Below are 57,671 nucleotides of genomic sequence, written 5' to 3'. Positions count from 1 at the left end.
ACCTCAAGAGCGGCGTGCACACGCCTTGGAAAACCGTGCAGATCCAGCGCCATACCGAACTGGAATTGCGCTTTATCGACCCGGCCACCCAACAACTGCACCCCGGTGTACGCGAGACCATCCGCAAGGGCTCGAACCTGTTTGTCACCTATCCCGGCTACTCCGACTACCGCCACATCCCGGTGGTGGGCAAGGGCGTGACCTTTGAACTGCCGGGCTCGCCGGACCGCTGGGGCATGATGTGCGAGGCCGACCTGGAAGAGGTCTACCGCCGGCGCTCCCTGAGCCACGGCTTGATGAAACCCTACATGGCGACCATGGCCGGTCTGTTTGCCTGCAATTTCCTGGTCCGCCACTACAGCGGCTTGCCCGCCGCCTGGACCGATGCGTGCGAAGTATTGAGCATGGTCGTGGCGGCCATGCTGTTCAGCCGCCTGGGGCCCAAGCGCCTGGCCGCACGCCTGAATGAAATGACCGAAGTGATCCGCACCATCGCCGAGGGCGAAGGCAACCTGCGCCAGCGCCTGGACAGCGGGCGCATGGTCAACGACGAGACAGGCGACATGAGCCGCTGGATCAACAGCTTTATCGACCGCCTGGATTCGGTGGTCGGCCAAGTGGTCAAAGCCAGCCACAGCGTCGGCAACACCAATCAGTTGATGCTGGGCCGCAGCGAGGCGGCCGGGTTGATGTCCCATGAAGTGGCAGACGCCACCCACCGCATGATGATCATCGTTGAAGAGCAACTGGGGGAAATCCAGCAAGCCTCGGTGAGCGCCGAGCAAATGAAGCAGGCCATGGACGAGGTGGTCAGCCGCGCCCGCGAGCAATTCCTCGCGGTGCAGGTCGGCACCCAGTCGATTCGCGATGTGGTGCAGCGCTCCTCCGAAAGCGTGCAACTGCTGGACAGCCGCATGGCGCAGATCAGCAACATCACCGGGTTGATCAGCGACATCACCAACCAGACCAACCTGCTGGCCCTGAACGCGGCGATTGAGGCGGCCCGTGCCGGCGAGCATGGCCGCGGTTTTGCGGTAGTGGCCGACGAAGTTCGCACCCTGGCGTCGCGCACCTCCAAGGCCGCCGAAGACATTCGCCAGATGGTCGAAGGCTTGCAGAGCGAGACCCGCAAAGCCGTAGGCTTCATGGAAAACGGCGTGACCAATGTCGACAGCAGCCTGCGCCTGGCCGAGGATGCGTCGTCGGAAAACGTGCACCTGCACCAGGCGGTGGAGAGCATGTTCAGCATCATCCAGCAGCTCAACGCCCGCAGCCTCGACTATGGCAAGACGATCAAGCAGGTCAGCCACTCTTCGGAGCAAATGCGCCTGACCGTGGGGGTGTTGCAGACCAGCGCGGAAACCGTGCGGGTGAATGCCAACAAGTTGCAGAAGCTGGTGGGCTTGTTTGAGGTCAGTGGGGCTGCGGCCTGACCAGGCCACGTTTCTCCAGCAACAGGCGCTCCAGTTCCTGCATCGGCAACGGCCGGCTGAACAGATAGCCCTGGATCTGATCGCAGCCGGCTTCCCGCAGGAACTCCAGCTGCGCCTGGGTTTCCACGCCCTCGGCCACCACCCGCAGCTTCAGGCTGTGGGCCAGTTCGATGATGGTGCGGGTGATCGCCGCGTCCTGGGCGTTGCTGGTGACTTCGCGGATAAACGCGATATCGATTTTCAGCGTATCAATCGGAAACCGCCGCAAGTAAGCCAGGCTTGAATAACCGGTGCCGAAGTCATCGATGGAAATCTTCACTCCCATCGCCCGCAGCCGGTGCAGGCTGGCGATGGTGTGCTCGGTGTTTTCCATCAGCGAGCCTTCGGTGATCTCAACCTCCAGCCAATGCGGTTCTACGTTAACGCTGGCGAGGGACTGGGTGATGTCGGCAATCAAGTCCCCTTCGATCAATTGATGCCCCGACACGTTGACCGACACTTCGACGGCACCCACCGCACTGGATTGCCACTCGGCGATCTGGCGACACACGTTGTCGATCACCCAGCGACCGAGTACCACGATCAACCCCAGGCTCTCCAGGATCGGAATGAATACCGCCGGAGACACCGCGCCATAACCGGGCCGGTCCCAGCGCAGCAAGGCTTCAAGGGCACATACCTGACCGCCGGCCAGCTCGACCTTGGGCTGGTAGTGCAATACGAATTCTTCACGTTCGACGGCCAGGCCCAGGGCCTTTTCCAGCTCCAGGCGAGCCAGGTCTCGGATGTTCAACCGGGCGGCGGCATGCTGGTGATGTTGCAGTTGCTGCTCCAGCATCAGGCTATGATTTTTCAGCCGGTCGCCATGGGCCTTGAGCCGCAGCAAGTTACGCACCCGCAACCACAACTCGACCCGTTCCACCGGCTTGCTGATGAACTCTTCGGCACCGTTTTCCAGTCCGCTCAGGCGGGCGCTGGGCTCACTCAGGGCCGAGAGCATGATGATCGGGATGTTCGCGGTGGTCGGGTCCTGCTTGAGCTGGTTGGCCACTTCGTAACCGTCCATACCCGGCATCATGATGTCCAGCAGGATCAAGTCCGGCGGCCGTCGCGCCACCAGCTGCAAGGCTTCTTCACCACTGGCGGCGCTCAAGGTCTGGTAACCCTCGTGGCGCAGCAGGGTTTCCAGCAGCTTGCGCACCTGGATTTCATCATCAACGATCAACAGCGTTGCGGGTTGGCTGGCCATGGAGAGGACTCACGTCAGAGGAGTAATGTTTTGTTGCAGCAGCGTGTCGATCACCTGGTACAGCTCTTTGTAGCGCAGCGGCTTGATGATGTAGGCGTCGCAGCCGGCCCGCAGGGTTTTATCGCGGTCTTCCTTCATGGCCATGGCGGTCAGGGCGATCACCGGGATGTGCGCAGTGTGCGGGTCCTGCTTGAGCAACGACGTGGCCGCCAGGCCATCCATGCCGGGCAACTGAATGTCCATCAGGATCAGCGCCGGTTGTTTTTCCCGGGCCAGGGTCAGCCCGGTCTCGGCATCGGCGGCCCACAACACGCTGTGGCCGGCGTTCACCAGCAGCAGGCGGGCGAGGCGCATATTCGCCTCGTTGTCTTCCACGATCAGGATTTCGGCCATGGGGCCTCCGTATCCGCGGCGCGGTGCAGCGGCAGCCACACCACAAAGCGGGCGCCGGCACCTTCGCGGCTGGCCACGGCGACGCTGCCGCCGTGCAGGTCGGTCAGTTGCTTGACCATCGCCAGGCCCAGGCCCGTGCCTTCGAATTTGCGCGCCAGGCTGCTGTCGATCTGGCTGAAGGCCTTGAACAACTTGCTCATGTCGTCGCGGGCGATCCCGATTCCGCTGTCGCTGACGCTCAGCTCCAGGAACTGTTGATGCGCGCTGGGCTGCAGGGCAAAGCCATGGGTGGGCCAGTCGCCGGGAATCTGCCCGACGTGTGCACGACTCACCTCACGTACCGACAGGGTCACGGAGCCGCCGTGCTCGCTGAACTTCACCGCATTGGCCAGCAGGTTGTAGATGATTTGCTTGGTCTTGCGCAGGTCCAGCTCAAGGGTGCCGAAGTCGTCCGGGCTTTCAAGCTTCAACTGGATACGTTGCAAGGCGGCCTTTTCCCGCACGATCAGCAGACTGTTGGCCAACAAGCCCGCCAACTCCACGGCTTCCAGCTCCAGGTCCATCATCCCGGCCTCGACCTTGGACAAGTCGAGGATGTCGTTGATCAGCGACAGCAAGTGCTGGCCACTGGTGAAGATGTCGCCGATGTATTCGCGCTGGATATCGCTCATGTCGCCCACCAGGCCGTCCTTGAGCGCCTCGGAAAAACCGATCACGGCGTTCAGCGGCGTGCGCAGCTCGTGGGACATGGTGGCCAGGAACTCGGACTTCATGTGGCTGGCGTGTTCCAGTTCCAGGTTCTTTTCTTCCAGGGCGCGCTCAAAGCCTTTGCGTTCGGCTTCTTCCTGCTTGCGCGCGGTGTTGTCGGTGCCGATCAGCAGATAGCCGATGATCGCATCGCATTTATTGCGCAGGGCCGTCACCGAGACCATGGCCGACAGGCGACTGTTGTCCTTGCGGATATAGGTCAGCTCGTAGATGTCTTCGATGCCCCGGGAGGCCTTGAACACCAGGGCTTCAAAGCCCGGCGTGATCGGCGTGTCCAGTTCCAGGCTGAGGGCGGCGGCGCGGGTGATCAGTTCGGCGGGGTCGGAGATGTCGGCCGGGGTGACGCGGTTCAGCACATCGGCGGCGGCATACCCGAGCATGCGTTCGGCGCCGACGTTGAAGATCTGGATCACGCCTTTTTCGTCGGTGGCGATGCTGGAAAAATAGGCGCTGTTGAAGATCGCGTCTTGCAGGGCGCCGGTCTTGAGCAGGGTTTTCTGGCGTTTGAATTCGACGATTTTTTCGGCCCGGGATTGGGGGTCGGGCGAGGTGTCGAGAGCAGGTTTTTCCATCGCAGGGCATTCCGTGAACTTCAGGCCCGACACCGCCGAAGGCCGTGCCGCAGAGCATGCTCACAGAAGATCGCACGGGTGCGATGAGGAGGAGATGAGGTCTTTTGACAATAGCAGACATTGTGGCGATTTGATGGCTGAAACCATCCCCCCGGAAGCTTTCAGCCCTCAAATGAATAGATTCAGCTCAATACCGCACGCTGTGAGCGCAGGTGGTCGAGGCTGAAGCCGCCCGCACCAAACACCGCGATTTGCAGGAACCCGCCGCAAATCGCCAGGTTTTTCAGGAAGTTGATCAACTGGCCCTTGTCACCGAAGTGATTGTGGAACAGCAACGCCGTCATCAACGTAAAGGCCGCCATCAACAGCGCCACCGGGCGCACGCGATAGCCCAGCAGCAACGCCGTGGCCAATCCCAACTCCACCACCAGCGCAATGCCGTAGGCGAGGGACGGGAAGGGCGCGCCGGAAGCCGCGATATACGTGAGGGTGGCCGACGGTGCCATCAGTTTGCCGATACCGCTGAAAAGAAACAGCGCGACCAACAAGGCACGGCCAAACAGCAAGGTGAGGTTTTGGTTAACGGTAGTCATGGTGCGACCTGCAGGTGGTGGGAGGAAGTTTGTGCGGATCATTCATGAGTGGGCGGGGAACGGAGAAGGCGTATCTGTTTATTCACACTATTTGATTTGCAGATAGTGGTCAGGCGTTAACCAAATGAAGGTTTCTTCATCTGATGAAACGTTTAATCAACCGATAAAAGGCCTACGCAAGCGCTTGCGTAAACAAATGTATCTGATTAGAGTCGGCAGCAATCAGGTCTGCCGATGGCTGTCATCGGCACACGCTTGAACACAAAAATAATAAAACCAGGAGCTCAGTCATGAGCCTTGAACCCTTGCTTGAAATGCAGGGCATCAGCAAGACCTTCAATGGCCTGCGGGTGCTCAAGAACGTCAGCCTGAAAGTCTATCCCGGTGAAATTCACGCCTTGATGGGTGAGAACGGCGCCGGCAAATCGACGTTGATGAAGATCCTCTCCGGTGCCTACCAGGCCGATGACGGCGGCACCATCCGCATCGATGGCCAACCCGTCGCCAGTTACAACCCAGCCTCCGCCAAAGCCCTCGGCATTGCCGTGATCTACCAGGAACTCAGCCTGTGCCCGAACCTCACGGTGGCCGAGAACATCTACCTGGGCCGTGAACTGCGCCGTGGCTGGACCATCGACCGCAAGGGCATGGAAGCCGGGGTGGCCGAGGTACTGACGCGGCTCGGTGCAGAATTCACACCCAGCACCCGCGTCGCCAGCCTGTCCATCGCCGAGCGCCAACTGGTGGAAATCGCCCGGGCCCTGCATGCCCACGCGAAAATCCTGGTCATGGACGAGCCCACCACGCCGCTTTCCTCCCGGGAGACCGACCGCCTGTTCGCGCTGATCAAACAGCTGCGCAGCCAGGGCCTGGCGATCATCTACATCAGCCACCGCATGGCCGAAATCTACGAACTGTCGGACCGGGTCTCGGTGCTGCGGGACGGCGAGTACGTCGGCGAACTGGCGCGGGACGTGCTGTCGGCCGAGGTGCTGGTGAAGATGATGGTGGGCCGTGACCTTTCCGGTTTCTACAAGAAAGAACATGCCGCCTACGACCCGGGGCAGGTGGTGATGCGCGTACGTGACATGGCCGACGGCAAGCGCGTGCGCCACTGCAGCTTCGACCTGCACGCCGGTGAAGTGCTGGGCATCGCCGGGCTGGTGGGCGCTGGCCGTACCGAACTGGCGCGGCTGATCTTTGCGGCCGACCCACGTACCTCCGGCACCCTTGAGGTGGTCGGCAAGACCGTGACCCAGTTGCGCAACCCGGCGGACGCGATTCGGGCCGGCGTGGTGTACCTCACCGAAGACCGCAAGGCCCAGGGCCTGTTTCTCGACATGAGCGTGGCCGACAACATCAACGTGTGCGCCTGTGTGCCGGATGCCCATGCCGGCGGCGTGCTCGACCGTGGTCACGGTGCGCAGCGGGCACGTGATGCAATCAAGTCGCTGTCGATCCGCGTGGCGTCGGGCAAGGTCAATGTCGGGGCGTTGTCCGGCGGCAACCAGCAGAAGGTGCTGTTGGCGCGGCTGCTGGAGGTCAAGCCCCATGTGCTGATCCTCGACGAACCTACACGGGGCGTGGACATCGGCTCCAAATCCGAGATCTACCGCATCATCAATCAACTGGCCAAGGCCGGCGTGGGCATCGTGGTGATCTCCAGCGAGCTGCCGGAAATCATCGGCACCTGCGACCGCGTGCTGATCATGCGCGAAGGGCAACTGGTGGCCGAAGTGGGCGGGGCATCCGGGCTGGATATTTCCCAGGAGGCGATTATCGACCTCGCCACCGGCAGCGAGCAGGTGGCGGCCCATGGCTAATTCAAACACGAGCGGGAGCAACACCATGACTGTGGCAACGATCGGCAAGGCTGAGCGTATTCGGGAACTGATGCGCACGGTGGGCATGTTGCCGGTGCTGGTGTTGCTGCTGGTGGGCTTTGCCCTGGCCAGCGAAAACTTCATGACCGTGCAGAACCTGTCGATCATCACCCAGCAGGCGTCGGTCAACGTGGTGCTGGCGGCGGGCATGACCTTTGTGATCCTCACGGCGGGCATTGACCTGTCGGTAGGCGCAATTCTCGCCGCCTCGGCGGTGGTTGCGCTGCAAGCCTCGATGTCGCCGCAATTCGGCATGTTCGGGATTGCTGCCGGGATCGGCTTCGGGCTGTTGCTCGGCCTGGTCAACGGCGGCCTGATCGCCTTCATGCGCCTGCCGCCGTTTATCGTCACCCTGGGTGCGCTGACCGCCATGCGCGGTTTGGCGCGCCTGTTGGCCGACGATAAAACCGTGTTCAACCCTGACTTGCCGTTCGCCTTTATCGGCAACGATTCAGTGCTCGGTGTGCCATGGTTGGTGATCATCGCCGTGGCCGTGATCGCGCTGTCGTGGTTCATCCTGCGGCGCACGGTGATGGGGGTGCAGATCTACTCCGTGGGGGGCAACCCGGAAGCGGCGCGTCTGTCGGGGATCAAGGTGTGGAAAGTCCTGCTGTTCGTCTATGCCATGTCCGGCGCTTTGGCCGGTCTCGGCGCGGTGATGAGCGCGTCGCGCCTGTTCGCCGCCAATGGCCTGCAACTGGGGCAATCCTATGAACTGGATGCCATCGCGGCGGTGATTCTCGGCGGCACCAGTTTTACCGGCGGCGTCGGCACCATTGGCGGCACGCTGATTGGTGCGCTGATCATCGCGGTATTGACCAACGGCCTGGTGCTGCTGGGCGTGTCGGATATCTGGCAATACATCATCAAGGGCATCGTGATCATTGGCGCGGTGGCGCTGGATCGTTATCGCCAGTCCGGTGCACGGACCTGATTTCACTCAAACAACAATCACAAGAGAGTCATCATGAACTTCAAACGCATGTTTCCTGTTGTCGCCTCCCTGGGCGTTGCCGTGTTGATGTCCCACGCCGTAGAGGCCCGTGAGCTGAAAGCCATCGGCATCAGCATGGGCTCCCTGGGTAACCCGTATTTCGTGACCCTGGCCGATGGCGCCACGGCCCGGGCCAAGGAGCTGAACCCGGCGGTCAAGGTGACCTCGGTGTCGGCCGACTATGACCTGAGCAAGCAGTTCTCGCAGATCGACAACTTCATCTCGTCCAAGGTCGACCTGATCCTGCTCAACGCCGTCGACCCGTCGGCCATGGCCTCGGCGATCAAGAAAGCCCGTGACGCCGGGATCGTGGTGGTGGCGGTGGACGTCGACGCCAAGGGCGTAAATGCCACGGTGCAGACCGACAACGTCGAAGCCGGCAAGCTCGCCTGTCAGTTCATCGTCGACAAGCTCTCGGGCAAGGGCAACGTGATTATCCAGAACGGTCCGCAAGTGACCGCGGTGACCGATCGCGTCAAAGGCTGTAAAGCGGCCCTGGCCAGCGCACCGGATATCAAGGTGCTGTCGGACGACCAGGACGGCAAAGGCTCGCGCGAAGGCGGCTTGAACGTGATGCAGGGCTACCTGACGCGCTTCCAGAAAATCGACGGCCTGTTTGCGATCAACGATCCCCAGGCCATCGGCAGCGACCTGGCCGCCAAGCAGTTGAAACGCAGCGGCATCATCATCACCTCCGTGGACGGTGCGCCGGACATCGAGAATGCCTTGAAGACTGACACCCTGATCCAGGCCTCCGCCAGCCAGGACCCATGGGCCATGGCTCAGACGGCGGTCAACGTCGGCAATGACATTCTCAATGACAAACAACCCGCCGAAGCGGTTACCCTGCTGACCCCAAAACTGATCACCCGCGACAACGTCGGTTCCTACAGCGGCTGGTCAAGCAAACATTAAGCGCGCGCAGGAGTGAGTACCGTGGCAACCATGGAGGATGTGGCAAGAATTGCAGGGGTGTCGACGTCGACGGTTTCTCACGTCTTGAACGGCACCCGCAAGGTCAGCCCGGACACGGTGCAAGCGGTGCAGAGCGCGATCAGCCAGTTGGGCTACATCCCCAATACGCTGGCGCGCTCCCTGGCGAGGTCCACCACTAACACGATTGGCGTGGCGATCTCGGCGCTGTCCAACCATTACTTCAGTGAAACGGTGCACGCGATTGAAACCGAGTGCGCCAAGCACGGCTACATGATGCTGTTTGTCGATACCCACGACGATCCCGAGCAGGAACTGCGCGTGGTTACTGCGCTGCACCACCGGCGGGTGGACGGCATTCTGCTGGCGCCGTCCACCGGTTCGCTGGCCCTGGAATACTTGCAGGCCAATGAAGTACCGGCGGTATTGGTGGACCGGATGATGAGCGACCGTTTCGATCAGGTCGGGGTGGAAAATACGCTGTCCACCCAGGCCCTGGTGAAGCACTTGATCGAGCATGGCCACCGGCGCATCGGTTTTATTTCCGGGCGGGCGGGGCTGGGCACTTCCGATGAGCGCGTGGCCGGTTATCACGCTGCGTTGCAGGCGGCTGGATTGCCGCTTGATCCACAGTTGCTGGTCAATGGCGGCTCCAGCAGTGAGCCGGCGCGCCACGCCACCACGCAATTGCTGGCCCTGGAGACACCGCCCACGGCAATCATGGCGGGCAACAACCTGATGACCCTCGGTGCAATGCATGCCTTGCGCGATGCGCGTATCGAGGTGCCCGGGCAAATGGCGCTGGTGGGCTTTGATGATTTTGACTGGGCGGACTTCTTCGTACCGCGCCTGACCCTGATCGCACAGCCGGTGCAGGAACTCGGCGCCCGTGCGGTCAACCTGCTGCTTGAGCGCATGGCGTCGCCCAAGCGTAAAAAACACAGCGTGCGGCTTGCGCCCACCCTGAAGATTCGTAATTCATGCGGCTGCCCCTGATATGAACAACCCGGTTTCCCTTGGCATTGATCTTGGCACCTCGGAACTCAAGGCGATCCTGATGGACGAGCACGGCAGCGTCCTCGCCCATGCCGGTGCGCGCCTGACGATATCGCGCCGGCACACGGGCTGGTCCGAGCAGGCGCCGGAGGATTGGTGGCACGCATGCCTCAGCGCCCTGGACCGGTTGCGCGCGGATCAACCGCAGGCTTATGGCCGCGTGAGCTGCATTGGCTTGTCCGGGCAGATGCACGGCGCGGTATTGCTGGGGGATGACGACCGGGTGTTGTACCCGGCCATCCTCTGGGATGACTCCCGCGCCATGGCCCAGGCCGAAGCCCTGGGCCGCGAGTTTGCCGAGGTCACCGGCAGCTTGCCGATGGCCGGCCTCACCGCGCCGAAACTGCTGTGGCTGCAGCAGCACGAACCCGATGTATTCGAGGCAATTGACTGCGTAGTGTCGCCCAAGGATTACCTGCGCCTGCGCTTGAGTGGTGAGCGTGTGAGCGATGTGTCCGACGGCGCCGGCACGTTGTGGCTGGACGTGGCCAACCGGCAATGGTTCGAGCCCATGCTGAGTGCAACGGGTTTGCGATTGGCCCAAATGCCAAGGCTGGTGGAAGGCGGGGCGGCCAGCGCTCATTTGAACGCTGCGGCAGCGCGGCGCCTGGGCCTGGCCGAGGGCCTGGTGATTGCCGGCGGTGGCGGGGACAACCCGGTGGCGGCGGTGGGCATCGGCGCGGTGAATGCGGGGGATGCGTTTATCACCCTTGGTACCAGCGCGGCCATTGTTGCCATTACCGACCACGCGGCGGGCAATCCGGCGAGTGCCGTGCATAGCTTCTGTCATGCACTGCCCAATCGCTGGTACACCATGGGCGCCATGCTGGCCGGAGCCAGTTGCTTGCGCTGGGTGACACGGTTGACGGGCGCTGTCGATGAGCAGGCGTTGCTGGATCGCGTGCAGGCCGAGTTGCCGATCGGGCAGGCTGTGGCGGTTTCCAATCCGTTGTTCTTGCCGTACCTGGCGGGCGAACGTACGCCCCATAACGACCCGTTGCTGCGCGGTGGTTTCATGAACCTGGGGCATGACTGCACGCCGGCGATGCTGGGTTATGCGGTGATGGAGGGGGTCGGGTTCGGGCTGCTGGATGCACTGAATGCGGTGCAGTCAGCCGGAGCCACGGTGGGCGCCTGCGCACTGGTGGGCGGTGGCGCGCGCAGTGAATATTGGGCGCAGTTGCTGTCCAATATTCTTGAGCGGGAGATCTACACCTTGCACGGCAGTGAACTGGGTGCATGTATGGGCGCGGCGAAGCTGGGGTTTGTGGCGAACGGGCAGGGCGCGGCACTGCTGAGGGCGGGGATGCCGATGAAGGCCCGGTTTTTCCCGGATAGTGCGCAGGCAGCTGTGCTGCACGCGCGGTATCACAAGTTCCAGGGGCTGTTGGGCGCCGCCAAGGCGTTGCACGATTAAATTCCTACTGGGCCAGTAACCAGTCACGAAACGCCTGCACTTTCGCCAGCTCGCCGCACTCTGGCCGGTACACCACGTAGTAGGCCAGGGCCACGGCGCTTTTGACCTGGCGAAACGGGCGGATCAGGCGCCCCGAAGCCAGGTCGTCGTGCACCATAACGCTGCGGCCCAACGCAAGGCCTTGCCCTTCGATCGCCGCCTGCACCACGGCCGCCGAGTTGTTGATGCGCAACCCGTGGCTGGCATCCGTACCCGTTTGCCCCATGGCATCCAGCCAGGTTCGCCAGGTGGGAAAGCCGGGGTCTCCGGCCATGGAAAGGTCATGGATCAGCGTGCATTGCGCGAGCTGTTCCAGGCTGAGCGTGCCGTCAGCCAGGGCTGGATAGTTGGGGGAGCAGACGGGAAACAGGTCCTCGTCCATCAACTTGATCGCGGTTAATCCGGGCCAGCTGCCGGCGCCATAGCGCACGCCGATGTCGATACTTTCCGCGAGAAAATCCAGGGTCTTGAGGTTGGTGTTCAGCAGTACATCGATCTCCGGATGCAGCTGCTGAAACCGCTCCAGCCTGGGCAACAACCACTTGCCGGCAAACGCCGGGCTGACCGTCACGGTCAGGTCGGCGCTCTGTGAGGCTTCCTTCAACCGCGCCAACCCCACCCGCAACCGATCAAAACCCTCGCGGATATCCGGCAACGCCGACCGGGCCACGTCCGTCAGCAACAACCGCGTATTGCCGCTGCTGGCCCGGGTGAATAACGGCACCCCGAGCCACGCCTCCAAACTGCGCACTTGCTGGCCGACGGCTGCTGAAGTGACGTTCAGCTCTTCCGCTGCTGCAGAGAAGCTTTGATGCCGGGCCGCGGCTTCGAACGCGCGCAGGGCGTTGAGGTATCCGAGTGAGTTCATCTAAAGAAATTCTTTAATGATTGCAAAAGAGATCTGGTTTGTTGGCCTTACGCCAAGCCGCAAGAATAGCAGGCAACCCGGCGATAACAGTAACAGGCGCTGGAAACCCTACACTCAGAGGTTATTTGCCATGCAAAGATTTTCTTCCAAGGTTGTGATCGTTACCGGTGGCGGTTCGGGTATCGGCAAAGAAGTCGCACGCCGTTTTGTGGAAGAGGGCGCCAATGTGGTGATTGGCGGTCGTGACGCGGCCAAACTGCAGCGCGCTGCTGAAGCAATCGACCCAAGCGGCACCTCGATTCGCGTACTGGCCGGCGACATCGCCAACCCGGCCACGGCCCAGGCCCTGGTAGACGAGGCGGTGAAGGCGTTTGGTGGGGTGGATATCCTGGTAAACAACGCGGGCGTGTTCCGTCCCAAGCCGTTCCTGGAAGTGGATGCCACGGAATACGACTGGTTTCTCGACACCGTCCTCAAAGGCAAATTCTTCATGGCCCAGGCTGCGGCAAAAGCCATGCTGCAACGCGGTGGCGGTGCGATTGTGCAGACCGGCTCCCTGTGGGCGATCCAGGCCATTGGCGCTACACCGTCGGCGGCGTACTCGGCGGCCAACGCCGGGGTGCATGCGCTGACCCGCAACCTGGCGATTGAGCTGGCGTCGTCCAATATCCGGATCAACACCGTGGCCCCGGCCGTAGTGGAAACCCCGGTGTATGGCACGTTCATGGACGAAAACCAGGTCAAGGTAGTGCTGCCGACGTTCAACGCCTTTCACCCGTTGGGCCGTAATGGCCAGCCGGCGGATATTGCCCAGGCAATCCTGTTCCTGGCGTCGAGCGAGGCTTCGTGGATTACCGGTACGGTGTTGCCTGTCGATGGTGGCGTGACTGCGGGCCGTAACTGACTGGGCAACCCGGCCTGGCCTTAAACCTGTGGCCAGGGCTCTTGTGGTGAGGGGGCTTGTCCCCCGCTGGGCTGCGAAGCAGCCCCAAAAAAACGGGAGCGCTTCGCACTCCAACGGGGGACAAGCCCCCTCGCCACAGAGACGATTCAGGCTTTGGCAGCCAGTTCGCGCAGCACCTTGAGCAACGTGGTCTCACCCTTGACCACCCCGGCATGCTCAAAGCAGATCCAGCCTTCATTGAACCCATCGATCATGCGCATGCGCGGCAACGGATTCTGCGCACCTTGCTCACGAAACATCGGTTCCCAGGTATCCCGAGGCACCACCTGCGCGATCACGCCGCGACCGAGCACTTCGGTCAAGGTGCGGGCAATGTCGTTCGGGCTGACCCACTGGCCTTCCAGCTCAACCACCCGGTGCCCGCTCCAGTGTTGCTGCAACAGTTGCGCGGCGAGGCGGCCGACGTCAGCGGTGGCGATCATCGGTACGGCTTTGTCCAGCGGTTGCAGGAAGCTGTTGATCACCCCGTGTTCACGGGCGGCGACCACGTCATAGGCCGCGTTTTCCATAAACCAGCCCGGACGCAGGAAGGTCACCGGTACGTTCAGCGCGCTCAACGCCTGTTCCATCAAGGTGCGCTGACTCAGCAGGTTAACGTGCTCGGCCTGGGCGCCGATGGTCGACAGGCACACCACCTTTTGCGGTGCTGCAGCCTCGATGGCCTGGGCGACGGCGGCAATCACCTTGCGCGCCTCGGGAAAACCGGGCGCCGGGTCGAAGTCCGACGGCGGCAGGATGAACACGCCGGTGGCGCCCTTGAACGCTTCGGTAAGTGCGGCGGCGTCGTCCATGTTCGCGATGGCGACCTCGCAACCCAGCGCGGCCCATTCGGCGCCTTTGGCGGCATCGCGGATCACCGCGCGCACCGGTTGATGATCATTGAGGAGAAACCGCGCCAGGGCGCCGCCGACTTTGCCTGTGATTCCGGTAATGACATACATGGTGTTTACGCCTGTTGTTCCAATGTGTGGATCAAGCATAAACACCGCACTCGATGCACAGAATAGCGATCCCGTCACTGCATCAGTGACTCAAAGTCACGAGTCGCCAAGTGGCGGCAACCGGCGTTTTACCGGGGTTTTCTTGACGATGGCGGTGTTGGTTTCGGCGTACGCGTTGAGCCGGTCCAGCAGGGTGTCCAACTGATCCATGGTGCGCACGTGCAGGCGCGCAATGAAGCAGTCATCGCCGGTCACCTTGTCGCACTCGGTGAACTCCGGGATCGCCTGGATCTGCCGTTCCACTTCCTGCAGTTTCCCGGGCAGCGGGCGAATACGCACGATGGCTTGCAGCAGATAGCCAAAATGCTTGGGGTCGATGTCCACGGTGTAGTTTTTCAACACGCCGCGCTCTTCCAGGCGGCGCAGTCGCTCGCCGACACTGGGGGAGGAGAGGCCGGTGATGCCCGCCAAGGCCTTGAGGGACAGACGTGAATCATCCATCAGTGCGGCGATCAGTTGCTGGTCAATGCTGTCAATCATGGTCGCTCCGAAAGCCATTGCGCGGGTTTGCCTAATAAGAATAGGCGAAACACACGGTTCGCCTTATTTAGAATCTGGAGTCGCTTCAACTCAGATTGCCATAATTGAGCCTCACTTGAGGAGCTCAATCATGGACAAATCCATACGTCGCGGTTCATGGGAAATGGTCGCCGCCATGCTGATATCCGGCACCATCGGCTGGTTTGTACTGGTGTCGGGTGTGCCCGTTGTCGAGGTGGTGTTCTGGCGCTGCGTGATCGGCGCAGTGACGTTGCTGGTGGTCTGCTGGCTGATGGGCTATCTGCGACTTGACCTGCTGAGCTACGCCAAATTGGGGCTGGCGATGCTCAGCGGCGTGGCGATCGTGGGCAATTGGTTGTTGCTGTTTGAGTCCTACGCCAGGGCTTCAATCTCCATCAGTACGGCGGTGTATAACGTGCAGCCGTTCATGCTGGTGATGCTGGCCGCGGTGTTCCTGGGCGAGAAAATCACCGTGCAGAAGCTTGCCTGGCTGAGCGTGGCGTTCGTCGGGATGCTGGCGATTGTCACCGCCCATGGCGATCAGCAAAACGCCGGGGATGACTATCTGGTGGGCGTGGCATTGGCGCTGGGGGCGGCGTTTCTGTATGCGATTGCGGCGCTGATCATCAAGCGCTTGAAGGACGTGCCGCCGCATTTGATGGCGTTGATCCAGGTGACCACGGGCGCCGTGCTGCTGGCGCCGCTGATGCAGTGGCAGAGCCTGTCCGCCTCGATGGATTCGTGGGCGGCACTGCTGACCCTGGGCGTGGTGCATACCGGCCTGATGTACGTGTTGCTGTATGGGGCGATCCAGAAGTTGCCCACGGCAATCACCGGGGCGCTGTCGTTTATCTACCCGATCGCGGCTATTTTTGTCGATTGGATCGCCTTTGGTCATCGCCTCGGCTGGCTGCAATGGCTCGGCGTGGCGGCGATTCTGCTCGCGGCGGCGGGGCTGCAGCGGGGTTGGTGGTGGAGACCAAAAACTGGTATGCAGACGAGCTGAATCCAGGCCGCATCTCAGGAGAATCAAATGTCTGCATCGGAGCATCTAGCGAAAGAGCAATTTCTTTCAATGCTGGAAAAATCAGTAAGGCCCTCATTTTTCTTGTTGGTCATCAGCTTTCTGGTCTTCTTCGATTCCGTGATGGTGTACTTTTCCGGGGTGGGGATCGTAGGCCTCCAAATACCGGGGAACACGCTCAATCTAGAGCTCGGGATAAAACTCCTGATTGGGTTTATTGCCTTTTCAGGCCTGATTTCCCTCGCTTTGCCCGTTATATACAGCCTGGCAGGTACGCTTTATCTTGCCTTTGGCGTACCGGCGCTTACCGGGTTTGAGAGCTGGATCCTGAGCGCATCCGGAATCACGGGACGCGAAACGTTCAACGTCAGATACCGGCGCAATCGGGATTGCGTCAGAGCGTGGGAGTTAAGAGCGGAGGCACATGAGACGCAGAGTGACTTTTTAATCAATCTGTATAACAACCATGCTGCGCGACGCAAGGCCGATCGAGCAGAGCAGCACACGAACCAGTACTACGCCTTCTGTGCGTTCTTCCTGACGGCTTTTAACTTCTGGTTACCGGGAGGCTCACAAGCCAGCACCTTATGCGGGTGGCTCGAAATGCAAACAGGATCGAGCATGCTGATTGGGTTAATCCTGCTTGTATTGTTTTTATTGATGGTTGTGCCATTTCATGTCGACCGCGCTGCAGGCGAAGACATTTACCATCCGCCGCTGCATCAAAGGCTTGAAGAGCGGGATGAGCAATCCTTCCAGCGCCAGCGCGCGCTTGATGCCCAACTGGAGCGTGATGTGCAGGAGCGCAAGACGAAGCGGGAAAAACGCCTGAAAAATGAAGAACACCGTCTGGAAGACGGCGACATTGACGAGACTTGATGACCTGTCAAACGAGCACAACGCTAGCGCATTGTGCTCGTCCGTCACTTAGTGCGGCGCGCGAGGGATGGTCTTGAGCAGGTCGTCCGGGCTGATGTAACCCACCACGCTGCCCGGTTGCGGCAGGCCAAGGATGTGGCCCTTGATCTTGCCGATCACGTGCATCTCGCACGGCTTGCAGTCGAACTTCAGCGTCAGCACTTCATCGCCGTGGATCAACTGCATCGGTGCCACCTTGGTCTTCACGCCCGTCACACCCTTGGCCTGTTTCGGGCACAGGTTGAACGAGAACCGCAGGCAGTGCTTGGTGATCATCACCGGCACTTCGCCGGTTTCTTCGTGGGCTTCATACGCCGCGTCGATCAGTTGCACGCCGTGACGGTGATAGAAGTCGCGGGCCTTCTGGTTGTAGACGTTGGCCAGGAACGACAGGTGCGATTCCGGGTACACCGGCGGCGGCGTGGTTTCTGCCTTGCGGCCGCCCCGTGGATGAGCGTGGATACGCGCCTCGGTCAGCGCCTCGATCACTTCACGGCGCAATGCCTTGAGCTGCGAGTTCGGGATAAAGAACGCCTGCGGTGCATCCAGCTCGATTGACGTGGCGTGGTACTGGGTGGTGCCCAGTTGGCCCAGCAGGTCGCGCAGGGTTTCCAGCGCCTGTTCCGGCTTGTTGGCCACGCCGAACGGACCGGGCAGGGCGACGCTGGCGCTGATGCCTTCCTCGCTGGTGACGGTCAGGTCCAGACGATCTTCCAGCAGGCGGGCCACCCACGACACGCCGATACGGCGCTCGGCAGAGGTCTTGAGCAATGCCTGCTGCCAGTTATGGTCCAGGTTACGGTTCAACGGATGATTCGGACGCAGTTGATGCAGGCCGGCCGGCATCTCGTTGGGCTCGACGCGGTAGCGATAGCGTTTTTCGCCGTCCTCTTCAAACTCACCTTTTGGCTCGGCAATGTTGGCGCGGAAACCCACCACTTCGCGCTTGATCAGCACGTTGAGGCAGTCACCGTTGGACAGCGGCTCATGGGTGACCACTTGCAAGTCGCGCTTGCCGGCTTTCTCCACCACACCCACCGGCAGGCCGGTAAAGGTCGGGGTGTCGAAGGCGCCGATATCGACCTTGCGGTCGGTGACGAAGTAGTCGGTGCTGCCACGGTGGAAGGTCTTTTCCGGGTCGGGCAGGAAGAAATGCGCAGTACGGCCGCTGGACGCGCGGGCCAGGTCGGGGCGGTCTTCGAGAATCTCGTCGAGGCGCTGACGGTAATAGGCGGTGATGTTCTTCACATAGCCCATGTCCTTGTAGCGGCCTTCGATCTTGAACGAACGCACGCCGGCATCCACCAGGGCACGCAGGTTGGCGCTCTGGTTGTTGTCTTTCATCGACAGCAGGTGCTTTTCAAACGCAACCACGCGGCCCTGGTCATCTTTCAGGGTGTAGGGCAGGCGGCACGCCTGGGAACAATCGCCACGGTTGGCGCTGCGGCCATTCTGGGCGTGGGAGATATTGCACTGGCCGGAGAAGGCCACGCACAGGGCGCCGTGGATGAAGAACTCGATGGCCGCGTCGGTTTCGTCGGCAATCGCACGGATCTCTTGCAGGTTCAGCTCGCGGGCCAATACCAACTGCGAGAAACCCGCCTGGTCGAGAAACTTTGCCCGGCCCAGGGTACGGATGTCGGTCTGGGTGCTGGCGTGCAGCTCGATGGGCGGAATATCCAGCTCCATCACCCCCAGGTCCTGGACGATCAGCGCGTCGACGCCGGCGTCGTAGAGCTGGTGGATCAGCTTGCGGGCCGGTTCCAGCTCGTTATCGTGCAGGATCGTGTTGATGGTGGTGAACACCCGCGCGTGGTAGCGCCGGGCGAACTCCACCAACTGCGCGATATCGCTCACGTCGTTGCAGGCGTTATGGCGCGCGCCGAAACTCGGGCCGCCGATGTACACGGCGTCGGCGCCATGCAGGATAGCCTCGCGAGCGATGGCAACATCGCGCGCAGGGCTGAGCAATTCCAGGTGATGCTTGGGCAAGGACATAGTTTTTTTAGTCAGGCTTGTCACGGAGGCGGGCATTGTAGCTGCGAAATGCCTTATCGACATCTATCAGGGCCTACGTGCGCTCCCACAGTGGAATGCAGTCAACTGTGGGAGCCGGGCTTGCCCGCGATGCAGGCACCGCGGTGTATCCGTTACACCGAGGCGATCCCATCGCAGCCTCGCCGGGGCTCGACAGCTCCCACATTGGAGCGTCGACCCCCTTAGTCATCAGGCCTTGGCGGCCATCGCCGTGACTTCAACCCGCATGCCTTCCACCGCCAGGGCGGCCACGCCAACCGCTGCACGCACGGGCCAGGGCTTGGCGAAATAGCGTTTGTAGACTTCGTTGAAAGCGGCGCGGTCGGCCATGTCGGTCAGATAAATGGTCAGGTGCATGACCCGGTCAATCGAGCTGCCGGCACGTTCCAGGGCCACCTTGAGGGCTTGCAGGGTGCATTCGCTTTGCAGGGTGATATCGCCCAGTTCCAGGCTGCCGTCGGCGCGGGTGGGAATTTGCGTGGAGACGAGGATCCCGTTGAAGCCGATGACGTCGGACGAGATGGAGTCCGGGTCGAGGTCGGGGGTGAAAGCGAGGTCGTGGTTGGCCATGAAGGTCTCGTTTTGCTGCAGAGTGAGGCCGCGCAGTTTAACGCCTCCAGCAGAACTGCCAACCCAAATAGTCGATCACCGTGCCAGCGACCGACGTCGCCGGCACGTCCCGGGATGGGCTTACAGGATGCTGAACGGGTAATTGACGATCAGGCGCGTGTCGTTGACGTCGCCGCCACTGCCCGACTCGGAACTGCCGGTGTGGTAGGCCTGGCGCAGGCGGAACGCGAGGTTTTTCGCCGGCCCGCTCTGGACCACGTACTTAACTTCTACGTCGGTTTCGTGCTCCTTGGCGCCATCGCCGTAGGCGCCTAGATAGGCACTGTTGGCGGGGGTGTGGCTGCCGTCAATGTCGGAGCCGTTGATGTAGCGGCTCATGAAGCTAAGCCCCGGCACACCGTAGGGCGCCATGTTCAAGTCGTACCGCAGGGCCCAGGAGGCTTCGCCTGGGCCGTTGAAGTCAGACCATTGCACCGAGTTGGCCAGCAGGATCGAGTCGCCGGCCGCGGCGGCACCGTTGTCACCCGCGCCGATATAGTCGAACGGCTCATTGCCATCGATCTTCTGGAACGACAGCGTCAGCGTGTGGGCCTGCAGGAACGAATAGGCCGCCGCCAGCGAGTACGCCGTGGTGTTGATCGTGCCCGCATTGGCACTCCCGGTATCGAGGGTGCGGTACAGGTTGCCGTCCAGGGTCACCGACTGGCCATTGCTCAGGGGCATCACGTAATTGAGGTTGGTGTAGTACTGGCGCCAGACGTCCTGCAATTCGCCGGCGTACACCGTCGCGCTCAAGTCCGGGGTGAAGGTGTATTTGCCACCGACAAAACTGGCACTCTTGGTCGCTACGTTGGCGTAGGTGGCAAAGATATCGTGCTCATGGTTGGTGGTATCGCCACCGTTGGTCGCGGTGAAGTGACCGGCTTCCAGGTTCAGGCCGGCGATTTCGTTGCTGGTCAGGTCAAAGCCTGTGGCGGTCTGGTCGAGCAACCCGACACCACCGACGGCAAACACCGGCGCGGTGGGCTGCATTTCACCGTATTTGAGCTGCGTCCTGGAGATCCGCAGTTTCAACGCACCACCCAGCGAGCCGTAGGCGTCCTGAGGGTCGCCGTTGCGATCAAGCGGCAGGTTGCCGGTGTTCGCGTATTTGCGCTGGGAGTCGAGTTTCAGCCCGCCGTAGGCATAGGCGTCGACGCCGAACCCGATAGTGCCCTGGGTGAAACCGGAGATGTAGTTGGCCATGACGCCTTGTGTCCAGTCACGCTGGTCGGCGCGGCCTTCTTCCCGGTTACGGTTCAAGTAGTAGTTGCGCGCGACGCCGGTGAGACTGCTGCCATCGACAAAACCCTTGGCGTCTGCCTGATCCGTTACTGAATCTGCCAAAGCCACTTGGCTCAGGCTGCTGGAAATTACCAGCGCTAATAGGCTCCACTGTTTAACCATGGTTATAGTTACCCCGGATAGATTAATCGCTAATAGTTGCGTGCGCAGGTGCACGGCCTTATTTTTTTATGGCGTATATAACTTTTGGGCAGGCGATATTAAGACGGGCATTCAAGCCGGGTTTCGCGTGTTGTAGTTTTAGCCGGGCACCCCCCTGGCGGGCGGCGCTGGCCTTTGCGCGATGGGGGATTTTTAACCGGTTTGCGGTAAAGGACCAGTGAAGGGATGGTTAAACTCGATTAATTAAAATTCACTATGCCGCTGCGCGTGCTGCTGTAGTTTTGGTCGTGTCTTAGCCGCTCTGCTTCGACAAAATCCTTTGGTTTGCCGCCGCAGTCTCTGCGGCGGATTTTTTATAAAAAAAGCATGTAAACTTATTTAGCATTGGTTTAATAAAATCGCCATGAGTGCTTTTTTCTATTAATGGCCGCAACTAATTGTCAGCGATTTTATTGGCGCAACAGCACGTGATTTCATCAACTCCCCCCGTTTTAATACTTTCTTAAAAAAATCGGTCTATGGTTCCGGCCCTTGCTCATCATCCCGTATGTGTGGATTGTGTTGCCCCATTCCAAGCAGCACACGAGGGCCTGCTGTGTATTTATTATTGGTGGAAGACGACGCCATGCTGGCCGAAGCCATCTGCGATGGCGCACGGCAAAACAGCTGGAACATTGACCATGTCAAGGACGCCTCCCAAGCGCGCCTGGCGTTGGTCGAACATACCTACAACGCGGTCCTGCTTGACCTTGGCCTGCCAGGTGAATCCGGCTTGAGCGTGCTCAAGGCCCTGCGCAAACAACACGACCCCACACCGGTGGTGATCCTCACGGCCAGCGGGCAGTTGAGTGCGCGCATCGTCGGCCTGGATGCCGGGGCCGATGATTATCTGGTCAAGCCGTTCCAGCTCGACGAACTGTGGGCGCGCTTGCGGGCCGTGAGCCGGCGCAGTGAAGGGCGGGTGATCTCACTGCTGACCCTGGGGGATATCGTGCTGGACCGCAGCCGTCACGTGGTAACCCGAGGTGGCCGGCGGGTGGCATTGAGCGCGTATGAATACCGCACGCTGCTCGCGCTGCTGGAGCGCCCCGGTCACGTGCTCGCGCGTGATCATTTGCAGGCAGTGGTCTATGGCCATGCCAGCAACATCGAGAGCAATACCATTGCCGTGTATATCCACCAATTGCGGCGCAAATTGGGCGATGAGCTGATCACCACGGTCCATGGCCAGGGCTATATGATCGCCGGGGCCCGTCAATGAAATCCCTGCGCCAACGCATGATGCGTGTGCTGTTCCTGACCATCGGTATTTGCTGGGCGCTCGCCTTGACGGCATTGCTGATTTACACCCAGGTCAGCTCCAGCAGCATCTGGGACAGCAAGCTGCAAGCCATCGCGACTCAGCTGTTGCTGGCCATCCCGCAGAATAATGAGCAGCTCCCGGGAAAGGACGCGAGCCCGCTATTACGCAGCGCCGGGCTGGCCGAAGCCGGGCTGTTGACTTATCAGGTGTGGGCGGGCCACGACCGTTTGCTGGCCGGTGCACCGGGCGCCCCGTCGACGGCGTTGCAGGGGAGTTTCCTGGACGGTTTTTCGAGCCCGATGATCGATGGGCGCAAGTGGCGGGTGTATTCAATATCCGACAGCAACCGGCAACTGACCGTCCAGGTCGGCTACCTGCACAGTGTGATCAGCGCGGACATGCGTCGAAAAGCCTTCGTTGCGCTGTGTATCGCCTCATCGCTGTTGGCGCTGGTAGGGCTGTTGATGTGGCAGGTGTTGCGTCGTGCGCTACGGCCCGTTCTGGTGATCGAAAATGCCCTGCGGGGCAGGCACCGCTTTGACCTTACGCCGTTGTGGGTGGGCGCGCTGCCGGTCGAGCTACGCCCGCTTGTGGAGGGATTCAATCACTTGCTGCGGCAACTCGACCAGGCACTGGAAGGTGAACGGCGTTTTATCGCCAATGCGGCCCACGAGTTACGCACGCCGCTCTCGGCCTTGCAGGCCCATGCGCAAATTGCCCTGCGGGCCACGACCCTTGCTGAAAAGGACGCGACCTTGCACAAGCTGCTGGCGGTGGTGGCGCGCAGCACGCGTTTGTCTGAGCAATTGTTGGACCTGGCGAGCCTGGAGGCGGTGCATAAACCCCATCGCACCCAGGTCGACCTGAGCGAACTCATCGGCTATGTCACCGATGAATTTGAGGTGCAGGCCGCGCAGGCACAACGCACGCTGCTGCTTGAGACCCAACCGTGTCTGATCGACTGTGATGTCGACGCCATGGGCATTCTTCTGCGCAACCTGATCGACAACGCCCTGCGCTACACCGGGCCGGGCGACCACGTGAAAATCAGCTGTGGCCCATCGCCCCAAGGGCCTTGCCTGCAAGTCGCCGATGACGGGCCGGGGGTGGCCGCCGCCGAGAGAGAGTCGATCTTCGAGCGTTTTTACCGTGTCCCCGGCAGCGGCGGGCAGGGCAGTGGGATCGGCCTGTCGCTGGTGAAAAATATCGTTAAAGGGCACCATGCAAGCATCGTCACAGGCAGCGGCCTGGCCGGCAAGGGATTGTCCATCAGTGTGTATTTTCCTGGGATTGTGCCGCCTCCAGCACCTGCGCCATAACCTGGGCCTGCCATTCAAAATAAGGGTTGTAGGTGAGACGCGCATGCACCTTGCCTGCTTCCCGATAGCCCCAATCGGAATACCACACGGCGGCCCCCGCCAGGCATTGGCGGTAGCCCTCGGCGTTCTGCCCGTTGGAACACATCGGCTGCTTGCCTTGACGACCGTACTGGGGGTTGTCCGGCGAGAACAGCACACTCATATGGGAAAACTGGCTGATGTGTTCGGCGGGAAACCGGTCACTGCGCACCAGCATCCGTGGATGGCGCTGCCCGGGAACCAGGTCGCCATACCAGATCATCCGTGACGCCGGGTTCGGAAAGCGCTGGCTGAACGTCTCCCGCACAAACCCGACATCCACCACTGAGTCATGGGCGGCGCTGACGATCAGCACTGGCCGGTCATAGGTCTGCATCGCCAGCCTGCTGCGTACGACGGTACTGGTGAAGTAGAACTGGGCAAAGCCGTTGGTGGGTACGTTTTGATAGCGCAACGCTGTCTGCTGGGGGGCAGGGCCGTCAGGTTGGCGCAACCAGGGCTTGACCTTGGACAGCCACGGCAACAACCAATCGAAGGGCAGGCGGGCCTTGAACGCGGGTGAAAACAGCAGCAAGCCAGCGATCGCCGGGTCGTCCATGGCGTATTCCAGCACCAGGTTGGCCCCAGTGGAGAAACCGCCCAGGTAAACCTCGTCGGCGTCCTGGCGCAGCAGCGCCACTTGCCGGGCCACAGTGTGCTGCCAATCGGTGATGTCGACGCCCAGCATGTCGGCGGGTTGAGTCCCGTGCCCGGGCAGCAACAGCGTGCGTACCCGATAACCCTGGCCGGCGAGCTGCGGTGCAATATCAATGAAGGAGCCCGGCGAGTCCCCCAGGCCGTGCACCAGCAGTATCCCTTTGCCGTTGGGGTGCTCAGGCTGCCATTCCCGAGGGGCGTTCCAGGCCAGCTCCAGGGCATGGTCCGCGCTCTGAAACCGTCGGTTACGCTCCAGCAGCAAGAGGGTTTTCTGGCGATAGTCGGCAAAATTCTCCGGGGCCGGCGATACAGGGCTGACCGGCAGCTCGGCGCAGCCAGCGATGCAGGACAACAACAGCGTCCCGAGTGATCTCATGGGGCCTCCGTGGGAGTGAGCCAGTACCGTGAAGCCGCCGCAGGCAGGGCGAGCGGCGGCCGTGTCAGTCAAAAACGGTACATGTACCAAAGCCTTGCCGAGCCGAGGGTGGATCGGTCCACGATCGGGCTGTCTTCAATCTCACTGCCCAGGCGTGTGGCGCTCAGGTCCAGATAGACGTGCTGGTTAGTCTCTAACGGGTAGCCAACGCGTACCCCCGCCTCGATATTGACGGTGGCGTCACCGGCGTAAGCCCGACGCGTCGCCCTGGCTTCGCTGGCGCGTACGCCGTAGTAGTAAGCGACGTAGTCTTCATCCAGGTGCACCGCCGCCAGGCGCGGGGTGAAGTCGAAGTGACCCGCTGTAAAGCGTCGCTCGACGGCCAGCCGGATGATTTGCCCGTCGCTGTTGCCTGATGCATCGCCAGCCCATTGCGCGGAGAACTGCGCGACAGGGCTCTGCCAGATGGCCTTGGCCCCCAGCCAGATACCCGGGTCGCGGTCACGCATGCCGTCCAGGTCATCGGAATCGGATGCGTCATAGCCTTCATCCAGCCCGTACCGGGCCTGCAAACGAAATGACAGCGCGCTGTCGCTGGGTATCTTGAAGTCGATGCCAGGGCCCATCACGCTGATCCAGCGACTTTCATAGGACACGGCCGGCAGGAGCTGGCTGTCGTCGTCATGGCCACGGTAGGGGGAATTCGTCACAGCGGCCCCCAACCCCAGGCCCCAGCCAAACGCTTTATCGCTCTCTGACGCCGCGAGGGTGGTGACGGGCATTAGTGACAGGCTGGCCAGGAACAGTGTCCCGGCAAACGAGGTCAACGCGTTCACGGGCGGTGATTTAGCTTCGATGGGTGACATGTATGTTTTCTCAGATGGGGGTCTGAGGCGGAGTATGTCGGGGAGGATTTAAGAAATTTTTAGGCGGATTAAAAGCTTGTTAAGACGGCACTCAAAAGAACAAATCCTTCGGCGACAGCATCTCGCTGAACGGTGAGCCGTGATTCCTGGCATATTGCTTGATTACCTGCTTCAACACACCGATGAAGGCAGTTGCAGCCTTGCTGCGCACGTTACCCCGGCGACTGACCACGCCGAGGATCCTTGATTTGGAGCCTTTGAACGCACTCAACGGCGCGACCGCACCGGCAAAACACTCGGATTTGAGCAATAAGTCAGGCAGAACAGTCAGCGAGTCCGTCTGCAACAGCACCGGCAGCAAAATCCCCGCCGAGTGCACGCTCACCACATGACTGGGCGGGGGTGACAGGCGAAACTCCCGGTTCAGATCGCTGATAAACGTGTTGTGCAGCGAAGGAGGGTAGTTCGCCAGCCACTTCATGGCATTCAGTTCATCAATGGAACTAGAGTGCCGTAGCGGATGGTCTTTACGCCCTACCACATGGGCCTGATAGGAAAACAGCGGTTCGATGGAGAACTCGTTTTCGGTAATGAAATTACTGGCCTGGATCACCGCGAAATCCAGATAGCCGTCCCGAAGCTGCGGCACCGAAATGCCGTGCAGCCCCTCGAACACCTCCAGGAATACGTGGGGGTACTCTTGCTGGTAGAGGCTCAGGCACTCCGGCAGAAAGCTGAAGTTGATAAACGGAGAGACGGCAATACGCAGGCGTTCGGCCTGCCCGCTGCGAATCAGATTCAGGTCGGCCTTGGCCTTTTCAATCTCGCTGAGTATCAGGCGCGCGTGGTGCAGCAGGCTTTTGCCAGCCTCGGTAAAACGCACGCCGGTGTGGGTACGCTCCAGCAATTCCACCCCTTGTTGCTGCTCCAGATCACGCAAGGTGCGGGTGATTGCGGCCTGGGTCAGGCCGACGGATTTGGCCGCACTGCGGATACTCCCGGTTTCGGCGACCGCCACCAAAGCGGTGAACTGGTTGGTTTTCATGCTGCCCCTGATGACAACTAAATGTTGTCATCGAGCCTAAAGGTTGTCTTTTCATTCTGTCAATACGGGTCAGAATCAAGCCCATATCGAGTCTGAGGAGACAACAAAAATGAAGATTCTGGCAGAGATCGAACAGATTCAGGACGAGATGATAGCCATCAGGCGCGCTATCCACGCCCATCCGGAATTGGGCTTCGAGGAGTTTGCAACCAGTGACCTGGTGGCGCAAAAACTTGAGGAATGGGGCTTCGAGGTGCATCGCGGCCTGGCCGGCACCGGCGTAGTAGGGCAGTTGCGCAACGGTGACGGACCGCGCATAGGCTTGCGGGCCGACATGGACGCGCTGCCGATTGCCGAGGAGACGGGCCTGGAATACGCCAGCACCCAGCCCGGCAAAATGCACGCCTGCGGCCATGATGGTCACACCGCCACACTGCTGGCAGCGGCCAAAGTCTTGGCCAGCACCCGACGCTTCAGCGGCACCTTGAATGTGATCTTCCAGCCGGCGGAAGAAGGCCTGGGCGGAGCGCGCGAGATGGTCGAGCAGGGCTTGTTCGAGCTGTTTCCGTGCGATGCAATCTTCGCCATGCACAACATGCCGGGCTTCCCCCAGGGCAAGCTGGGCTTTCTCGCAGGGCCGTTCATGGCCTCGTCCGACACCGCAACGATCACCCTGAACGGAGTCGGCGGCCACGGCGCGGTGCCCCACAAAACCGTGGACCCGGTCGTGATGGCGGCTACCTTGACCCTGTGCCTGCAAAGCGTGGTGTCGCGCAATATCGACCCACTGGACACTGCGATTGTCAGTGTTGGCTCCATTCATGCAGGTTCTGCTGCCAATGTGATCCCCGCATCGGCCAAGCTGCAAGTCAGCGTGCGCTCGTTGCGTGCCGACACGCGCGACCTGCTGCAAACCCGCATTACGACCCTGGCGCAGAACATCGCGCAGAGTTACGGCGGTAACGCAGACGTGCATTACAACCGCCGTTATCCGGTACTGGTCAATGATGAGCACGAAACCGAACTGGCCCGCGGTGCGGCGCTGGAATGGTTCGGCGAGAAGGGCCTGATCGAAAACATGCGCCCGCTCACCGGCAGCGAAGACTTCGCCTTCATGTTGGCGAAGTGTCCGGGCTCGTACCTGATCATCGGCAATGGCGACAGTGCGCAGAACGTGATGTGTCACCATCCCAAGTTCGATTTCAACGACCAGTGCCTTTTGGTCGGGGCGTCGTATTGGGTGAAGCTGGTGGAAAAAATGCTCAAGCACACTCCTGCTGTTAATTGAGGCCCGGACCCGATCATGGAAACTACTTCATCTGAAGCGTCTGCCGTGCCGGCGTTTTCGTCGGCGCCGGTCCAGCCCCGCAGGAAAAACAACATCGCGGCCGTCACCATTGGCAACGGTCTGGAGTTCTACGACTTCACGGTCTACAGCTTTTTTGCCACGGTCATCGGTAAGCAATTCTTTCCCATGGAAGGCTCAAACCAGCTGCTGTTGGCGTTCGCCACCTACGGCATCGGCTTTTTCATGCGCCCGCTGGGCAGTATCTTGCTCGGCCAGTATGCCGACCGGGTAGGGCGCAAGGCCGCAATGGTACTGACCCTTTGGTTGATGGCCATCGGTTCGCTGATATTTGTGCTGACGCCCACCTACGGGCAGATCGGTATCGCAGCACCTCTGCTGATCGTGTTTGCCCGGCTGCTGCAAGGTTTTGCGATTGGTGGCGAAGTCGGTGCCTCGACCACCTACCTGATGGAAAAAGCCGGCAGTCATGAACGCGGCTACTTCACCAGTTGGCAGTTCTTCAGCCAAGGCTTGAGCGTGTTGCTCGGTGCGGTGGTGGGCTTGAGCGTGAACTACGCCCTGAGCGAAGAACAGGTGATGGCCTGGGGCTGGCGCCTGCCGTTCGTGATCGGTCTGCTGGTAATTCCGGTGGGCTCGTACATGCGCCGGCACCTGCAGGAAAGTGACCAGGTAAAGCGCGGCGTCAGCCATCGCTTGAGCTGGGGCGAGCATAAACGTGCGCTGGTCGCCGGGATCCTCATCGCCATCGGCGGCACGTCCGGTTCCTATGTGATTTTGCATTACCTGTCGAATTTTGCCGTGGCGCAGTTGCATCTGCCACTGTCGGCGGGAATCTGGACCGGCTGCGCGGCGGGCGCCGTGCAGGTCGCACTGGCAGTGGCTTCCGGCCGCGCCTGTGACCGCTGGGGGCGCAAGCGCATGATCGTCTGGTCGCGGCTGGCCTTGCTGCTGCTGATCTACCCGGCGTTCGTGCTGTTGCAGCATTCGCCCACGTTGCCCGCACTGGTGATCGTGGCGAGCATTCTCGCAGCGCTGTTGGTGTGCAACACCGTGCCATCGCTGGTGCTGCTGGCAGAGATTTTCCCCGCCCAGGTCCGGGCCACCGGCCTCTCGGTAACCTACGCCCTGGCCAGCATCGTTTTCGGTGGTTTTGCGCAGTTCTTCTGCACGCTGCTGATCTCACTTACCGGCAACCCCAATGCGCCGGCGTTCTACCTGATTGTGTGCGGGCTGGTTTCCCTGTTGGGCCTGATGCTTGTCAAAGAACCCACTCAACGTTAACCCAGAAGTAACGGAGCTACCTATGACCACCTCATTTACGCGGTACGGGCGTGTTTGCCCTGGTTTTTTCCGACTGTCGATACTGACGGCGGCGGTGTTGTGTTCAACCTTGGCAGGGCAGTCCATGGCGAGGGAGACCGACCAGGCCCGAGTGGATGCCCTGCTGAAAAAGATGACGCTGGACGAAAAATTCAACCTGATCCGTGGCATGACCGAAGCCGACGCCACCAACCAGGGCCAGGCCGGTTACCTGCCGGGAGTACCGCGCCTCGGCGTGCCGGCCCTGCGTATGGCCGACGGTCCGCCGGGCATCCTGACCCGCAAGGCCTCGATCATTCCCACCTCCACCATGGGCCTGGCCGCCACCTTCAGCAAACAGGATGCCTTTGACAACGGCACGGTGATCGGCGAAGAGGCCAAGCGCCTGGGCATCGACGTGGCGCTGGAGCCCTTCATCAACCTGTTTCGTGACTCGGGCTTTCGGCGTGGCTGGAATACTTATGGTGAAGACCCGCTGTTGACCGGCAGCCTGGGCGCCGAGGTGATCAAGGGCATCCAGGGCCAGGGCGTGATGGCCCAGGCCAAGCACCTGGTGGGCTACGACATGACCGGGTATGCCGTGAGCATTCCCGAGCAGGCCTTGCACGAGGTCTATCTGGCGCCGTTCCAGGACGCCGTGGACGCGGGCGTGGCCTCGATCATGTGTTCCTACAACAAGCTCAATGGCGAGTTTGCCTGCGGCAACGAGCAACTGCTGGAGCAGGTATTACGCAAGCAGATGGGCTTCAAGGGTTTTGTCACCTCTGACTGGGGCGGCGTGCACAGCGCCCAATACATCAAGCGCGGCATGGACATGGAGATGCCCGGACGCATCGATGAAAAGCACCCGTTCTGGGACATCATGCGTTCTTACTACGACAACACCGAGCAGCAACAGCCAGCGTTGCACACCTCCATGGGCAGCATGAAAAAGGTGTTCGCCCGGCCGATGCCGGAGGAGTGGATGGTCGGCCAGCGGCCTAACGTGCTGCTGGGCCAATTCCCCAATGACGAGAAGCCGAGCAACCTGTTTGAAGCCCTGCGGGATAAAACCGTCAAGGAACAGGACATCGACAAGGCCGCCAGGCGCGTGCTCGGGCAGATGGAGCGCTTTGGCCTGCTGGACAAGGGCAGTCATCAGCCGCAATCGACCCCAATGGTCGCAGGGTTGTCTGCCATCGTGCGCCGCACCAGCGAGCATTCTGCGGTACTGCTGAAAAACCAGGACGACGTGCTGCCGCTGTCGAAAGACGACCTCAAGGGCCTGGCGATGATTGGCCCAGGCGCCGTGCAGCCGGTGGCGCTGGGGGTTTCCGCCGAACACGCGATCGGCATGCCGGAGCTGCAAGTCGGGCCGGCCTATGCACTGAAAGCCCTCGAGCCAAGCGCCGTGATCAGCGTGGCAGTCGCCAATGACATGACCGGCGTCGCGATTCCGGCAGACCGGGTTTCGTTTGATGGCAAGCCGGGGTGGGTCAGAGCGGGCGAAGGGCAGGGCCAGCGCGACAACCAACTGGCATTCACCGGTGCCAATGCCCTGGCGGCCAGCTCCTTGCCGAGTTGGAAAACCCAACTGGCGATCGACCAGGAAGGGGATTACAACCTCAACCTGCAGATGCTCGGTGCCGGTGCAGTGCTGAAAGTCGACGGGAAAATCATCGGCGAAAGCAGCTCGCTGAAAAATGCGCTGCACGGTGACGTGGTGCATCCGGGGCAGGACGCCTTGATGCCGACCACCGACGGCCTCAACAACGTGCGGCGCATGGTCAAGCTCAGTCGTGGCGAGCACTTGATCGAAGTCAGCACCTACAACGACACCTCAGGTGCGCCGGTTCAAGTACGCCTGGCGTGGGTCACGCCGGCCATGCGCGAAGCCAACCGGGCCCAGGCACTCGCGGCGGCGCGCAGTGCGAAGAAGGTGGTGTTTTTCGCCTGGGCGCGCACCGACCCGCAGTTTGGCTTGCCGGGAGACCAGGACAAGCTGATCGAAGAAGTCGCCGCGATCAATCCCAACGTCGTGGTGGTGCTCAACACCAGCACACCGGTGGCCATGCCCTGGCTGGGCAAGGTCAAGGGCCTGGTGCAGATGTGGTGGACCGGCGATGAAGGCGGCCCGGCGACCGCGAATATCCTCACCGGGCGCAGCAACCCCGCAGGCCGCTTGCCGTTTACGTGGGCCCGCAGCCTGCAGGACTACCCGGCCACTGACCCGCAGCACCCCGAGCGCGGCCAGCAACTGGATGGCGTGGTCAGCTACACCGAGGGCGTCAATATCGGCTACCGCTGGTTTGAAGCACAGCACAAGACACCGCTGTTCGCGTTTGGCTACGGGCTGTCCTATAGCCGCTTCGATTACAGCGGATTGCAAACCCGGCGCCTGGGCAACGGCGACCTGAAGGTCGACTTCACGCTGACCAACAGTGGCCACGTTGCCGGCGATGAAGTGCCGCAGCTGTACCTGAGTGCACCGCAACGGGCGGTCGAGGGCGCCGAGTTCGCGCCGCAGACATTGGTCGGGTTTGATCGCGTCAGCCTCAAGGCCGGGGAGACACGCGACGTGTCCATCATAGTGCCGCTGCGCAAGCTTCAGTATTGGGCCGTGAAGACTCAATCCTGGGCGCTGCCACGAGGCCAGCGCACCCTGAAACTGGCCAGTGCGTCGGACAACGTGAGGGCCAGCCAAGCCGTCTCGTTCTGACCGTTACACCCCATAAAAATAAAAATATCCAGGCTTTAGCGTCACCTACCTCTTGAACGTCTGCGCCATTGCCTGGTGGCGCAGCGGGAGCACTCATCCATGATTTCCCCTGTTCGTCGTGTTGGACAAGGCTTTTGCGTGCGTCATCGTTTTATCCTGGCGGGTCTTTTGGCCCTGGGCAGTGCCCAACCGGCCATGGCCATTGACCTGATCAAAACCGACAGTGATCGCCTGGAGCTGCATGCCCAGGGCATTTTCGCCTCCAACGACAAGGTTTACATCCAGGGCCGTCACACCGGCAGCATTGGCCACCGTATCAACATGATCTACACCCACCAGCTCAACACGCAGTGGGCCGTGGGCATGCGTCAGGAGTGGGCCTACGACCCGTTCTACTATGACGGCACCGCCGCCCAGACCAAGCGTTTCCAGTATGTATTCGTGCGCAATGCGCGCTGGGGCCAACTCAGTTATGGGCAGCAAAAGTCCCTGACTTTCGACATGGTCGGCTCGATCACTGACTGGTACCTGGGTTATGGCACCAAAGGCCAGGGCACCTTCAATGGTTATGGCGGCAACCAGTTGTTGGGCTTTTCACGGCCGAACAAAACCCTGTACTACCGGGTCAGAAGCGACGATTTCGAATTTGGCGTCATGTATGGCCTGGGCACCGGCCCGGTGCACAATTCCGTCAACCCGAGCAGTGTGGGCGCCGGCAAGTTTGTCGACAGTTCCCGCGATGCCCTGTATCAGGTCGGCGCGGTCTGGCGCCCGGCGGAGCATTGGTCGCTGCGCCTGGCCTACGGTTACACCGAAATGAGTGAGCGTTCACTGGACGCCCAGGCCCAACTCAACACCCGGCACCCGAATGTCGAAGGCTGGTTGTCCGGCGTCACTTACACCAACGCGCCCTGGTACCACGCCGTGGTCTATGGCGAGTATCGCAACCTGAACGCGTCGGCACCCACCTCCAGTGGCTATCGCGAGGCAAAGGCGCTGGAGTCCTATAGCAGCTATTCGTTTCCAGAAATGGGCGAGCTGGGATTCTTCAAGGCGTATGGCGGGGTAAACCTGTTCTCGGACAAAAACAGTTCGGGGCGCAGCGGCTATTCAGTAGCCGGTTTTGCCCTGATCACCCTGCATGACACCCTGGCGATTGGCCTGGAGCGAAAGTTCGATATGGCCAGGAACAAACAAGGCGACTACACCGGGCAGGATGAGTACGAGCTGGTGGCCAAGTACTACTTCTAGGGAACGTTCCTGCCCCCTGTCGCACAACTGCTGTGCGGCAGGGGGGATTAATCCGCCGTCGCGCAGTGCCTATAGTGTTTTCACCGCCGCAACGTCCCACCAGGCGTCGCGAAATCCAGCCGTAGATTGGTGATCATAATGAACCGTGAATCCAAGCCTGACGTGACCGATACCCAGCCGCTGCACCTGCTCGACGCCGAATACTTCGAATACAGCAAAGCCGCCAACCCCATCAGTGCCAACCTGATCACCCGCATTCCCTACCACAGCTTCCCGGCCTCGCTGTACGACAGCGGCCCGTCCCGGGTTGTGCCGCTGGACCTCAGCGAGGCACTGGGCTGCGAAGGCCCGGCCACCGGCCCGGGGTTGTGTGCGAACTTCATTCGCTTGAACGCCGGCGACACGCTGGACCTGCAACCCAACGCCACCTCACAGGTGTTTTATGTGATCGCGGGGCAGGGCAGTGTGGTTCAGGGTGAGCATCGGATCGAATGGTCCAAGGGGTGCTTCCTGGCGCTGCCGGGCCTGCAGCCGGCGCACTTCAGCGCAACAGAGGATGCGCGGCTGTACTACGTGCATGACGAACCACTGCTGCGTTATCTGGGCGTGACCCGCAGTGCCGACCGCTTCGTGCCAACGCTGTACCCGGCGGAGCTGGCCAACGCCAAGCTGCGTGAAGCCGCCGATGATCCCCGCGCCCAGGACCGCAGCCGCATCAGCATCCTGCTGGGCAATCGGCATTTCCCGCAAACCCGCACCGTGACCCATGTGCTGTGGGCGATGTACGGGATCCTGCCGGCGGGGTCGATTCAAAAACCCCATCGGCACCAGTCGATTGCGCTGGATTTCATCATCGATTGCCCAAAGGGCTGCTACTCGCTGGTGGGCACCGAGCTGGACGCCGACGGGCAAATCCGCAACCCGGTGCGGGTCGACTGGTCGCCGGGGCTGGCGTTTGTCACACCGCCGGGTTACTGGCATGCCCATTTCAACGAGTCCGACACCGAGGCGTTCCTGATTCCGATCCAGGACGCCGGGCTGCAAACCTACCTGCGCTCGCTGGATATCCGCTTCAGCTGACGCGCTTCCAGTGCGGTGTTTCGCCGAGTTGCTCGACGATAAAGTCGATGAAACACCGCACCTTGGAAGACACGATGCGCTTGGGTGGATAGACGAACCACACCGACGATTCGCGGCCGGCGATCCGGATACTCCACTCAGGCAACCACACCACCAGCTCGCCGGCGTCAATGCGCTCGGCCACCAGCCAGTCGGGCAGCAAGGCAAACCCCAGGCCTTGCTGTACGGCGATCATCTGCGCGTCCAGATCGTTGATCCGGAGGCAGTCTTTATGCACCAGCGGCGACACTTCATGCCCGTTGGCGAAAGCAATCTCAGCCGCCCCCAGAATCCCGGGCAGTGCCGCCAGGTCGGCAGGTCTGCACGGTGCCGGGTGCTCCCGGCAAAACCCCGGGCTGGCCACCAGCCGGTAGTTTTCATCGCAAATCTTGCGGGCCTTCAACGTGGAATCCGCTAGGGTGCCAATCCGGATCGCCAGGTCCGCACCGGCGTGGATCAGGTTGACGTGGCGGTCATCCAGCACCAGCTCCAGCTTGATCTGCGGGTGGCGGGCCAGGAACGCGTTCAAGGTGGGCAGCACATGGTGGCGGGCAAAGGCGGGCGGCAGGTTGAGCTTGAGCACGCCACGGGGCTGTTCGTTCAGCGCCGAGGTGGCCGCCTTCGCCTGCTCCAGTTCGTCCAGCACCCGGCGTGCGTACATCAGGAAGGTCTGGCCGCCCTCGGTCAGGCGCAGCGTGCGGGTCGAGCGGTTGAACAGGGCGATGCCCAGGTCCTGCTCCAGGTCTTTCACGTAGCGTGAAACCGTAGACGCCTTGATGCCCAGCCGGTCGGCGGCGCGGGAGAAGTTATTCCCCTCGGCCGCTTCCACAAAGGCGGTTAACGCTGCGAAGTAGTCCACGTGCAGCCCTCGGTCTTGATGATGGGTGACGGCCAATGCAACGAATGGCCGCTCAGGGCCTCATACAATAACCAACGGTGCGGCGATGCAAGCTCAAATGCAGGCGCCGGAATCGAATACTTAATGAGCGCAGGTGATCGATTTATGACGGATGCCGAGAAGAATCATGTGGCCTGGCTGGTGGAACAATCGATGCTGCACGCCGCTAAACAGCGGGCCAAACTCTACTCGGGGCAAGGCAGGCTGTGGCAACAGCCTTATGCACACACGCGGCCCCGTGATGCTTCAGCCCTGTCGTCGGTGTGGTTCACGGCGTACCCGGCGTCTATCGTTACTCGCGAAAACGGCAGCGTACTGGAGGCCCTGGGTGATGAAACCTTGTGGCACGCGCTGTCGAAAATCGGCATCCAGGGCATTCATAACGGCCCGCTGAAACGCTCGGGCGGCCTGACGGGCACCGAGCACACGCCGACCATTGACGGCAACTTTGACCGCATCAGTTTCGACATCGACCCGCAACTGGGTACAGAAGCGCAGCTTCAATCCCTGGCCCGCATGGCCGCCGCGCATAACGCGGTGATCATTGACGACGTGATTCCGTCCCACACCGGCAAGGGCGCGGACTTCCGCCTGGCCGAGATGGCCTACGAAGACTACCCCGGGCTCTACCACATGGTGGAAATCCGCGAGGAAGACTGGCCATTGCTGCCCGAGATTACCGAAGGCCGCGATGCACAGAACCTCAGCCCAACGCAGGTCGACGCCCTCAGAGACAAGCACTACATCGTCGGCCAGTTGCAGCGGGTGATTTTCTTCGAGCCCGGGGTCAAGGAAACCGACTGGAGCGCCACCGACGTGGTCATCGGCGTGGACGGCAAGCCCCGGCGCTGGGTGTACTTGCATTACTTCAAGGAAGGCCAACCGTCGCTGAACTGGCTGGACCCGACCTTCGCCGCGCAGCAGATGATCATTGGCGACGCACTGCACGCCATCGACGTGATGGGCGCGAAAATCCTGCGCCTGGACGCCAACGGATTCCTCGGCGTGGAACGCAAACTTGAAGGTAACGCCTGGTCTGAAAGCCATCCGCTGTCCATCACCGGCAACCAATTGCTGGGCGGCGCGATTCGCAAGGCGGGCGGCTTCAGCTTCCAGGAGCTGAACCTGACGGTGGACGACATTGCCGCCATGTCCCACGGCGGCGCCGACCTGTCCTATGACTTCATCACCCGCCCGGCGTACCAGCACGCGCTGTTGATGGGGGACACCGAGTTCCTGCGCCTGATGCTGCGGGAGATGCATACCCTCGGCATCGACCCTGGCTCACTGATCCATGCCTTGCAGAACCATGACGAACTGACCCTGGAGCTGGTGCACTTCTGGACGCTGCACGCCCATGACACCTACCTGTACCAGGGGCAGACCTTCCCCGGCGGCATCCTGCGCGAGCATATTCGCGAGCAGATGTACGAACGCCTGGCGGGCGAGCACGCGCCGTATAACCTGAAGTTCGTGACCAACGGGGTGTCCTGCACCACCGCCAGCATCATCACGGCGGCGCTGGGGATTCGCGACCTTGAGGCGATCACCCCCGCAGATATCCAGCAGATCCGCCAGATTCACCTGCTGCTGGTGATGTACAACGCGATGCAACCGGGAGTGTTCGCACTCTCCGGATGGGACCTGGTCGGCGCACTGCCATTGCCGGCAGAGGAAGTCGCCCATTTGATGCTGGATGGCGACACACGCTGGATTCACCGCGGCGCCTACGACCTGGTAGACCTGAACCCGGACGCGCCGCAGTCCGCCGGGAACATGCCGCGCCCTAAAACCTTGTACGGCAGCCTGACCCACCAGTTGACCGACCCGGACTCGTTTGCCTCCCAACTGCAAAGAATCCTCGCGGTGCGCCGTGCCTACGACATCGCCGCCAGTCGCCAGATCCTGGTGCCGGACGTGCAGCACCCGGGGCTGTTGATCATGGTCCACGAATTGCCGGCGGGCAAAGGCACCCAGATCACCGCGCTGAACTTCGGCTCCACCCCCATCACCGAAACCCTGCACCTGCCCGATATTGCGCCCGGGCCGGTGGTGGACATCATCAATGAGCGGGTAGAGGGTGATTTGACGCCCGAGGGGGACTTCACCATTACGCTGGATGCATATGAAGGCTTGGCGTTGCGGGTGGTCAGTAGCTCACCGATGCTTTGAGCGGCTGCATCGACAAGTACCGTTCGATGATTTCCAGTAGCAAGCGGTTGTCCACGGTCTGCAATACGTCCACCAGGCCAGTAGTAGGCGGTGTGATGCCAACGTCCAGCCGCAGTGGCTGCTTATAGCGCCAGGTTTTGCCCCGCGTACGGCCGGCGCGCAGTTCTACTTCCGTGTAGTACTGCGTGGCGGTGGCGACGCGCGGATCCAGCAACCAGGCAATCACCAGGGCGTCATGGACCCAGCAACCGGCCAGGCTGCGGGTGGCCATTGAATAGTCGATCCAGGGCCTGAACGTCTCGCAGATAAAACGGGCGAGGGGCGTATCGAGTTGCTGGATACGGTCCAGGTCGTGGTGCGTCATCAGGGTTTGCGTGGTGACGTCCAGGGGCACCAGGGTGATATTCGCGCCACAACCGAGGACACGGTCCGCCGCTTCCGGATCGAAGCCGAAGTTGGTGTCCTTGATGAAGTCATCCAGGGCGAAAACACCGCCCATGATCACGATTTGCCTGACCGCCTTGATCATGTCCGGGTAGCGTTCAATCGCCAGCGCCACGTTGGTCAGCGGCCCGATCGCCACCAGGGTAATTTCCCCGGGGTTCGCGCAAATCAACTGGCCTATGGCGTCGGCCGCTTCCTGGGCCGGGGCCTCGAAATCAAGGGGAGGGCGCACGCCATTCCATAAATGCGCGAGCTGGCGTTTATGGACGGTGTTGTCCAGCGCATCGCGCCAGGGCCCGCCAGGTTCCTGCAGTGCCTGGGTGCTGCCCCTGACCACGGGTAGCGAGCGGCCGGTTCGGGCCATCAGGTCTTTGGCGACGTTGTAACCCACGGCGCTGGGGGTGTTGCCTGCCACCGTGGTGACCAGTTCAAGCGACAGTTCGGGTGCAGCCAGTGCCAGCGCCAATGCCAGACCGTCGTCAACATTGGCGCCTGCAATCCCGTTTCCGGGATCGCAATCAATAATTAAACGTTTCATTTCACCTTCTTTTTTTAGACTCGCGGTGTTTGCACAGCGCCGCATCCGCAGGACTCACCAATCACCAGACGGTGAGAAAACTCTTGCAGCTTCACCTCGCCATTCCAGGCCAGCAGCATGGCAATGGCGGCTTTGGCCATCTCGCGCACGGGCTGGCACACGGTGGTCAGTGACGGGGCATAAAACGCCGACTCCTCGGTACCGTTAAAGCACACCAGGGCTACCTGTTCGGGGACTTTTATGCCGTGTTCCGACAGGGCCCGAATACAGCCGATGGCTTGCGCTTCGTTGGAGCAAAACAGCGCGCGGGCCGGGGGGCCGTCGGCCAACATGCGCTGCGTCGCGTCATACCCGCCTTGTCGTGTGTAGCTGGCGGGCAATATCCATTCGGCGCGTTCTTCAATGCCGGAGTCCGCCAGCGCGTCACGCCAGCCGTTCAAGCGGTCCTGGGCGTTGAGCATTTCCAGGGGGCCACAAATGATGCCTACCTCGCGGTAACCATGGCTCAGCAAATGCGCGGTGACTTGACGTGCAGCGCCGCGCTCGTCGACCCGCAGCATATTGACGGCCAGGCTGGGGTTGACCCGGTCGAGCATCACAAAAGGCGTGCCGCTGGCCTGGATCAGCTCGATATGCGGGTGGCGGTCGACGCTGGTGTAGAACAGGCCATCCACCCGCTGGCTCAGGAGGTTGTTGATCAGGTTCAGCTCACGCTTGCGGCAGTCACCGGAGTCGCCCAGCAGGATGACCAGGCCGTTGTCCAATGCTTCCTGTTGCAGTGCATGGGCGAAAGAGGCGATGAAGGTATTCGAGATATTCGGCACAACCAGCCCATAGGTGCGGGTTTTGCCCGAGGCCAGCGCCTGGGCGACGCCATTGGGCCGGTAACCGGTGTATTTTATGGCATCCAGGACACGCTGGCGCGTCGCCTTGGCGACGGGCCTTGGGCCGTCGTTGATCACATAGCTGACGACCGCGACCGAGGTTCCTGCTTCGCGGGCCACATCATCGCGTGTGGCCCGGGTGGGATACTGTTTTGTCAAAGCGACCTGCCATTTCCTGTGAGTCGATGGACACGCGGGGCGGTACCCGATAACAGGTCTACCCGCGTAGATGTTTACGGCAAGAGAAGGGGCTGAGATGGGCGGCATTATCACTGCTGGTTTATTTCAGTTTGATGACCTGTGTACGGCTTCGCTTAGACACCCGCAGCCCCTTCGGGGTCAGAAGATCGCGTAGGTGTAGCTGAAGATCACACGCGCCTGGTCCACCGCACCCACGTTGGGAATGCCGCTGCGGAAACTGCCTTCGCGCAACGAGGTGCCAAACCCTTTCAACGGACCGCTCTGCACCACGTAGTCGATGCGCATGTCACGTTCCCACTCCGAGTAGCGGCTGGCGCCGTCGACCGAGCGGATGTTGTCGCCATGCAGGTACAGCGCCGAGGCCGAGAGACCGGGAACGCCCAGCGCGGCGAAATCGTAGGAGTACTGGGCAAAGTTGGTGTTTTCGCCTGCACGGATGAACGAGTTATCCATCACGTCGGTAATCAGGTACACGCTGGCGCCGCCGTTGCCTTCGCTGTTGCCGGCGCCGCCCACTACGTTGCCCTGGTTCAAGTACACGGTGCCGCCGGAGTCAGACACCTGCTGGCGGCCGAGCATGAACGCGTTGCCGCCCAGGTAGTAGGTGAACGCCGCACTCCAGGTGGTGTTATCCACTTTGCCCGGCTCGCTGGCGTAGCCGCCGTTGTTGTTGAAGAGGTAGCCGGTGGTGCCGTTTTTACCCTGGGATTTGCTGTTGAAGTAGCGCAGGTCGGTTTTAAAGCGGGAGTTTTCACCCAGCGGCGTGGTGTTCAACAGGCCAAGGAAATCCTGGGTGTAATAGTCCTTCAGGTCGGCGCGGTAGTACTGCAGGGTGGTGGTGGGGGTGATTTTCCAGTCGGCGCCGGCATAGGTGAATGAGTTGCTGTCCTGGGTGCCACCGGCAATGGCCAACCCTGTGGAGTTGGACGACGCACGCCCCGTGGAGCGGTTGAGTTGCCCGGCATTGATCGTCAGGTTATCGATGTCTTTGGACGTTACCGTCACGCCTTCAAAGGTTTGCGGCAGCAACCGGCCGTCGTTGGCTACCAGGATCGGCAAGTTAGGCTGCAGCGCGCTGCCGGCGTGGAACTCGGTCTTGGACACGCGAAGCTTGGCGTTGGCCCCGAGGCGGCTCCAGCTGTCCACCGGCGTGCCGTCCGAATCGACCGGTGCGAGTGAGTTCGAGGTGCTGGCGCTCGGGTGTTGGGTACCACCGGAAAGGTTGAATGCCTGCATGGCTTGAACGTCGAGACCGAAGCCGACCGTGCCTTGGGTAAACCCGGAGAGATAGTCGAGTTTGAAACCCTGGGTCAGTTCGTTCTGATCGACGCCCGGGGTGTTCGGGTTATCACTGCGAAGGTAAAAAGTGCGCGCGTTGACCGACGCCGTGCTGTCGTCGATAAAGCCTGCGGCCAGTGCTTGTTGCGCAAGGATACTGGTAGTCACTGCCAGTGCGAGGGTGGACCGTTTCATGTCAATGCTCCTATGGATTGCCGATTTACAGGCATGGCTTCGCCCGACTGGTGGTTGAACCGTCGTGCGGGTTTGCGCCTTTCTGCGAGGCGTCAGTGGTTTTTCAGGGGGATGAAACTAGATAGCATCTTCCAGCGCGTTGAGGTCGCGCCCACGGGTTTCCGGGGCGACAAAGGTCGTCACGAAACCGATCCCGGCCATGGCGACAAAGTACCCGGCAATCGCCCACCAGTGGCCGGTCCAGGTCAGCAGCGCGGCAGCCACCAGAGGCGCGGTACCGCCGGAGAGGATCGAGCCCAGTTCCTTGGCCAGGGCGAGTTTGGTGTAGCGGTTTTTTACGCCGAATATCTCAACGCTCCAGGCCGCCTGTACGCCGAAAATACCGAGGGAAGCGAGGCCCATGCCGACCACGTTGGTGGTCATCACAATGGCCGGGTCGCGGGAATCCAGCAGCATGAACGCCGGGAAGGCGTAGAGCATCAGCAGCAGGCAGAAACAGCGGTACACGATGCGTCGACCGAACCGGTCAGACAGCCAGCCTGCCAAGGGGATGATCAAAAAGCCGAGGATCGACGCGATCAACACGGACTGGGTCGCGACAGATTTGTCCACCGCAAGCACCTTCACCACATAGCCGACGATAAACCCCTGGGCCAGGTAAGACGGGCCGTTCTCGCCAATGCGCAAGCCGACCATGGTCAGAAATGCCCGGCTGCCTTTCCAGAAACCAACCGGCTGCGCAGGGGCAGTGAGGGCGGTATCGCGCTGCGCTTGCAATTGGGCCTTTCGAAGTTCGAACACCGGCGTTTCCCGCAGGTTGCGCCGCAGCCACAGGGCGGCCAGGGCAATCAGCGAACTGCACAGGAACGGAATGCGCCATCCCCAGTCCTGCAGTTGCTGTTGATCCATTTGCACCACGGCCAGCCACACCAATGAAGCCAGCAAGGTCCCACTGTTGGAGCCCAGGGCAATCACCGAAGACACCAGGCCTCGTTGTCTGGCGGGCGCGAACTCGCCCAGCATCACCGTGCCTGCGGCCAATTCGGCGCCTGCACCAAAGCCCTGGGTAAAGCGCAGCAGTACCAGGCATGCCGGCGCCCAGATACCGATCGATGCATAGCTGGGGATCAAGCCGATCAACGTGGTGGAAGCACCCATCAACACGACGGTCGAGACCATGACCACCTTGCGGCCTTTACGATCACCCAGCCACCCGAAGAACAGCGCACCGATCGGCCGCGCCACAAAACCCACCGACCAGGTCGCGAAGGTGGAAAGCAACGCCATGGCAGGCGACACATTGGGGAAAAACACATCGCCGAAGATAAGGCCCGCCGCCAGGCCATACAGGGCGAAGTCTGCGTACTCCATTGCCGTGCCCAGCCAACAGGCGAGGGTGGCGCGATACAACTCCCGGCGTCCTTGCGGGGTTATCAAGCTTTCATCCGCTGCGCCCCATGCGATAGGCGCATCGGGTTGAGCAGCACTTGCAACTGTCGACATCAAAAAACTCCTGATCCAAGGAAGGCCCGGACATGACCATTGGGTGTGTTTGTTCTGCTTCTACAGCTATCTACGCGCGTAGATAACTGACCTTGAAAATCGGCCCGGGGTAAACCTCAAAGGCCGATGGTGGAGATCCTTGGGCGGATCTTAGGCAGGGTTGTATTGCAGTCGAATGACAGATGTAGCGGTGGATGCGTGCAAGGGCATCGCGGTTCAGAAGGCGCGGGGTCTCGAAAAACAGACCCCGGATTTAGACAGGGGTTACGTTGCACAAAGGCCTAGCCGCGCCCGACGGGTGCTTCTTCAAGCTCGCCAGCGACCGGCCGCTCAACCTCCTGATGGTGCGTCGAACCAATAAACATATACATCGCCGGCACCATGAACAGCGTCAGCACGGTACCAATCGACAACCCGGCGAAGATCACCAGGCCCATGTCATGCCGCCCCGCAGCCCCGGCGCCAGACGCCCACACCAGCGGCACCACCCCCAGCACCATCGCCGCGGTGGTCATCAGGATCGGCCGCAGACGTACGCCGGCCGCTTCCTCTATCGCTTCACGCTTGCTGTGACCGGCGCGCTGCAGCTCGTTGGCAAACTGCACGATCAGGATCCCGTGCTTGGTGATCAACCCCAGCAACGTCACCAGGCCCACCTGGGTGTACACGTTGATGGACGCAAACCCCATGGTGATAAAGGCCAGCGTGCCAAAGAGAGCAGGGGGCACCGAGAACAGGATCACCACCGGGTCGCGGAAGCTCTCGAACTGGAAGGCGAGGGCCAGGTAGACGATCAGGATCGAGAACATCAACAACCCGAAGAACCCGCCGGATTCCTGCATGAACTGGCGCGACTCGCCAGAGAAGTCCGAGGTGTAGCCCGAAGGCGCTATGTTGGTCAGGATCGTGTTCAGTTTCGCCAGCAGTTCGCCCTGGGCCACGCCACTGACCCCTGACAAGGTGGCCGAGTTGAGTTGCTGGAAGTGGTTGATCGATTCCGGCTGGGTCGAGGTCTCTATATGCGCCACGGTGCGCGCCTGGATCATTGCGCCCGAGGGCGTGCGAATGTAGTAATCGAGGATCTGGTCCGGGTTGAGGCGGTCGACTTGCAGCACCTGGGGAATGACTTTGTACGAGCGCCCGGCGGTGGAGAAGTAGTTCACGTAGTTACCACCCAGCGCGGCGGACAGCGCTGCGCCGACGTCAGCCTGGGTCATGCCCAGTGCGGCGATTTTTTCCCGGTCGACCACCAGCTTGGCTTGTGGTTTGTCGAGTTTCAGGTCCATGTCGGAGAAGTAGAACAGCTGCTGTTTCAGTGCCTCGGCCACCACCGCCTGGGCGACTTCATTGAGGTTTTCCACCGAGTCGGTGGTGGTGATCACAAATTGCACCGGCAACCCTTGGGCGCCCGGCAGCGACGGCAGCGGAAAGGCCGCGATGGTGGCGCCCGGTACCTGGTTCCATTTCTGCTGAAGTTCCAGGATCAGTTGGGCCTGGGAACGCGTGCGGTCGTCCCAGGTTTTGAGCAGCACGCCGCCCAAGCCCTGGTTGAGGATGGGCAGCCCGGTCAGCTGGAACATCTGCGCGTATTCAGGCTCTTTGTTGGCGATCTGGAACGCCTGGTCGGCAATGCGCTCCATCTGCTGCGGCGAGGCAGTCGGTGGGCCTTTGATCTGCATGAACACCAGCCCCTGGTCCTCGGTGGGCGACAGCTCGCTTTTGGCAGTCATGCCGCTGGCGGCCACCAGCAGGAACAGCAAGAAACCAAACGTCACCAGCACCGGCCACACGTTCAAACCGCCTGAGAGTACGCGGTGGTAACGGCCCCGCAACCAGTCAAAATACTGATCGAGCTTGCGCGCGAAGCGGCCTTCTTCCTGCCCGGACTTGAACAGCCGCGAGGTCATCATCGGCGACAGCGTCAACGCCACCACGGCCGACACGGTCACCGCACCCGCCAGCGAAAAACAGAACTCCTTGAACAGCGCACCGGTCAGCCCACTGCGCAACCCGATGGGCACGTACGCGGCAATCAGCACCACGGTCATCGCGATGATCGGGCCACCCAGTTCCCGCGCCGCGACCAGTGCCGCCTCCAGCACGCCTTTACCTTCTTCCTTGATATGCCGGTCGACGTTTTCCACCACGATAATCGCGTCGTCCACCACCAGGCCGATCGCCAATACCAGGGCGAGCAGGGTCAGCAGGTTAATCGAGTACCCCAGCAGGTACATGATGAAGAACGTACCGACCAGCGACAGCGGGATCGCCACCAGCGGCACAATCACTGCACGGAACGAGCCGAGGAACAGGTAGATCACCACCGACACGATGATCATCGCCTCTACCAGGGTTTTCACCACCTCATAAATCGACGTATTGATGAACGCCGTGGAGTCATACACGATCTCGCCGCGCACCCCGGTGGGCAGTTGGGACTGCAGCTCGGGGAAGGCTTCGCGCACGCTGTCGGCGACCGTCAGGATGTTCGCATTGGGGGCCGTCTTGATCCCGATGAACACCGAACGCTTGCCGGAAAACGCCACGCTGCTGTCGTAGCTTTCGGCGCCGAGGGTGACGGTGGCCACATCCTCCAGGTACACCAGGGCATCGCCTTTCTGCTTGATCACCAGCCGCTTGAATTCATCCACCGTGTGCAAGTCGGTCCCGGCGGTCAGGTCGACCGTCACCGTTTGCCCGCGGGTGGAACCGACGGCAGACAGGTAGTTGTTGTTGGCCAGGGCGGTGGACACGTCCTGGGCGGTCACGTTATGCGCCGCCAGCTTGTTGGGGTCCATCCAGGCCCGCAGGGCGAACTGGCGCCCGCCGAGGATCTCGGCGGTTTGCACGCCCTGGATCGAATCCAGCTTGGGCTTGACCACCCGCACCAGGTAATCGGTGATGTTGTTGGTGGGCAGGGTGTCGCTGTAGAAGCCCAGGTACATGGCATCCGTGGTCTGCCCGACCGCCACCGTCAGCACCGGTTCCTGGGACTGGGCCGGCAATTGGTTCTTGACCGAGTTGACCTGGGTATTGATCTCGGTGAGTGCCTTGCTGGCCTCGTAGTTCAGCCGCAACGTCGCGGTAATGGTCGAGACGCCGGTGATGCTCGTCGAGGACAGGTAGTCGATACCCTGGGCCTGGGCGATGGCCGATTCAAGCGGCTGGGTGATAAAGCCGGCCACCGTCGATGCGTCCGCACCGTAGTAGGCCGTGGTGATGGTGACCACGGTATTTTCGGTGCGAGGCCATTGGTTCACCGGCAGTTCGAAGATCGAACGCAGCCCCAGGATCAGGATGAACAGCGAGACGACAATCGCCCAGACCGGTCGCTGAATAAAGGTATCGGTAAGCTTCATGGGACACCTTTAGTGTTCTTGGGGAGTCGGCGCGGGATCGTTCAGCGGCGCGGCGCTGTTATCGACCTTCACCGRCGAGCCATTCTTGAGCTTCATCTGGCCGCTGGTGATCAACAGATCGCCTTCCTTCACGCCCGACAGGATGGCCACCTGGTCGCCCCGGGTTGGCCCGGTCTTGATGAAGGTCTGTTGCGCCGTCAGCACTTCCTCACCCTTGTCGTTCTTGCTTGAGGTGGCGATGAATACCGTGGTGCCGTAAGGGTTGTAGGTGACCGACGTCTGCGGAACGGTAAGGTAGCGCTGGGTCGCTCCTGAGGTGACCACGGCGCGGGCAAACATCCCGGGCACCAGGCTTTGCTTGGGGTTGTCGACGGTGGCTTCCACAGTGACGTTGCGGGTGGTCGAGTCGAACTGGGTGTCGATGGTGCTGACCTTGCCGGTGAAGGTTTGATTGGACAGGCCGTCGGCCGTCACCGAAACCCCTTGGCCAATGGCGATGGCCTCCAGTTGGGTCTGCGGCACCGTGAAGTCGATGTAGATAGGGTCGAAGGTTTGCAGGGTGGCGATCTTGTCGCCGGGGTTGAGGTACTGGCCGGGGTTGACGCTGGTGATCCCGATGCGCCCGGCAAACGGTGCGCGTATGGTTTTTTTCGCCACCAGCGCGCGCTGTTGCTCGGCGGCGGCGAGCTTGGCTTTCAGGTCGGCGGTGTCGGTGTCCACTTGGGCCTGGGAGATGGCGTTGACCGCCAGTTGGGCCTTGTCACGCTTGAGGACGATCACGGCCAGGTCGGCGGTGGCCTCAAGGGAATGCAACTGCGCGATGTCCGAGTCGGCATTCAACTGCACCAGCAGCGCCTGGGCCGCCACCTCTTGCCCGGGCGTGAAGCCGAGGGTGCGTACGATGCCGCCCACCTCGGTGGTCACATCCACCCCTCTGACCGCCTTCATGGAGCCCACGGCGGTGACATTCGGCTGCCAATCGCTGAAGGGCACCTTCATGGCCGTGACCACGGAGGCGGGCAGGGGCATCTTGGACTGGGCGATCAGCGCCGAAATCTGCACGAACTTCACCCCGGCAATGATCGCCACAATCACCAGCACCACCACGATCATGACGAGCATCGGCCGCCACAGTCGACGCTTGCGCGGTGCGCCGGGCTCGGGTGGCAGGGGAGAGGCAGTAATGACGTCAGCCATGGGTGTTCTCGCTGTATCAAGAGTTCAGTTCAGTCGAACCGTGCCGAATCGGCAGGCGCTGCCTTGTTGTTGGCCGGCATGATCTCGTTCCACGACGGCAGGCCGAAGCGATCCGGGTGGCCCTTGGTGGCAGGGTCCACATCCGTTCGGTTCCACCAACCGCCCCCCAGTGCCTGGAACAGCGCAGTGGTGTCGCTGTAGCGGGAGGCCTGTGCCTTGACCCGCGCAAGCACGGTGTTCTGGTAGGTCTGTTGGGCGGTGAGCAGGTTGATGTACGCCACGGCACCGAGCTTGAACTGTGCCTGCACCAGGTCCAGGTTGGCTTGCGCGGAGCGCTCGGCCACCACCTGCTGGTTGAGCGCATCGGCATCGGCTTCCAGCGCCCGCAGCGCGTTGGCCACGTCCTGGAATGCGCCAATCACGGTGCCACGATAACGCGCCGCCGACTCGTCGTAGGCCGCCACGGCCGCGCGTTTGCGATGTTCGAGCGCGCCGGCATCAAAGATCGGCTGGGTGATCGACCCAGCCAGGCTCCACACACCGCTGCCCGCCGAAAACAGCTTGGTGCCGCTGGCCACCGTGGAACCCACCGACCCGGTAATGCTGAACTGCGGCAACTGATTGGCCACGGCCACGCCTATGTTGGCGCTGGCCTGGTGCAATTGCGCCTGGGCAGAACGCACGTCCGGCCGTTGGCCCACGATGGCCGAGGGCAGGCTGACCGGCAGCTCTTCCGGCAAGTGCAGGGAGGCCAGGTTGAAGCGCTCGTCCCGGTCCTGATTGGGAAACCGGCCGAGATAGGCCATCAACTGGTTGCGGGTCTGCGCCAATTGCTTTTGCAGGGGCGGCAAGCTGGCACGGGTTTGCGCCAGTGCGGTCTGCTGCGTCAGGACGTCCCTATCACCGATGGCACCCAGCCGCCGCTGCGACTGCAGCACGTCGAGCTGGTCGCCCTGTAGCCGGATGATTGCCTCGGTTGAGGCGATTTGATCACGTATCGACGCCAGGCTGACCGCGGTATTCACCACATTGGAGGTCAACGTGAGGTAGGTCGCCTCCAGCTGGAAGCGTTCGTACTCGGCTTGCGCCGTGGTGGATTCGATTTGCCGGCGCGTACCGCCGAACACATCCGGGGCATAGGACACGCTCAACGACGCCGAACTCACCGTGAGAATCGGCGACTCCGGCAAGCCCGAGGTCACCCCCGATACCTTCTCGCGGGCTTTCTGCACATTGCCGCTGACGGAAGGGAACAACGACGCCTGGTCGGCATAGACCAACTCGTTGGCCTGGCGCAACGCAGCTTGAGCGGCGGTGACATCCGGGTTGGCGCGCAAGGCTTCTTCCACCAGGGCGTTGAGGGCTGGCGAACGGAACAACGTCCACCATTGCCCGGGAATATCCATCCCGGCGATCAGCCGCTGCGCCGCGCCGCCGGCGTCGATGTCGGCCTTGGTGGTAGCGGTTAGCTTTTCACGTGAGTAATCAGCGTTAGCGGGCACCTCGGGGCGCGCGAAATCGGGCCCGACGGTGCAGCCCGCGAGGGCAATGCACAGCAGGCTCAACGGAGCCAGAAGGTGTGGTGGTCGAAAAAGGGCGCGGGGGTGCGCCACTTGTTGCGGTCCCGATGCAAGCTGCCGAGGCTGCTCTTTCATATTTACTCTGATTAATCAGTAGGTTGACTGCTTTATTGGTTGAGCGATGAATGCGGGCGCATCGGTTAGGGCCGCCGAAAAATGGCTCGCGAGTAGCCGAATTCAAATCAGTGTAGGTGGTGCCGGCCGGTACGCAATGTCAGTACGTGCCGACCCTTAATGAAAATGCGTCATGCGCATTAATATTGAATTAGGTTATGCAATATAAGTATTTTACATGCAGCCATTAGCACCTCATGGTTGCTGTCCCTACGAACACTGCCGAGACCGCACGCGCGGATCGACTTGAAATGCCTGAGAGGGCATCTGGAGCGAACGTGCGTTATCTGACAAAACTGGCGGCCGGGTTGGCCGCTACCTTGCTGTGCCTGACCGCGAACGCGCAAACGCTGGTGGTCGGAGACCAAAGCTACAACGCCCAGGCCGTGATGGAAGCGGCGGGGGTGCTGGACGACCTGCCCTATACCCTTGAATGGAAGCAATTCACCGCCGGCTCACCGGTCGCCGAAGCGCTCAACACCAACAGCCTGGACCTCGGCTTGCTCGGTGATGCGCCCGTGCTGTTCCTGGGCGCACTGGGCGCGCCGATCAAGGTGATTGCCATCAGCCGGCAAAATCTCGAAGGCGTGGCCATCCTGGTGAAAAAGGACTCATCGATCCACAGCCTTGCAGACCTCAAAGGCAAGCGCGCGGCCATCTGGAAAGGCTCCTGGAGCCAGCAATTGCTGCTGACTGCACTGGATAAAGCCGGCGTGCCAAAAGACTCATTGGAACTGCGTTATCTCAGCGCGCTGGACGCTTCCCACGCGCTGGAAGGCGGCTCCGTTGACGTCATCGCCACCTGGGAACCCTACGTCACCCAACAGGAACGCCAGGGTGCGCGGGTGCTGGCGACCGCCGACGGGTTGATCCCGGCCCAGAGCTTCGTGGCCGCCAGCACCAAGGCCGTCGACACCAAGCGAGCGCAAATCAGCGATTTTCTCCAACGCCTGAAAAAAGCCCGTGACTGGACGCGCCAAAGCCCGGCCAACGCCGACGCGTATGCCGATGCCTGGGCCAAACGCACCCGCGCCGACGCCGACATTGCCCGCGCCTGGTTCGCCCGTGCGCGTACCACGGTCGAACCTGTGACAGCCCAATCGCCGGTAGAAGCGCAAAAGACCGTGGACTTTTTCGCCAGCCAGGGGCTGGTCAAGTCCTACCCGGCTGCCACGTTGTTCGATGACTCCTTCGCCGCGTCGCTGCAGCCTGCCGTCGCCAAAACCCAGCCCTGAACGCTCCAAGGAATACCTTAGCCATGACCAAACGACAGCTCAAACTAGGCGCCTTGACCATGGGCTGCGGCGGGCCTGGCCGCCACAATCTATGGCTCGACCCTCAACTGCCGGCCGACGCCAGCGTCAATGTCGACTGGTACATCGACATCGCGCGTCAGGCCGAAGCGGCGCTGTTCGACCTGATGTTCATTGTCGACAGCCAGTTCATCACCCCGGGCTCGCCCTCCCACTACTTGAATCGCCTGGAGCCGCTGACGTTGTTGTCGGCGCTTGCCGTGAGCACCCGCCATTTGGGCCTGGTCGGTACGCTGACGACTTCCTACAACTCGCCGTATAACGTCGCGCGACGCCTGGCCTCACTCGACCTGATCAGCAAAGGCCGCGCCGGCTGGAACGTGGTCACCAGCGGAGACGCCGGCACCGCCGGCAACTACAGCCGCGACGAACATTACGATTACGACACCCGCTACGGCCGGGCAGCCGAGCACGTCCAGGTGGTGCAGGGCCTGTGGAACTCCTACGAGGACGATGCATTCGTGCGCGACCGGGCCACGGGCCAGTTCCTCGACCCGAGCAAACTGCACAGCCTGAATCACAAGGGCGAGCACTTCTCCGTGGTCGGCCCGCTGAATATCCAACGCTCACCCCAAGGCCAACCGGTGATCTTCCAGGCCGGCGACTCGGAACAAGGCCGCGACCTGGGGGCCGCCACCGCCGATGTCATCTTCACCCATGCCGCGAGCATCGAGCAGGGCCAGGCGTTTTACCGGGATATCAAGGGCAGGGCGGAGGGACATGACCGTGATCCCGGGCAACTACTGGTGATGCCCGGCGCCGAGATTTATGTGGGCGATACCGACGAACATGCCCGTGAAATCGAACAGCACTATCACCAGGCCGATCACAGTTTCGAGCTGGCGTTGAAGGAGTTCGGGCGCAATTTCGGCTGGCATGATTTCACCCAGTACGACCTTGACGCGCCGTTTCCGCAAGAGAGTCTGGAGGCAGCACGCAGCAGCTTTTTTACCAATGCCAAACGCATTGCTGATCAGGCACGGGAGAAAGGGTTTACGTTGCGCCAGGCGGTGGAGTTTGGTCGGCAGTTGCGACCGGGGGCGTTTGTGGGATCGGCGGATACGGTGGCGCAGAAGATGGCGGATTGGTTTGAAGCACGGGCGGTGGATGGGTTCAACATCTACATCGGGCATCCGCAGCAGTTCAAGCGGTTTACCCAGGAGGTCATCCCGTTGTTGCAGGCCCGTGGCGTGTACCGCACGGCGTATGAGGGGACGACGTTGCGGGAGAGTCTGGGGTTGGCGATTCCGCGGTTTGGATCAACATCCGGCGCCGCAGTGACCACCGATGTCAGCCAGCAACATCACCCCGAAACTCCGCTGAATCCGGTTTAAACATCGGAAGGCGCTCGCGCATCCAGCGCAGCAGTTCCTGCGCCGGCGCGGCCAGCGGGCGCCCCGATTTCACCAGCAGTTTTGCCTCCACCCCAAGCAATAAGGGATGGTCGACCATGATCGCTGCGAGGTGGCCTTGTTCGATCTCCCGATAGGCCGCGAACTCCCCGACCAATGACGCAAACTCGCCGCTGGCGACCAATCGTTTGAGGGCAGCCAGCGAGTTGCTGACCACTGTCGGGCGGATTTCGATCTTCTCGGCATATTCGAGCATCTGGATCGCGTGCCCTATCCCGAATGTCGTCGGCGTCAGCACCCATTGGCAGCCAAGAATCTCCTCGACCCTCACGGTGGTGCCGCGCGCTGCCAAAGGGTGATCCGGGCGAACCAGCAACATCACCGGCTGTGACGAGGTGGCGCAATAGTCGATCTGCGGATGGGGAGGGGGGTTGTAGGCCAATCCGATATGCGCACGGTTTTCGGCGACTTCATTGAGCACATCCACGACCGGCAGGATGTCCAGTCGCACATCCAGCCTGGGGTACTGCTTGCAAAACGGCGCCAGCACATGATCGACCAGTGCGTCGACGTAACCCTCGCTGATCACCACCCGCACCTGGCCCTGCTGCAGGCCCTTGATCGCTTGCAACTGGTCTTCGAGTTTCTCCTGGTGTGAGCGGTAGCCGCGCCAGAACTCCAGCAAATGCGCCGCCGCCTCGGTGGGCTGCACCCCTCGGGCCTGGCGCTCGAACAGCTTGGCCCCCAGTTCCTCTTCCAGCAGCTTGATCTGGCGGGTAATCACCGAAGGCGAGGTGTTGATGCTATCGGCTGCGCCGCGAATCGAGCCGTGCACCAGCACCTCGTGAAAGTAGCGTAGGCGTTGTTGATTGATTTCGCGCATGCCGATTGACCTCCTTTGGGTGGCGTTGCTCACAGAGCAACACAGGGTGAACTTAGTTGCTCTTGCTGGTAATAATGAGCCGGCGCACCCTTTGCTGGCAATCGTAAGCCAACAAAAATAACGGGAGACTCCTATGCCAACCTCAAGGGTGCCGGCAGGAAAAGAGGCGATCGCGGCCCTGTACCACACACTTAACTGGCGGCTGCTGCCGTTGTTGTTCATCGGCTACGTCTTTGCGTACCTGGACCGGATCAACGTCGGTTTTGCCAAGCTGCAAATGCAAAGTGACCTGGGGTTGTCCGACGCCGCCTATGGCGCAGGCGCAGGCATTTTCTTTATCGGCTATGTGCTGTTCGAGCTGCCCAGCACCCTGATGCTGCCGCGCATCGGTGCACGCAAGACCTTCAGCCGCATCCTGGTGCTGTGGGGAATCACCTCAGCCTGCATGTTGTTTGTGCGTGACGTTCCGACGTTTTACGCCATGCGTTTTCTACTGGGCGTGTTCGAAGCCGGGTTCGCGCCGGGGTTGATCTATTACCTGTCCCGCTGGTACGGCCCCAACCGCATGGCCCGGGCTATTGCCATCGTGTTTATCGCAGGCCCGGTCGGCGGAATCCTCGGCGGCCCGTTGTCTGCCTGGCTGATCACCACGCTCTCAGGCGTCGGCGGCATGGCGGGGTGGCAGTGGATGTTTTTGATTGAAGGGCTGCCCTGTGTATTCCTGGGCGGGCTTATGTATTTCATGCTTGCGGACCGGCCGGGCGATGCAACCTGGCTGAGTGCGGCAGACAAAGCATTGCTGGAAGCGGAACTGGGAACGGCGTCCACCCGCAGTCATTCGTTCAGGGCGGTGTTGCGCGATCCGAAGGTGTATGTGCTGGCGGCGGCGTATTTCTGCATCATTTTTTCGATCTATGCCATGAGCTTCTGGCTGCCAGCGATCATCCGGTCGCTGGGCATCAACGATACCCGGCAACTGGGCTGGTACGCGGCCATTCCTTATATAGGGGCGGCGCTGGGCATGTACTGGATCGGGCGCCGCTCCGACAGGCTCGGCGAGCGGCGTTATCACTGCGCGGTGCCGGCATCCGTCGGCGCCGTTGTATTGATGGTGTATCCGTTGGCAGGCGGCAACCTGATGCTGTCACTGGCGCTGCTGACCCTGTCCATCAGCATGATGTTCATGGCGTACACCGTGTTGTGGGCCATGCCGTCAGAGCACATCAAAGGCGACGCTGCCGCAGGCGGTATTGCCTTGATCAACACCATCGGGCTGTCCGGTGGTTTCTGGGGGCCCGCCATGATCGGCTGGGCAAAAACCGCAACCGGCAGTTTGAACACGGGCGTCGTTGCCGTGGGCTGCGTATTCCTGTGCGCGGCCTTCGTGATCCTGTCAACGAAGCCCCGACCCCGTCATAGCTCGGCTGCCGAATACAGCGCGAGCTGATCAACCCCTGTACGTCACATCAACGAGGAACCCACCATGCTTTTATACCTATCGACCTGGGCCGAGATCGGCAAATTTCTCGAACGCAGCCGCACCATCGTGATCCCCATCGGCTCCAACGAGCAGCACGGTCCCACCGGGTTGCTGGGCACCGACTGGATGTGCCCGGAAATCATCGCCAACCAGGCACAACAAACCGCTGACATCCTGATCGCACCGACCTTCAACATCGGTATGGCACAGCACCACATCGGCTTTCCCGGCACGATTTCGTTGCGCCCGTCCACGTTCATTGCCGCGATTGGCGACTGGGTGCATTCCCTAGCGGCCCACGGTTTTGAAAAAATCCTGTTTCTCAACGGTCACGGCGGCAACGTGGCCTCGATTGAAGCGGCCTTTTCCGAGCTGTACGCCGAAGCCAGCTTTGCCCGGCGCCCGGCAGGGTTTGCGCTGAAACTCTGCAACTGGTGGGACCTTGAGGGCGTTGGTGATCTGGCCAGGGAACAGTTCCCGACCGGGCATGGCATTCATGCCACGCCGTCCGAAATCGCCGTCACCCAATGGGCCTACCCGGACTCGATCAAAACCGCCGCGTACTCACCACAAATCGCGCCGTGGGGGCCGATCCGCGAAGCGTTCGACTTCCGTGCACGCCACCTCGACGGCCGCATGGGGTCAGACCCGGCGCAGGCCACACCGGACAAAGGCCGTGACCTGGTGATGATGGCTGCCAAGGGGCTGATACAGGAAGTCGAGGCATTCAGCCGCGAGCCGATCCCTGGCTCGGCGCCGTTCAGCCCTGAGTTTTGAGAACCCTTGGCCAGCAATTCAGATAGAGTCCCTCCATGCCTATATCAATCGTTAATTGAAGAGTGAATCGTCCGCTGTTTATTTCTCTGGATGGGCCCAAGGGAACCGGCAAAACCACGTTGTTGGAAGCCGTGACGAAAGTCCTGAGGGCAGACAACAAAACAGTGATCCGGCTGTGCGAGAAAAAAAGTGATCCCCATCGGGCTGAAACAATGGCCCTGGTTAACCAACTCGTCAGAAACCCCAGCCGGGCGTTGGAGTGGGAGGTGTGTGAGCGATTGGCCGATAGCCGTGCCTGGATTTCCCGGCACGTGCTCCCTAAACAGCCACCCGGCAGCATCGTCTTGATCGATCGCTGGTACCCGTCTGATGCGGCGTTTCGCCGGACGATCCCGTTTGCGGAAATTCTACGGTTGAATATTGATCGAAACGTGCGAGTGCCAGACCTGCATGTCGGGGTTGTGACCACGCCTGACGTTTCATGGGCGAGGGCAGCGGCACGCCGGCGTGGGCTGGGCAGTACGGTAATCCATCAGTTGGCAGAACAGGTCGCGTGTACCCAGGCGTTCGAGCAAGCGATTACCGATAACGGTTGGGTGTTATGCCGTAATGAAGGAACGGTCGAAGACGCAACGACGCAGGTGGTGGCTGCGATACGTCACCTCGAATAACGCTGCTCTAGCAACGTGCAAGCGGTATTCAGGGGAGGGCAGACGTTGTCATTCTCGACAGTGACCCCTGTTTGGCCCGTTCAACTAAACTGGCGAGCAACACACTTCCTGCCAGCGCTCGGTGAGACGCCATGATCGCCCATACCCCCACGCTGTTTGCCTGCGTTGCCCTGGTGGCGACGATAATGGCGTTTTGTTTGATTCTGGTCGGCCAGTTCAATCAGCGTGACGGGTTGCTGACCATTGGCTGTGGCCTGTTGGCGCATGCCCTTGCCTATGTGGGCTACACCTTTTATGGCCATGCACCGTTGTGGTTTACCTACGGCGCCGCCAACACACTGCTAGCAGTGGCGCTGGCCTTTTATGGGGCCAGTGTATTCAGGATTGTTGAGTTGCCGGTCTCCTGGTGGCGGGTATTCGCGCCAGCGGCGTTGATGCTGCTGTTGATGGTCGGCCTGATCGACACCCTGGAACCGCGAATGCTCGCGGCCACACTGGTCTTGATGGTGCAGTGCGCATTGATCATCTACTGGACCCGCCGCTATGTCCCCGCCCAGGGGCGGGCACGGATGCTGTTGATCATCGGGTCGAGCATCAGCCTGATTGGCTTGGGCATGCGGGTGGTGGCCGTGCTGGGCGGAGGGGCTGCCGAGATGCGTTACGACGTCAGCAACCTCAAGCAAACCATCTCGGTCAGTATCGGCACCTTCACCGCAATGATGATCTCCCTCGGCTTGGTGTTGTTGTCCAAAGAGCGCAGTGAATCCTTGCTTCGGCACATGGCATTGCGTGATGTGCTGACGGGCATCCTTAACCGTCGGGCGATCCTTGATCAGTTCTCCACAGAGTTGGAACGCGCGCGCCGCGACGGTTCCTGCCTGGCAGTGGCGATGGTCGACATCGATCACTTCAAACAGATCAATGACAGGTATGGCCACCTGGCGGGGGACGAAGTGATTTGTCACTGCGTTAACCACCTCACCCAGCGCCTTCGTCAATCCGACAGCATTGGTCGTTATGGTGGCGAGGAGTTTCTGTTATTGCTGCCTGGCACTGACTCAGAAGGCGCCATTGTCGCCCTGAATACACTGCGCGCCTCGTTGGCCGAGTCGCCGGCTTACTACGGTGATTCAACCATCTCACTGCGCATCAGCATCGGTGTTTGCTGCGGGGTGCCTGATGAAGGCGACACCACAGCGAGCCTGCTTGCCAGGGCGGACGCGGCGCTTTATGAAGCCAAGGGCTTGGGGCGCAATACCTTGCGGTTGGCGCCGCCGTATTTCCAGCCAAGTGAAGCGCCGCTCAGTTCTGCTTGAATGCCCAGAACGCCTGGCGTATCCGCGAGGCCCTTCACGCTGCCGCCGTCTGGAGCTTTTCCTGGGTGGCGGGCTTGAGAATCGGCGTTAAGCAGAACATCAGGATGGTGACACCAAAAAGGGTCGCGTAGGACAAGGTATAACTACCTGAGTGGTCGCGCAAAGCACCGAAACAGAGCGGCCCAAGTGCCGCGATCAGATAGCCAATGAACAGCATGAAGACCGTCCAGGCACCTGCTTGCTCGGGTGAGTCAACGTTATCCAGCGCCAGCGTCATTGCGACCGTGAAGCCCATCCCAAGACCGACTGCTGCCAGAACTACATACGCGCCAGGGGCCAGCGTCGGCGCAAGCCACATACCCGCCATGCCAAGGCCTGCGACCAAAGAAGAGAAGCCCAGCAGTGGACGACGATCGTGTGCTTTACCTGGGAGCATCCCGGCGCCGACGCTTGCCAATGCAAAAACCGCGGTGAACAAGCCAAGCAGCACGCCCGGGGGCAGGTGCGTTACCGCCGTTTCAGACGATGCAGGAGCAAGCCACGCGAACAGCGCATAAACAACGAACTGGCCTGCCCCGAAGTTCAGAGCCACCAACCACGCTTGTGGTTTTGTCCACGGCAAACGCACACGTGGTTTATTGGTCGTTTGACGTGCCGGGCCTTTGGATACGAAATGCGTACTCATCCAGACCCAGCTGATCACTGCGGTGACGCACAGGATGCTCCAAACGCCTGCACTGACTCTCCAACTCTGAGTGAGCTCGGCGATGGGGGCGGTGAAGACAGCGCCAAGAGTGGCACCCAGACTTAACCCAGCCGCATAAATGCCCATAAAAAACGCCGCCCGGTGAGGGAAGTGCGATTTGATCCAGACGCCGATCAACGCACCCGCAACGGCGATGCCTGCACCTATCAGAAATGTGCTTCCCAAAAGCAATAGTGGGCTGGGTGAGAGTGCGCGCAATACTGTGGCAAGGCCGAGCAGGACTAAGGCCGCCACCACGCACCGATCGGTACCAAAGCGTTGTATCAGTTTGGGTCCTGACAGAGCGAAGATGCTCATGCACACATCCGGGATTGAAGTCAGCAAGGCGGCTTGGGTATAGCTCAACTGAAAATACTGCTGGATCAGAAGCAGAATCGGCCCGATGGATACGATCGCCGGTCGCAACGCGATGGAGAGAATCAGCAGGCCAATGACTGCGGCAAGGGTATGTTTGGCGCTTGTGGAATGGACGTAGGCTGTCATGACAAGTGAATCGCCCCGGATTCTCTAGACACCTTGCAAGCTCATTGCGTAACGCTTTTCAAACTCTACCGGTGACAGCTGATTGTTGAAACCATGGCGGCGTTTTACGTTGTAGAACATCTCGATGTAATCAAACACATCACTCAGAGCATCTTCCCTCGTGGTGTAGATTTTTCGCTTGATCCGTTCCCGTTTCAGAAGCTGGAAAAAGCTCTCGGCCACGGCGTTGTCATGACAGTTGCCTCGGCGACTCATGCTGGATGCTGG

At 61.1% G+C, this 57,671-nt stretch carries 47 protein-coding genes (1 of these 47 running past the window's edge); 23 read left to right on the top strand and 24 right to left on the bottom strand.

The features are described 5' to 3' along the window. Positions 1 to 1,433, top strand: partial view of a methyl-accepting chemotaxis protein gene (locus tag P3C29_RS27925; protein ID WP_275965973.1) — the 3' portion only. It extends 718 nt beyond the left edge of the window; 1,433 of the gene's 2,151 nt are visible here — the last part of the coding sequence; the start codon falls outside the window, past its left edge; its stop codon occupies positions 1,431 to 1,433. Here P3C29_RS27925 and P3C29_RS27920 read toward each other — a convergent pair. The 4 genes from P3C29_RS27920 to P3C29_RS27905 all read right to left on the bottom strand — a co-directional run bounded on the left by P3C29_RS27920 (position 1,414) and on the right by P3C29_RS27905 (position 5,008). Continuing rightward, entirely contained in the window at positions 1,414 to 2,682 is a 1,269-nt protein-coding gene (locus P3C29_RS27920; protein WP_275965972.1) for an EAL domain-containing response regulator, read from the bottom strand. The two genes, P3C29_RS27925 and P3C29_RS27920, sit on opposite strands and share 20 nt — an antisense overlap. Before the next feature lie 9 nt (positions 2,683 to 2,691). Next, positions 2,692 to 3,075 carry a response regulator gene (locus P3C29_RS27915; protein ID WP_010170795.1) on the bottom strand — a complete coding sequence of 128 codons (384 nt, stop codon included), beginning with the start codon at positions 3,073 to 3,075 and terminating at the stop codon, positions 2,692 to 2,694. Beyond that, positions 3,060 to 4,415 carry a PAS domain-containing sensor histidine kinase gene (locus P3C29_RS27910; protein ID WP_275965971.1) on the bottom strand — a complete coding sequence of 452 codons (1,356 nt, stop codon included), beginning with the start codon at positions 4,413 to 4,415 and terminating at the stop codon, positions 3,060 to 3,062. The genes P3C29_RS27915 and P3C29_RS27910 overlap by 16 nt, the downstream gene beginning before the upstream one ends. Before the next feature lie 182 nt (positions 4,416 to 4,597). Next, positions 4,598 to 5,008 (bottom strand): DoxX family protein, encoded by a 411-nt coding sequence (locus tag P3C29_RS27905; RefSeq protein ID WP_275965970.1) that lies wholly within the window; start codon positions 5,006 to 5,008, stop codon positions 4,598 to 4,600. A gap of 290 nt (positions 5,009 to 5,298) precedes the next feature. Here P3C29_RS27905 and P3C29_RS27900 point away from each other — a divergent pair, with 290 nt between their 5' ends. From P3C29_RS27900 to xylB, 5 genes are read left to right on the top strand one after another with little or no spacing between them, the layout of a single operon-like run. After that, positions 5,299 to 6,831 carry a sugar ABC transporter ATP-binding protein gene (locus tag P3C29_RS27900; RefSeq protein WP_275965969.1) on the top strand — a complete coding sequence of 511 codons (1,533 nt, stop codon included), beginning with the start codon at positions 5,299 to 5,301 and terminating at the stop codon, positions 6,829 to 6,831. Positions 6,832 to 6,856: 25 nt separating this feature from the next. Next, complete coding sequence (locus P3C29_RS27895; RefSeq protein WP_178120999.1) at positions 6,857 to 7,825, top strand: ribose ABC transporter permease; 969 nt, start codon at positions 6,857 to 6,859, stop codon at positions 7,823 to 7,825. A 33-nt stretch (positions 7,826 to 7,858) separates the two neighbouring features. Continuing rightward, positions 7,859 to 8,800 (top strand): ABC transporter substrate-binding protein, encoded by a 942-nt coding sequence (locus P3C29_RS27890; RefSeq protein ID WP_010170799.1) that lies wholly within the window; start codon positions 7,859 to 7,861, stop codon positions 8,798 to 8,800. 21 nt (positions 8,801 to 8,821) lie between these two features. Beyond that, positions 8,822 to 9,814 (top strand): LacI family DNA-binding transcriptional regulator, encoded by a 993-nt coding sequence (locus P3C29_RS27885; RefSeq protein WP_275965968.1) that lies wholly within the window; start codon positions 8,822 to 8,824, stop codon positions 9,812 to 9,814. Position 9,815: 1 nt separating this feature from the next. Then, positions 9,816 to 11,291 (top strand): xylulokinase, encoded by a 1,476-nt coding sequence (gene xylB, locus P3C29_RS27880; RefSeq protein WP_275965967.1) that lies wholly within the window; start codon positions 9,816 to 9,818, stop codon positions 11,289 to 11,291. Positions 11,292 to 11,295: 4 nt separating this feature from the next. Here the strand turns inward: xylB and gcvA are convergent, their stop codons facing one another. Continuing rightward, positions 11,296 to 12,198, bottom strand: coding sequence for a transcriptional regulator GcvA (gene gcvA / locus P3C29_RS27875; protein ID WP_275965966.1), 903 nt, complete (start codon positions 12,196 to 12,198; stop codon positions 11,296 to 11,298). A gap of 130 nt (positions 12,199 to 12,328) precedes the next feature. Here gcvA and P3C29_RS27870 point away from each other — a divergent pair, with 130 nt between their 5' ends. Beyond that, positions 12,329 to 13,102, top strand: coding sequence for an SDR family oxidoreductase (locus P3C29_RS27870; protein ID WP_275965965.1), 774 nt, complete (start codon positions 12,329 to 12,331; stop codon positions 13,100 to 13,102). Between the two features lie 146 nt (positions 13,103 to 13,248). Here P3C29_RS27870 and P3C29_RS27865 read toward each other — a convergent pair whose 3' ends face one another. After that, positions 13,249 to 14,103 carry an NmrA family NAD(P)-binding protein gene (locus P3C29_RS27865; RefSeq protein ID WP_201124055.1) on the bottom strand — a complete coding sequence of 285 codons (855 nt, stop codon included), beginning with the start codon at positions 14,101 to 14,103 and terminating at the stop codon, positions 13,249 to 13,251. 96 nt (positions 14,104 to 14,199) lie between these two features. Further along, complete coding sequence (locus tag P3C29_RS27860; RefSeq protein ID WP_008433323.1) at positions 14,200 to 14,643, bottom strand: Lrp/AsnC family transcriptional regulator; 444 nt, start codon at positions 14,641 to 14,643, stop codon at positions 14,200 to 14,202. A gap of 130 nt (positions 14,644 to 14,773) precedes the next feature. On the opposite strand from P3C29_RS27860, the gene P3C29_RS27855 reads away from it, so the two are divergent. Together P3C29_RS27855 and P3C29_RS27850 are read left to right on the top strand one after the other, a co-directional pair. After that, positions 14,774 to 15,670: a DMT family transporter gene (locus P3C29_RS27855; protein WP_275965964.1), complete on the top strand. Its 897-nt coding sequence runs from the start codon at positions 14,774 to 14,776 to the stop codon at positions 15,668 to 15,670. Positions 15,671 to 15,697: 27 nt separating this feature from the next. Further along, positions 15,698 to 16,567, top strand: coding sequence for a hypothetical protein (locus tag P3C29_RS27850; RefSeq protein ID WP_275965963.1), 870 nt, complete (start codon positions 15,698 to 15,700; stop codon positions 16,565 to 16,567). Between the two features lie 48 nt (positions 16,568 to 16,615). Here P3C29_RS27850 and P3C29_RS27845 read toward each other — a convergent pair whose 3' ends face one another. The 3 genes from P3C29_RS27845 to P3C29_RS27835 all read right to left on the bottom strand — a co-directional run bounded on the left by P3C29_RS27845 (position 16,616) and on the right by P3C29_RS27835 (position 20,659). Continuing rightward, positions 16,616 to 18,604 (bottom strand): U32 family peptidase, encoded by a 1,989-nt coding sequence (locus tag P3C29_RS27845; protein WP_275965962.1) that lies wholly within the window; start codon positions 18,602 to 18,604, stop codon positions 16,616 to 16,618. Between the two features lie 228 nt (positions 18,605 to 18,832). After that, on the bottom strand, positions 18,833 to 19,213 hold the full coding sequence (locus P3C29_RS27840; protein WP_010170818.1) for a RidA family protein: 381 nt from the start codon (positions 19,211 to 19,213) through the stop codon (positions 18,833 to 18,835). A 120-nt stretch (positions 19,214 to 19,333) separates the two neighbouring features. Continuing rightward, positions 19,334 to 20,659, bottom strand: a complete 1,326-nt coding sequence (locus P3C29_RS27835) for an OprD family porin (protein ID WP_275965961.1) — start codon at positions 20,657 to 20,659, stop codon at positions 19,334 to 19,336. 595 nt (positions 20,660 to 21,254) lie between these two features. On the opposite strand from P3C29_RS27835, the gene P3C29_RS27830 reads away from it, so the two are divergent. Together P3C29_RS27830 and P3C29_RS27825 are read left to right on the top strand one after the other, a co-directional pair. Continuing rightward, the gene (locus tag P3C29_RS27830; protein ID WP_201124071.1) at positions 21,255 to 21,920 is read left to right on the top strand and encodes a response regulator transcription factor; all 666 of its coding nucleotides are present in this window, start codon (positions 21,255 to 21,257) and stop codon (positions 21,918 to 21,920) included. Continuing rightward, positions 21,917 to 23,281: an ATP-binding protein gene (locus P3C29_RS27825; protein WP_275965960.1), complete on the top strand. Its 1,365-nt coding sequence runs from the start codon at positions 21,917 to 21,919 to the stop codon at positions 23,279 to 23,281. Before P3C29_RS27830 ends, P3C29_RS27825 begins: the two co-directional genes overlap by 4 nt. Here the strand turns inward: P3C29_RS27825 and P3C29_RS27820 are convergent. From P3C29_RS27820 to P3C29_RS27810, 3 genes are all read right to left on the bottom strand, one after another. Then, positions 23,232 to 24,392, bottom strand: coding sequence for an alpha/beta fold hydrolase (locus P3C29_RS27820; RefSeq protein ID WP_275965959.1), 1,161 nt, complete (start codon positions 24,390 to 24,392; stop codon positions 23,232 to 23,234). The two genes, P3C29_RS27825 and P3C29_RS27820, sit on opposite strands and share 50 nt — an antisense overlap. A gap of 68 nt (positions 24,393 to 24,460) precedes the next feature. After that, entirely contained in the window at positions 24,461 to 25,258 is a 798-nt protein-coding gene (locus P3C29_RS27815; protein WP_201124074.1) for a MipA/OmpV family protein, read from the bottom strand. 91 nt (positions 25,259 to 25,349) lie between these two features. Beyond that, positions 25,350 to 26,303 (bottom strand): LysR family transcriptional regulator, encoded by a 954-nt coding sequence (locus P3C29_RS27810; RefSeq protein ID WP_275965958.1) that lies wholly within the window; start codon positions 26,301 to 26,303, stop codon positions 25,350 to 25,352. A 109-nt stretch (positions 26,304 to 26,412) separates the two neighbouring features. On the opposite strand from P3C29_RS27810, the gene P3C29_RS27805 reads away from it, so the two are divergent. The 5 genes from P3C29_RS27805 (at position 26,413) to P3C29_RS27785 (ending at position 33,961) form a co-directional block, all read left to right on the top strand. Further along, positions 26,413 to 27,591: a M20 aminoacylase family protein gene (locus tag P3C29_RS27805; protein ID WP_201124077.1), complete on the top strand. Its 1,179-nt coding sequence runs from the start codon at positions 26,413 to 26,415 to the stop codon at positions 27,589 to 27,591. 15 nt (positions 27,592 to 27,606) lie between these two features. After that, positions 27,607 to 28,893 carry an MFS transporter gene (locus P3C29_RS27800; RefSeq protein ID WP_275965957.1) on the top strand — a complete coding sequence of 429 codons (1,287 nt, stop codon included), beginning with the start codon at positions 27,607 to 27,609 and terminating at the stop codon, positions 28,891 to 28,893. A gap of 22 nt (positions 28,894 to 28,915) precedes the next feature. Beyond that, on the top strand, positions 28,916 to 31,630 hold the full coding sequence (locus tag P3C29_RS27795; RefSeq protein ID WP_275965956.1) for a glycoside hydrolase family 3 C-terminal domain-containing protein: 2,715 nt from the start codon (positions 28,916 to 28,918) through the stop codon (positions 31,628 to 31,630). Positions 31,631 to 31,729: 99 nt separating this feature from the next. Further along, on the top strand, positions 31,730 to 32,881 hold the full coding sequence (locus tag P3C29_RS27790; protein WP_275965955.1) for a porin: 1,152 nt from the start codon (positions 31,730 to 31,732) through the stop codon (positions 32,879 to 32,881). A gap of 138 nt (positions 32,882 to 33,019) precedes the next feature. After that, positions 33,020 to 33,961: a cupin gene (locus P3C29_RS27785; RefSeq protein ID WP_275965954.1), complete on the top strand. Its 942-nt coding sequence runs from the start codon at positions 33,020 to 33,022 to the stop codon at positions 33,959 to 33,961. On the opposite strand, the gene P3C29_RS27780 is transcribed toward P3C29_RS27785, so the two are convergent. Next, a complete protein-coding gene (locus tag P3C29_RS27780) occupies positions 33,954 to 34,859 on the bottom strand; it encodes a LysR family transcriptional regulator (RefSeq protein ID WP_275965953.1) in 906 nt (301 codons plus the stop codon). The two genes, P3C29_RS27785 and P3C29_RS27780, sit on opposite strands and share 8 nt — an antisense overlap. A 144-nt stretch (positions 34,860 to 35,003) precedes the next feature. Between P3C29_RS27780 and treS the strand changes: the two genes are divergently transcribed. Continuing rightward, positions 35,004 to 37,070 carry a maltose alpha-D-glucosyltransferase gene (treS, locus tag P3C29_RS27775; RefSeq protein WP_275965952.1) on the top strand — a complete coding sequence of 689 codons (2,067 nt, stop codon included), beginning with the start codon at positions 35,004 to 35,006 and terminating at the stop codon, positions 37,068 to 37,070. On the opposite strand, the gene P3C29_RS27770 is transcribed toward treS, so the two are convergent. The 7 genes from P3C29_RS27770 to P3C29_RS27740 all read right to left on the bottom strand — a co-directional run bounded on the left by P3C29_RS27770 (position 37,048) and on the right by P3C29_RS27740 (position 48,324). Further along, positions 37,048 to 38,052, bottom strand: a complete 1,005-nt coding sequence (locus P3C29_RS27770; RefSeq protein WP_275965951.1) for a nucleoside hydrolase — start codon at positions 38,050 to 38,052, stop codon at positions 37,048 to 37,050. The two genes, treS and P3C29_RS27770, sit on opposite strands and share 23 nt — an antisense overlap. Before the next feature lie 14 nt (positions 38,053 to 38,066). Beyond that, entirely contained in the window at positions 38,067 to 39,095 is a 1,029-nt protein-coding gene (locus P3C29_RS27765) for a LacI family DNA-binding transcriptional regulator (protein WP_275965950.1), read from the bottom strand. A gap of 180 nt (positions 39,096 to 39,275) precedes the next feature. After that, positions 39,276 to 40,610 carry an OprD family outer membrane porin gene (locus tag P3C29_RS27760; RefSeq protein WP_169388388.1) on the bottom strand — a complete coding sequence of 445 codons (1,335 nt, stop codon included), beginning with the start codon at positions 40,608 to 40,610 and terminating at the stop codon, positions 39,276 to 39,278. A gap of 117 nt (positions 40,611 to 40,727) precedes the next feature. Further along, entirely contained in the window at positions 40,728 to 42,113 is a 1,386-nt protein-coding gene (locus P3C29_RS27755) for an MFS transporter (protein WP_275965949.1), read from the bottom strand. A 281-nt stretch (positions 42,114 to 42,394) separates the two neighbouring features. Further along, on the bottom strand, positions 42,395 to 45,472 hold the full coding sequence (locus P3C29_RS27750; protein ID WP_275965948.1) for an efflux RND transporter permease subunit: 3,078 nt from the start codon (positions 45,470 to 45,472) through the stop codon (positions 42,395 to 42,397). Between the two features lie 9 nt (positions 45,473 to 45,481). Then, positions 45,482 to 46,594, bottom strand: a complete 1,113-nt coding sequence (locus P3C29_RS27745) for an efflux RND transporter periplasmic adaptor subunit (protein WP_275965975.1) — start codon at positions 46,592 to 46,594, stop codon at positions 45,482 to 45,484. A gap of 104 nt (positions 46,595 to 46,698) precedes the next feature. After that, the gene (locus P3C29_RS27740; RefSeq protein ID WP_275965947.1) at positions 46,699 to 48,324 is read right to left on the bottom strand and encodes an efflux transporter outer membrane subunit; all 1,626 of its coding nucleotides are present in this window, start codon (positions 48,322 to 48,324) and stop codon (positions 46,699 to 46,701) included. A gap of 317 nt (positions 48,325 to 48,641) precedes the next feature. Between P3C29_RS27740 and P3C29_RS27735 the strand changes: the two genes are divergently transcribed. Beyond that, positions 48,642 to 49,598 carry an ABC transporter substrate-binding protein gene (locus tag P3C29_RS27735; protein ID WP_275965946.1) on the top strand — a complete coding sequence of 319 codons (957 nt, stop codon included), beginning with the start codon at positions 48,642 to 48,644 and terminating at the stop codon, positions 49,596 to 49,598. A gap of 23 nt (positions 49,599 to 49,621) precedes the next feature. Beyond that, on the top strand, positions 49,622 to 51,010 hold the full coding sequence (locus tag P3C29_RS27730) for an LLM class flavin-dependent oxidoreductase (RefSeq protein ID WP_275965945.1): 1,389 nt from the start codon (positions 49,622 to 49,624) through the stop codon (positions 51,008 to 51,010). On the opposite strand, the gene P3C29_RS27725 is transcribed toward P3C29_RS27730, so the two are convergent. Next, complete coding sequence (locus P3C29_RS27725) at positions 50,967 to 51,911, bottom strand: LysR family transcriptional regulator (RefSeq protein ID WP_275965944.1); 945 nt, start codon at positions 51,909 to 51,911, stop codon at positions 50,967 to 50,969. The two genes, P3C29_RS27730 and P3C29_RS27725, sit on opposite strands and share 44 nt — an antisense overlap. A 133-nt stretch (positions 51,912 to 52,044) precedes the next feature. Between P3C29_RS27725 and P3C29_RS27720 the strand changes: the two genes are divergently transcribed. The 4 genes from P3C29_RS27720 (at position 52,045) to P3C29_RS27705 (ending at position 56,155) form a co-directional block, all read left to right on the top strand. Then, the gene (locus P3C29_RS27720; protein ID WP_275965943.1) at positions 52,045 to 53,358 is read left to right on the top strand and encodes an MFS transporter; all 1,314 of its coding nucleotides are present in this window, start codon (positions 52,045 to 52,047) and stop codon (positions 53,356 to 53,358) included. A 36-nt stretch (positions 53,359 to 53,394) separates the two neighbouring features. Next, on the top strand, positions 53,395 to 54,168 hold the full coding sequence (locus P3C29_RS27715; RefSeq protein ID WP_201124113.1) for a creatininase family protein: 774 nt from the start codon (positions 53,395 to 53,397) through the stop codon (positions 54,166 to 54,168). Positions 54,169 to 54,230: 62 nt separating this feature from the next. After that, complete coding sequence (locus P3C29_RS27710; protein ID WP_275965942.1) at positions 54,231 to 54,839, top strand: dTMP kinase; 609 nt, start codon at positions 54,231 to 54,233, stop codon at positions 54,837 to 54,839. Positions 54,840 to 54,970: 131 nt separating this feature from the next. After that, entirely contained in the window at positions 54,971 to 56,155 is a 1,185-nt protein-coding gene (locus tag P3C29_RS27705; RefSeq protein ID WP_275965941.1) for a GGDEF domain-containing protein, read from the top strand. A 34-nt stretch (positions 56,156 to 56,189) separates the two neighbouring features. Here the strand turns inward: P3C29_RS27705 and P3C29_RS27700 are convergent, their stop codons facing one another. Further along, entirely contained in the window at positions 56,190 to 57,404 is a 1,215-nt protein-coding gene (locus P3C29_RS27700) for an MFS transporter (protein WP_275965940.1), read from the bottom strand. 24 nt (positions 57,405 to 57,428) lie between these two features. Continuing rightward, the coding region (locus P3C29_RS27695; protein ID WP_275965939.1) for an IS3 family transposase at positions 57,429 to 57,671 on the bottom strand (243 nt) is incomplete at its 5' end.

Origin of the sequence: Pseudomonas sp. 1912-s, assembly GCF_029269205.1 — a bacterium.
Taxonomy (GTDB): domain Bacteria; phylum Pseudomonadota; class Gammaproteobacteria; order Pseudomonadales; family Pseudomonadaceae; genus Aquipseudomonas.
The sequence above is the reverse complement of the archived record's forward strand: the minus strand, read 5'-3'. Positions and strand labels throughout refer to the sequence as shown.

Excerpts from the sequence above, each read along its gene's own strand:
- P3C29_RS27920 (WP_275965972.1), bottom strand. The coding sequence starts at position 2,682 with ATGGCCAGCCAACCCGCAACGCTGTTGATCGTTGATGATGAAATCCAG.
- P3C29_RS27915 (WP_010170795.1), bottom strand. The coding sequence starts at position 3,075 with ATGGCCGAAATCCTGATCGTGGAAGACAACGAGGCGAATATGCGCCTC.
- P3C29_RS27910 (WP_275965971.1), bottom strand. The coding sequence starts at position 4,415 with ATGGAAAAACCTGCTCTCGACACCTCGCCCGACCCCCAATCCCGGGCC.
- P3C29_RS27905 (WP_275965970.1), bottom strand. The coding sequence starts at position 5,008 with ATGACTACCGTTAACCAAAACCTCACCTTGCTGTTTGGCCGTGCCTTG.
- P3C29_RS27900 (WP_275965969.1), top strand. The coding sequence starts at position 5,299 with ATGAGCCTTGAACCCTTGCTTGAAATGCAGGGCATCAGCAAGACCTTC.
- P3C29_RS27895 (WP_178120999.1), top strand. The coding sequence starts at position 6,857 with ATGACTGTGGCAACGATCGGCAAGGCTGAGCGTATTCGGGAACTGATG.
- P3C29_RS27890 (WP_010170799.1), top strand. The coding sequence starts at position 7,859 with ATGAACTTCAAACGCATGTTTCCTGTTGTCGCCTCCCTGGGCGTTGCC.
- xylB (WP_275965967.1), top strand. The coding sequence starts at position 9,816 with ATGAACAACCCGGTTTCCCTTGGCATTGATCTTGGCACCTCGGAACTC.
- gcvA (WP_275965966.1), bottom strand. The coding sequence starts at position 12,198 with ATGAACTCACTCGGATACCTCAACGCCCTGCGCGCGTTCGAAGCCGCG.
- P3C29_RS27870 (WP_275965965.1), top strand. The coding sequence starts at position 12,329 with ATGCAAAGATTTTCTTCCAAGGTTGTGATCGTTACCGGTGGCGGTTCG.
- P3C29_RS27865 (WP_201124055.1), bottom strand. The coding sequence starts at position 14,103 with ATGTATGTCATTACCGGAATCACAGGCAAAGTCGGCGGCGCCCTGGCG.
- P3C29_RS27860 (WP_008433323.1), bottom strand. The coding sequence starts at position 14,643 with ATGATTGACAGCATTGACCAGCAACTGATCGCCGCACTGATGGATGAT.
- P3C29_RS27855 (WP_275965964.1), top strand. The coding sequence starts at position 14,774 with ATGGACAAATCCATACGTCGCGGTTCATGGGAAATGGTCGCCGCCATG.
- P3C29_RS27850 (WP_275965963.1), top strand. The coding sequence starts at position 15,698 with ATGTCTGCATCGGAGCATCTAGCGAAAGAGCAATTTCTTTCAATGCTG.
- P3C29_RS27845 (WP_275965962.1), bottom strand. The coding sequence starts at position 18,604 with ATGTCCTTGCCCAAGCATCACCTGGAATTGCTCAGCCCTGCGCGCGAT.
- P3C29_RS27840 (WP_010170818.1), bottom strand. The coding sequence starts at position 19,213 with ATGGCCAACCACGACCTCGCTTTCACCCCCGACCTCGACCCGGACTCC.
- P3C29_RS27835 (WP_275965961.1), bottom strand. The coding sequence starts at position 20,659 with ATGGTTAAACAGTGGAGCCTATTAGCGCTGGTAATTTCCAGCAGCCTG.
- P3C29_RS27825 (WP_275965960.1), top strand. The coding sequence starts at position 21,917 with ATGAAATCCCTGCGCCAACGCATGATGCGTGTGCTGTTCCTGACCATC.
- P3C29_RS27820 (WP_275965959.1), bottom strand. The coding sequence starts at position 24,392 with ATGAGATCACTCGGGACGCTGTTGTTGTCCTGCATCGCTGGCTGCGCC.
- P3C29_RS27815 (WP_201124074.1), bottom strand. The coding sequence starts at position 25,258 with ATGTCACCCATCGAAGCTAAATCACCGCCCGTGAACGCGTTGACCTCG.
- P3C29_RS27810 (WP_275965958.1), bottom strand. The coding sequence starts at position 26,303 with ATGAAAACCAACCAGTTCACCGCTTTGGTGGCGGTCGCCGAAACCGGG.
- P3C29_RS27805 (WP_201124077.1), top strand. The coding sequence starts at position 26,413 with ATGAAGATTCTGGCAGAGATCGAACAGATTCAGGACGAGATGATAGCC.
- P3C29_RS27800 (WP_275965957.1), top strand. The coding sequence starts at position 27,607 with ATGGAAACTACTTCATCTGAAGCGTCTGCCGTGCCGGCGTTTTCGTCG.
- P3C29_RS27795 (WP_275965956.1), top strand. The coding sequence starts at position 28,916 with ATGACCACCTCATTTACGCGGTACGGGCGTGTTTGCCCTGGTTTTTTC.
- P3C29_RS27790 (WP_275965955.1), top strand. The coding sequence starts at position 31,730 with ATGATTTCCCCTGTTCGTCGTGTTGGACAAGGCTTTTGCGTGCGTCAT.
- P3C29_RS27785 (WP_275965954.1), top strand. The coding sequence starts at position 33,020 with ATGAACCGTGAATCCAAGCCTGACGTGACCGATACCCAGCCGCTGCAC.
- treS (WP_275965952.1), top strand. The coding sequence starts at position 35,004 with ATGACGGATGCCGAGAAGAATCATGTGGCCTGGCTGGTGGAACAATCG.
- P3C29_RS27770 (WP_275965951.1), bottom strand. The coding sequence starts at position 38,052 with ATGAAACGTTTAATTATTGATTGCGATCCCGGAAACGGGATTGCAGGC.
- P3C29_RS27760 (WP_169388388.1), bottom strand. The coding sequence starts at position 40,610 with ATGAAACGGTCCACCCTCGCACTGGCAGTGACTACCAGTATCCTTGCG.
- P3C29_RS27755 (WP_275965949.1), bottom strand. The coding sequence starts at position 42,113 with ATGTCGACAGTTGCAAGTGCTGCTCAACCCGATGCGCCTATCGCATGG.
- P3C29_RS27750 (WP_275965948.1), bottom strand. The coding sequence starts at position 45,472 with ATGAAGCTTACCGATACCTTTATTCAGCGACCGGTCTGGGCGATTGTC.
- P3C29_RS27740 (WP_275965947.1), bottom strand. The coding sequence starts at position 48,324 with ATGAAAGAGCAGCCTCGGCAGCTTGCATCGGGACCGCAACAAGTGGCG.
- P3C29_RS27730 (WP_275965945.1), top strand. The coding sequence starts at position 49,622 with ATGACCAAACGACAGCTCAAACTAGGCGCCTTGACCATGGGCTGCGGC.
- P3C29_RS27725 (WP_275965944.1), bottom strand. The coding sequence starts at position 51,911 with ATGCGCGAAATCAATCAACAACGCCTACGCTACTTTCACGAGGTGCTG.
- P3C29_RS27720 (WP_275965943.1), top strand. The coding sequence starts at position 52,045 with ATGCCAACCTCAAGGGTGCCGGCAGGAAAAGAGGCGATCGCGGCCCTG.
- P3C29_RS27715 (WP_201124113.1), top strand. The coding sequence starts at position 53,395 with ATGCTTTTATACCTATCGACCTGGGCCGAGATCGGCAAATTTCTCGAA.
- P3C29_RS27705 (WP_275965941.1), top strand. The coding sequence starts at position 54,971 with ATGATCGCCCATACCCCCACGCTGTTTGCCTGCGTTGCCCTGGTGGCG.
- P3C29_RS27700 (WP_275965940.1), bottom strand. The coding sequence starts at position 57,404 with ATGACAGCCTACGTCCATTCCACAAGCGCCAAACATACCCTTGCCGCA.